The sequence below is a fragment of the Klebsiella sp. HMSC16A12 genome, from assembly GCF_001808265.1.
Taxonomy (GTDB): domain Bacteria; phylum Pseudomonadota; class Gammaproteobacteria; order Enterobacterales; family Enterobacteriaceae; genus Klebsiella; species Klebsiella pneumoniae.
In genome coordinates this window covers 1-55,707 of the sequence record NZ_KV792633.1, presented here as the reverse complement: position 1 = coordinate 55,707, position 55,707 = coordinate 1, and the positions used below count along the sequence as shown (strand labels likewise).

Sequence of the window (55,707 nt, the reverse complement as noted above, 5' to 3'; positions counted from 1 at the left end):
AAAAAAAACCGGCCCCTGGCCGGTTTTTTTACATTGAAGATATCGCCTTAGTGGGCCGCTTCCGGTTTGTGCTTCGGCGCGCTCTGGAAGTCGTAAGTCAGCGTATTTTTGTCGCTGTCCAGAGAGACAGTGACCTGACCACCGTCGACCAGCGAGCCAAACAGCAGCTCGTTCGCCAGCGGTTTTTTCAGGTTGTCCTGAATGACGCGTCCCATTGGACGTGCCCCCATCGCCCGATCGTAGCCTTTCGTCGCCAGCCAGTCGCGCGCTTCCTGACTCACTTCCAGGGAGACGCCTTTCTGGTCCAGCTGGACCTGCAGCTCGACGATAAACTTGTCGACAACCTGATGGATCACCGTGGTAGACAAATGATCGAACCAGATGATGTTGTCGAGGCGGTTACGGAACTCCGGCGTAAAGATCTTTTTGATCTCATCCATCGCATCCGGACTGTTGTCCTGCTGAATAAGGCCAATCGATTTACGCTCGGTTTCCCGCACCCCGGCGTTGGTGGTCATCACCAGCACCACGTTGCGGAAGTCCGCTTTACGGCCGTTATTATCGGTCAGCGTCCCGTTATCCATCACCTGCAGCAGCAGGTTGAACACGTCCGGATGCGCTTTTTCGATCTCATCAAGCAGCAATACCGCGTGCGGATGTTTAATCACCGCATCGGTCAGCAGCCCTCCCTGATCGAAGCCGACGTAGCCCGGAGGCGCCCCGATCAAACGGCTGACGGTATGACGTTCCATATATTCGGACATGTCAAAGCGCAGCAGCTCAATACCCAACGCCTTCGCCAGCTGGACGGTCACTTCGGTTTTCCCGACCCCGGTCGGCCCGGCGAACAGGAATGATCCCACCGGCTTGTGCTCATGGCCCAGCCCGGCGCGCGCCATTTTAATAGCCTCGGTCAGCGCCTCGATGGCTTTATCCTGTCCAAAGACCAGCATTTTCAGACGGTCGCCCAGGTTTTTCAGCGTGTCGCGATCGCTGCGGGAGACGCTCTTCTCAGGGATCCGCGCAATGCGCGCCACCACTGATTCGATATCCGCCACGTTAACCGTTTTCTTACGCTTGCTGACCGGCATTAAGCGCGCCCGCGCGCCCGCTTCGTCAATGACGTCAATCGCCTTATCCGGCAGATGACGATCGTTAATGTATTTCACCGCCAGTTCTACCGCCGCACGCACCGCTTTGGCGGTATAACGCACATCATGGTGCGCTTCGTACTTCGGCTTCAGGCCGTTGATAATCTGGACCGTCTCTTCCACCGACGGTTCGGTAATATCGATCTTCTGGAAACGGCGGGCCAGCGCACGATCTTTTTCAAAGATGTTGCTGAACTCCTGGTAAGTGGTGGAGCCGATCACCCGGATCTTGCCACTGGAAAGCAGCGGTTTGATCAGGTTAGCCGCATCGACCTGGCCGCCAGACGCCGCCCCCGCACCGATAATGGTGTGGATTTCATCAATAAACAGGATGCTGTTGGTATCCTGCTCCAGCTGTTTGAGCAACGCTTTGAAGCGTTTTTCAAAATCGCCACGATATTTGGTCCCTGCCAGCAAAGAGCCAATGTCGAGCGAGTAGATAGTGCAGTCGGCCATAACTTCCGGCACATCGCCCTGCACAATACGCCAGGCAAGGCCTTCGGCGATCGCGGTTTTACCGACGCCGGATTCCCCCACCAGCAGCGGGTTATTTTTCCGCCGACGGCACAGGACCTGAATCGCGCGCTCCAGCTCTTTTTCACGGCCGATCAGGGGATCAATGCCGCCGACGCGAGCAAGCTGATTGAGGTTGGTGGTGAAGTTTTCCATACGTTCCTCCCCGCCGGCTTGCTCTTCATTGCCAGGCTGGCTTCCGCTGTTATCGGAAGACTGGCTCGGCTCGTCTTTGCGTGTACCATGAGAAATGAAGTTCACCACATCAAGACGGCTCACTTCATGTTTACGCAGCAGGTAGGCGGCCTGCGACTCCTGCTCGCTGAAAATCGCCACCAGCACGTTGGCGCCGGTCACTTCGCTGCGGCCAGAAGATTGTACGTGGAAGACGGCGCGCTGCAGCACACGCTGGAAGCTTAGCGTCGGCTGGGTGTCGCGCTCTTCTTCCGTGGCTGGCAGAACGGGTGTGGTTTGTTCGATGAAGGCTTCAAGTTCCTGACGCAATGCCACCAGGTCCACTGAACACGCTTCCAGGGCCTCACGGGCCGAGGGGTTGCTTAGCAGAGCCAGCAGCAAGTGCTCGACGGTCATAAACTCATGACGGTGCTCGCGCGCTCTGGCGAAAGCCATATTTAAACTGAGTTCCAGTTCTTGATTGAGCATAGGCACCTCCCCCAATTTTCATGCCTGTATTCAGGCTTTTTCCAGCGTACACAGCAATGGATGCTCGTTCTCCCTCGCGTACTGATTCACCATAGCGACTTTGGTCTCCGCCACTTCCGCGGTAAACACGCCACAAATCGCCTTACCTTCATAGTGAACCGTGAGCATCAGTTGCGTTGCACGTTCAACATCATAAGAAAAGAATTTTTGTAACACGTCAATAACAAACTCCATCGGAGTGTAGTCATCATTGACCAATATCACTTTATACATAGATGGCGGTTTAATCGCATCACGAACTTCGTCGTCAACCAGGTGCTCGAAGTCCAGCCAATCTCTCTTACTCATCGTCAGTGTTCATCATCGGTTGCTGTTGCCAACAGGCGGAGGCCTGTCGATGACCAGAGGTTATGCTCATCACAAATCTACAATAGATCATAGATAACTATCATCTATCGCTTCTATCCGCGACGGCTGTCACATTCCCCGGCAATAGCGTTAACTGCTTCAAATTTTGACGCATTTTTCGCCGTTCCCCCTCCTCAATCGCTTGACGCGTTTTCGTATTTCTCTAAATTGTAGTGGCGAGAGTTGGCGAGCAATTGAACAACTCGTCACTCCACCACCGGTTCATTCCATCTTACTAATAAAGATTTACGAAGGATGTCGAAGTATGGAAATGGGTACTGTTAAGTGGTTCAACAATGCCAAAGGGTTCGGTTTTATCTGCCCTGAGGGCGGCGGCGAAGACATTTTCGCCCATTACTCCACCATCCAGATGGATGGTTACAGAACGCTAAAAGCCGGACAAGCCGTTCGGTTTGATGTTCACCAGGGGCCAAAAGGCAACCACGCCAGCGTGATCGTCCCTGTGGAAGCGGAAACGGCTGCATAACTCTTTTGCTTCATTGTGTACATCCTGCTAATAAAATGCCAGTCCTTCTGACTGGCATTTTTATTTCTCGCCCCGCCTATTCTCGCGCCAGGGCATCCACCGGATCGAGCCGCGCCGCGTTGCGCGCAGGCAGCCAACCAAACAGCACCCCGGTCAGCGTCGAACAGAGAAACGCCGTCAGCAGCGCCAGCGGAGAAAAACCAATCTCCCAGCCGGGGAGAAACAGCTGTAAAATAAAGGCGATCATCAGCGACAATGCTACGCCCAGCGCGCCACCGACCAGGCAAACCAGCACCGCTTCAATGAGAAACTGCTGCAGCACATCGCTGGCCCGGGCGCCAACCGCCATGCGGATGCCGATCTCCCGGGTTCGTTCGGTCACCGACACCAGCATAATATTCATTACGCCAATCCCGCCGACCACCAGGGCAATCACCGCCACCAATGTCAGGAACAGCTGTAAGGTATGTGTGGTCCTTTCGGCGGTTTTCAAGACGCTGTCCATATTCCAGGTGAATACATCTTTTTTACCATGCCGCAGCTCCAGCAGACGCAGCAGCTGTTTCTCTGCGGTTTCACTGTCGTAGCCTTCATGAACGCGCACAGTGATGGAGTTCAGCCACGACTGGCCCATTACTCTTCCCGCCATGGTGGTGTAGGGCAACCAGACGCGGAGAATTTTGCTGCTGCCGAACATCGACTGTTTTTCATCCGCAACGCCAATCACCGTGGCCGGCATATTGCCCACCAGAATCACCTCTCCCACCACTTTCGCTTTATTGGGAAACAGCTGCCGACGGGTATTGCTGTCGAGCACTACCACCTGTGCCCGACTGTTGAGCTGCAGTTCATTGAAGGTATTGCCTTCGCTAAAGGTCATGCCGTAGACATTAAAATACTGTGGACCGACCCCCTCCGCGCTGGCGGCAACGTCAATATTGTTGGCGCGCAGGCGCAGGCTTTTTGAAACCGCCGGCGTGGCGGAGCGCACCCACGGCTGCTTCTGGATCGCCAGCAAATCGTCATACTTCAGCGCCTGCTGATAGCGCGGGTCGTCGTCGCCAAAATCCTTACCAGGATACACATCAATGGTATTGGTGCCGATGGCGCGAATATCCGCCAGCACCATCTGCTTGGCGGCATCCCCCACCACCACGATCGACACCACCGAGGCAATACCGATAATAATCCCGAGCATGGTCAGCAGGGTACGCATTTTATTCGCCGCCATCGCTCGCCAGGCCATCACCAGCGCTTCGCGAAAGCCGCTGGTAAACTGACGCCACGCCGGAGGCTCCGCCTGCGGACGGGCGCGCAGTCCGCCGCCCTGGCGGCTGGCGGGCGGGTTGCGGACGATCTCGCCATCGCGGATCTCGACGATCCGCTCCGCCTGAGCGGCGACCTGCGGATCGTGGGTCACAATGATGACCGTATGCCCCTGCGCTTTTAGCTGGTGCAGGATCGCCATTACCTCTTCGCCGGAATGGCTGTCCAGCGCGCCGGTCGGTTCATCAGCGAGGATCACCTCCCCGCCATTCATCAGGGCGCGGGCGATACTGACCCGCTGCTGCTGACCGCCGGACAACTGTGACGGTTGATAGTCGGCGCGCTCGCCCAGCCCCAGCCGCACCAGCAGCTCATGAGCGCGCGCCAGGCGCGCGCGCCGTTCACTGCCGGCATACACCGCCGGCACTTCGACATTCTGCGCGGCGGTCAGATGGGACAGCAGATGGTAGCGTTGAAAGATAAAGCCAAAGTGTTCCCGCCGCAGACGGGCCAGCGCATCGCCATCCAGCTGCGCGATATCGGTTCCCGCCACCCGATAGGTGCCGCTGGTGGGTTTGTCGAGGCAGCCAAGGATATTCATCAGCGTCGATTTTCCCGAGCCGGAGGCCCCGACGATCGCCACCATCTCACCCGCATGGATGCTGAGGGTGATCCCCTTCAGGACCTCAACGCTGCCGTCGCCGGAAGGATAGCTGCGACGTATATCTCGCAGCTCAAGCAGCGCCGTCATTTTGCCGCCCCGCTCGCGCTCTCGCCGACGATCACTTCGTCGCCCTCTTCCAGACCTTGCACCACTGCGACGTCGGTATCATTGCGGGCGCCAATGATAACCTCACGCTCTTTGACCTCACCGGTGCGCAACAGTCGAACGTGGTAGCGGTTATCGCCTACCGCGTCGCCCAGGGCGCTCAGCGGGATAGTAATCACGTTCTTCACCTCAGCCAGCTGAATGTGCACTTGCGCGGTCATGTCGAGGCGCAGGATCCCCTGCGGGTTCGGTACCTCGAAGCGGGCATAATAGAAGATGGCGTCATTCACTTTTTCCGGCGTCGGCAGAATGTCTTTCAGTTTACCTTCATAACGGGTAAGCGGGTCGCCCAGCACGGTAAACCACGCCTTTTGCCCCGGTCTGAGGTGGATGACATCCGCTTCAGAGACCTGCGCTTTAACCAGCATGGTGCTGAGATCCGCCAGCGTCAGAATGTTAGGCGCCTGCTGGGCGGCGATCACTGTCTGTCCCTGCAGGGTGGTAATTTGCGTCACTTCGCCGGCCATCGGCGCCAGGATCCGCGTGTAATCGAGGTTGGTCTTCGCCGTATCGAGCGTCGCCTGGTTACGCTTTATTTGCGCTTCAATAGTGCCGATCTGCGCCTGTTTCACCGCCAAATCGGTGGCCGCGGTATCAAGGTCCTGCCGCGAGACCAGCTGGCGCTGCGCCAGCTGCTGCTGACGGGCCAGAGTCACTTGCGCCAGTTTGCTCTCCGCGCGCGCCTGATTGAGCTGGGCGCGCAGCTCCATGAGCGTCGCTTCCACCTCTTTAATCTGGTTTTGCGCCTGCTCCGGATCGATAACCCCCAGCAACTGATCCTTTTTAACCTTATCGCCAATATTGACGTGCAGCGTTTTCAGCTGTCCGCTGACCTGGGCGCCAACGTCAACTTTTCGCAGGGCATCCAGTTTGCCGGTGGCCAGCACGCTCTGCTGGAGATCCCCTTTGCGAACTACCAGCGTCTGGTAGTTCGGCAGCGGCGCATTGAGGATCCGCCATCCCCAGATAGCTAGCCCCAGCACAACGATCGCCAACAGCCACCAGACGGTCCTGCGTTTTCCCTTCACTTTCATATTCCGATTCCTGCTGTTTCCCTGCCGCTCCAGGCGGTGATTCTATCGAAACCCGTTGGCAACAGGACACCCATTTTTCTCGTCAATGACGTTTTGTTTAGCTGCCGGAGAGCTTTGTGCCGCCGTAAATGACGACGGCGGTGAGATTAATCGGCACGACCGCGGGCTAACCACAGCACCCGTGAGAACATTTTCTTCAGCAGCGTCGGCACAGCGTCCACGCCACGGCGGCCGGCCTCCATCGCCACCTCAATCGCCAGGTCCGGCTTGGATGAGCGATGGATGGCTTTGGTGATCACCCGCCGCATATTCATCGGGACATTATCCGGGATCTGCGCCACCCGATGATAAACGTCATCAAATCCCTGACGATACATAAAGTGTTCCATATCCAGCGCCGGCAGACTGGTCAGATGGTCGCGCTCCAGCTCGCGATCGTTATTAAGCAGACCTCGTACCGTCGCGGCATATTTTTTCCCCGCCTCATCGCCGTCCACCAGCACGTGCCACTGGATCCCCATCCGGCGGGCAAATTTGATCAATGGCTTCAGGCCGGACTGGGCGAACTCGATCACCTTAACCCCCTCAGCATCAAAATGATGACCGCACTGCCGGGCCAGTTCGTTGATAACCCAGGTTTCCGTCTCTCCCTCCACCAGCAGCCAGCAGCGGGCGAAGAGCGATGAGGCGCGATTGAAGCGAATGTGAAAAGCAATGCGCCGGCTCTCTTCGGCATTCATTCCGCCCGGGCCTAACCGCCACGCCGATACCCGCGTCGACTCACGCACCAGCCGGCAGACCTGCTCTACCGGCGTCAGGGACAGCAGCTCTCCGGAGTTGGTGGTGGTCACACGCTGCAGCGGCAACAAATTCAGCAGGTGCCAGGCGACGGAAAGCATGATCGGATGCAGACGGGTCTCGGGATCTTCAATCAACAGCAGCGGTCGCGCGTCGCGATCGAGGCGCACCGTCCCTTTCGCCTGCAGGAGGGTGGCAAACAGCCCCAGCAGGATCACCCGATGGCTGCGCCCGCCGGGCTTGTCGATCATCCGGTTGATAATATCCAGATAACGCCAACTGCGCTGTTCATCATGGGAGCGCCGCCGCATCAGGCGATGCCGCGTCTGAGCGCTGCTTTGCTCGGCAAAGTAATGCTCAAGCAGTTGCACCATGGCCGATAGCCCCTGACGGATCTGACCGTCCGATAAATTTTGCGGATGGCTGACCAGTTCGCGGGAGAGAAAATCCAGCTGACGGGCGGTGATCTCTATCTGCGGCGAGTGCGGTACCGTCCCGTTATGGATGCGGCGCATAAAGCGCGCATCGCGCAGGCGCAGCACCGGCATCAAACGCACCAGGTGTCGGGCCAGCTCATCAATCTCCTCCAGCACCAACGCTTCGCCTTCACCATCGATAAAGCTCCGCAGGGTCATCACGCTGTCATCTTCAGCGAGCTCGCCCTCCAGGCGATAGAACACCCGGTGATACCCGTCATCGCAAGGCACCCAGCAGCGCTGAAGCGGACGGAAACGCCGGACCCGATGGCGGCCTGGCTCCGTTTCGCGGAAGGTCAGGATAATATGCAAATGGTGTTCGCGCCCCTGGATGTCGCCCGGGGGAAACCAGAAATCATCGCGAACAAAGTGATAAAGATCGAACTCCGGCGACAAAAGCAGGGTCAGCGCATCAAGCAGACTGGACTTCCCCCACGCGTTCTCCCCGATCAGGACGTTATTTTGCTCCAGCATCAACGACAAACGATTGATACCGCGAAAACCGACGATTTCTACGCGCTCAAGAAGCATATCCCCTCCGCTACACCACCACTCTCCTTCAGTAATCAACAGTATAGCGAGGGCGGAGGCAAGATGACACTCTGCTTAATCGCATCCGTGGCTCATATTCAGCGGATTAAATATATTCATAAAATTACTCACTTATCGCCTATTACCGGCCGTTGATTATTCATCAAACAAAATAGTTTTATTTCAGGCGTTATGATCTACACTATTGATAATCTTCCATGGATAAAGGAAAGGCTAAACTGGCAAAAGGAATCCACTCACCTTGCCCTAAATCAAATAATATCAATATATTTAACTGGCTCCGGGATGGCGATTATCTCTAGACTAACGCCGCTTTATTTTTATCGTTATCCCTTATCACGATAAATAAAGACCGGCACGGTCCGCTCGTGCGCGTAAACAATTTAATTGAGGTGGTTATGTTCAGAAAATTAGCAGCCGAATGCTTCGGCACCTTCTGGCTTGTATTTGGCGGCTGCGGTAGCGCCGTGCTCGCCGCGGCTTTCCCCGAGCTGGGTATTGGTTTTGCCGGCGTCGCGCTGGCATTTGGCTTAACGGTATTAACCATGGCGTTTGCGGTCGGCCATATTTCCGGGGGGCATTTCAACCCGGCGGTCACCTTAGGCCTGTGGGCCGGCGGCCGTTTTCCGGCAAAAGAGGTCATTGGCTATATTATCGCTCAGGTGGTCGGCGGAATTATTGCCGCGGCGGTGCTGTACGTGGTTGCCAGCGGTAAAGCCGGCTTTGATGCCGCCGCCAGCGGCTTCGCCTCCAACGGCTATGGCGAACACTCCCCGGGCGGCTTCTCTATGCTGTCGGCTATCGTCATTGAAATTGTCCTGACCTGCGGCTTCCTGCTGGTTATTCATGGCGCGACCGATAAACATGCGCCGGCGGGCTTTGCCCCCATCGCCATCGGCCTGGCGCTGACCCTCATCCATTTGATCAGCATTCCAGTCACCAATACCTCGGTCAACCCGGCGCGCAGCACCGCGGTGGCAATTTTCCAGGGCGGCTGGGCGCTGCAGCAGCTGTGGCTGTTCTGGGTCATGCCAATCGTCGGCGGGATCCTCGGCGGCGTGCTGTATCGCACCCTGCTGGAAAAACGCGATTAACGCTTTTCAAAGCCCGGGTCTCCGGGCTTTTTCTTTCTGGCGACAGCTTTACTCGGCCCGGTGATTTGGGTAGTGTCATGGGCGCTATTCTCATCATGCAAGGGCTGCATCGTTCATGTTTTCGGGACTCTTTATTATTCTGTTGCCGCTGGTCGTCGGCTATTTACTGCCTCTTCGTCACTCCTCCGCGCTAAAGCTGATAAACCGCATGCTCAGCTGGATTGTCTATGTAATCCTTTTTTTTATGGGTATCAGCCTGGCGTTCCTCGACAATCTGGCCAGCAACCTGCTGGCAATATTGCATTACGCCGCGGTGAGCGTGGTTATCATTTTACTGTGTAATATCGCCGCCCTGCTGTGGCTGGAAAGTAAAATGCCATGGCGCAGTCAGCATCGTCAGGAGAAATTACCCTCGCGCCTGGCCATGGCCCTGGAATCGCTGCAGCTGTGCGGTGTGGTCGTGCTCGGTTTTCTGCTCGGTCTGACCAGACTGCCTTTTTTACAGCACGCGACAGAAGCCAGCGAATATACGTTGATTTTTCTCCTGTTCCTCGTTGGTATCCAATTACGCAATAATGGAATGAGTCTGCGACAAATAGTCCTTAACCGCCGGGGAATGATCGTCGCCGTGGTGGTTACGGCCAGTTCATTACTCGGCGGGATACTTAACGCCTTTATTCTCGGTCTGCCGTTAAAGACCGGTCTGGCAATGGCCAGCGGTTTCGGCTGGTATTCGCTCTCCGGTATTTTACTCACCGAATCCTTTGGCCCGGTCATCGGTAGCGCGGCGTTCTTTAACGATCTCTGTCGCGAGCTGCTGGCCATCATGTTAATTCCGGGCCTTATTCGCCGCAGCCGCTCCACGGCGCTGGGGCTGTGCGGCGCCACCTCGATGGACTTCACCTTACCGGTACTGCAGCGTTCCGGCGGCGTCGAAATCGTCCCTGCCGCCATCGTGCACGGTTTTCTGCTTAGTTTGCTGGTCCCGATCCTGATCGCCTTTTTTACCGCCTGAGCACCCGCTGGCGGCAGCCCTCCTGCCGCCAAATTTGCGCTAAATCAATCTCCCTTTAAGTTGTCTGAGAAATACCTTTTCACCCGTTGCCGCGCGGCATAACCTTAAACATGTATATCAAATATAACTTTAAAGGTGTGACCATGTTTTGTGTGCAATGTGAACAAACCATTCGTACCCCAGCCGGCAACGGCTGCTCTTACGCGCAGGGGATGTGCGGTAAAACAGCGGAAACCTCGGACCTGCAGGATCTGCTGATTGCGTCACTGCAAGGCCTGTCCGCCTGGGCGCTTAAAGCGCGCGAATATGGCATTATCGATCATGAGGTCGACAGCTTTGCCCCCCGCGCCTTCTTCTCCACCCTGACTAACGTTAACTTCGATTCCCCGCGCATCGTCGGCTACGCCCGCCAGGCAATTGCCCTGCGTGAGGCGCTGAAAGCGCAATGCCTGGCGATCGATGCCAGCGCCGCGGTCGACAGCCCGGTCGCCGACCTGCAGCTGGTCAGCGACGATCTGGGCGACCTGCAGCGTCAGGCGGCGGACTATACCCCGAATAAAGATAAAGCCGCCATCGGCGAGAATATTCTCGGTCTGCGCCTGCTGTGCCTGTACGGTCTGAAGGGTGCGGCGGCCTATATGGAGCATGCCCACGTGCTCGGCCAGTACGACAACGCTATCTATGCCCAGTACCATAAAATCATGGCATGGCTGGGCACCTGGCCTGCGGATATGAATGCGCTGCTCGAATGTTCGATGGAAATCGGCCAGATGAACTTCAAAGTGATGAGCATCCTCGACGCCGGTGAAACGACCAAATACGGCCATCCGACGCCGACTCAGGTCAACGTTAAAGCCACCGAAGGGAAGTGCATCCTGATCTCCGGCCACGATCTGAAGGATCTGTATAACCTGCTGGAGCAGACGGAAGGCACCGGCGTCAACGTCTATACTCATGGCGAAATGCTGCCGGCTCACGGCTATCCGGAGCTGCGTAAATTCAAACATCTGATTGGCAACTACGGCAGCGGCTGGCAAAACCAGCAGGTGGAGTTCGCCCGCTTCCCGGGCCCCATCGTGATGACCTCTAACTGCATCATCGACCCGACCGTCGGCGCCTACGACGACCGCATCTGGACTCGCAGCATCGTCGGCTGGCCGGGTGTGAACCATCTGGAAGGCGAAGACTTCTCCCCGGTCATTGCCCAGGCGCAGCAGATGGCGGGCTTCCCATACAGCGAAATCCCGCATCTGATCACCGTCGGCTTTGGCCGTCAGACCCTGCTTGGCGCGGCGGATACGCTGATCGATCTGGTCAGTCGTGAAAAACTGCGCCATATCTTCCTCGTCGGCGGCTGCGACGGCGCCCGCGGGGAGCGTAACTACTTCACCGATTTCGCCACCAGCGTGCCGGATGACTGCCTGATCCTGACCCTGGCCTGTGGTAAATACCGCTTCAACAAACTGGACTTTGGCGATATCGAAGGGCTGCCGCGCCTGGTCGACGCCGGGCAGTGTAATGACGCTTACTCGGCGATTATTCTGGCGGTCACGCTGGCGGAGAAACTGGGCTGTGGCGTCAACGATCTGCCGCTGTCGCTGGTGCTCTCCTGGTTCGAACAGAAAGCGATCGTCATCCTGCTGACGCTGCTGTCGCTGGGTGTGAAAAACATCGTCACCGGTCCGACGGCGCCTGGTTTCTTCACACCGGATCTGCTGGCGGTCCTCAATGAGAAGTTTGGTCTGCGTTCCGTGACCACCGTGGAACAAGATATGCAGCAGCTGCTGAGCGCTTAAGGAGTCCCTGATGACTATGCCAACCTCCCAGTGCCCGTGGCGGATGCAGGTTCACCACATTCACCAGGAAACCCCGGACGTGTGGACCCTTTCGCTGCTGTGCCACGATTACTATCCGTACCGCGCTGGCCAGTACGCTCTGGTTAGCGTGCGTAACTCGGCGGAAACGCTGCGCGCCTATACCCTCTCCTCGACGCCGGGGGTCAGCGAATACATTACGCTGACCGTTCGCCGTATTGACGAGGGTACGGGTTCGCAGTGGTTGACCCGCGAGGTCAAACGCGGTGATTACCTTTGGCTGTCCGATGCGATGGGCGAGTTTACCTGCGACGATAAAGCGGAAGATAAATTCCTGCTGCTGGCCGCCGGTTGCGGTGTGACACCGATCATGGCGATGCGCCGCTGGCTGGCTAAGCATCGACCGCAGGCCGACGTACAGGTGATTTATAACGTGCGTTCGCCGGAAGATGTAATCTTTGCCGAAGAGTGGCGCAACTACCCGGTCACCCTGGTAGCGGAGCACAACGCGACGCACGGTTTTGTCGCCGGCCGTCTGACCCGGGAGCTGCTGCAGAGCGTGCCGGATTTAGCCAGCCGCACCGTGATGACCTGCGGCCCGGCGCCTTATATGGAGAAGGTCGAGCAGGATGTTGCCGCCCTGGGCGTCACCCGCTTCTTTAAGGAAAAATTCTTCACCCCGGTGGCTGAGGCCGCCACCAGCGGGCTGAAATTTACTAAACTGCAGCCGGCGCGCGAGTTTTACGCGCCGGTGGGCACTACGCTGCTCGACGCGCTGGAGAGCAATAAAGTGCCGGTGACCGTCGCCTGCCGCGCCGGCGTCTGCGGCTGCTGCAAAACCAAAGTGGTTTCCGGGAAGTACAGCGTCACCAGCACCATGACGCTGACCGACGCCGAAATCGCCGACGGCTATGTGCTGGCCTGCTCCTGTCATCCGCAGAGCGATCTGGTTCTCGCCTGAGGTCAAAATCCCCGGTGGCGCTACCGCTTACCGGGGCTACAGCGCTGTGCGATTTGGTAGCCCGGAGAAGGCGCAATGCGCCGCCTCCGGGAAAATCCCTGGCGACAATAAACAAACGCTCAGGCGACATGAGATAAACGCTTTCCCGGACTGAAAAAATTGCAAATCGCCAACAGTATCGACTTTACGCCCCAGGACGAATGAGGCATTTTTACCGCCAGGCCGACTGACCGGCCAGCGAATAACGCCCCGCGCCGAGTAGCGCAATCGCCAGTGCGCCAACAAAGAAATAGACCAGATTCTCAATGGCCCACGCTCCCACCGCATCAAGCGCAAACGTCTTATCTAAGCCGACCATCAGCCACGCCACCACCATGGTGAACGCCAGCACCAACGCCGCCGGGCGGGTCAGGACGCCGAGAATTAACAAGCAGGGAGCGACCACTTCCCCCACCAGCACACCGTAGGCGATAAACCCGGGCAATCCCTGCGCCGCCAGCATCCCGCTAATGCCATCCACACCATCTATCAGCTTATGGATTCCATGGAAAAGCATTAAGCCGCCGACGGCAAGTCGTAACAAGAGTTTACCGGCGTCATCATGCGACAGCCTGCGATTTACTGTGTTTAACAATCCTTTAACCATTTGATGTGCATCCTGTTTTGCATCCTGTGTACTTCCAGAGTATGCGCAGCCGGAGAGGAATAAAACCAGCAAAAAATCAGGGGTAATCGGTTACATTGCGGTCAGTTTCATCTAAGCTTGAAGGCGTTATCAAAAAAAGGAGATGGAGATCATGAAGCAGACCGTGGCGGCATACATTGCCAAAACGCTGGAACAGGCCGGCGTGAAACGTATCTGGGGCGTCACCGGAGATTCCCTCAATGGATTGAGCGATAGCCTTAACCGCATGGGCACCATCGACTGGATGCCCACCCGGCACGAAGAGGTCGCCGCTTTCGCCGCTGGCGCGGAAGCGCAGCTGACCGGCGAGCTGGCGGTCTGCGCCGGCTCCTGCGGACCGGGCAACCTGCATCTGATTAACGGTTTGTTTGACTGTCATCGCAACCATGTCCCGGTGCTGGCCATCGCCGCCCACATCCCATCCAGCGAAATCGGCAGCGGCTATTTTCAGGAAACCCATCCTCAGGAGCTGTTCCGCGAGTGCAGCCATTACTGCGAACTGGTCTCCACGCCGGAACAGATCCCGCAGGTGCTGGCAGTGGCGATGCGTAAGGCAGTGATTAACCGCGGCGTCTCGGTGGTGGTGCTACCCGGCGATGTGGCGCTGAAGGCCGCCCCGGAAAGCGCCAGCAGCCACTGGTATCATGCGCCGCTGCCGACGGTCACCCCGGCGGAAGAAGAGCTGCGCAAGCTGGCGCAGCTTATTCGCTACTCCAGCAATATCGCGCTCATGTGCGGCAGCGGTTGCGCCGGCGCCCACCAGGAACTGGTGGAGTTCGCAGCCAAAATTAAAGCCCCCATCGTCCACGCCCTGCGCGGCAAAGAGCACGTGGAGTACGACAACCCGTACGATGTGGGCATGACCGGGCTGATTGGCTTCTCTTCTGGCTTCCACACCATGATGAACGCCGATACCCTGATCCTGCTGGGCACCCAGTTCCCCTATCGCGCCTTCTACCCAACCGACGCGAAAATTATCCAGATCGACATCAACCCCGGCAGCATCGGCGCACACAGTAAGGTCGACATGGCGCTGGTGGGCGATATTAAATCGACGCTGAAGGCGCTGCTGCCGCTGCTGGAAGAGAAAACCGATCGCCACTTCCTCGATAAGGCGCTGGAGAACTATCGCGACGCGCGAAAAGGGCTCGACGATCTGGCTAAACCCAGCGATAAAGCCATTCACCCGCAATATCTGGCGCAGCAGATCAGTCATTTTGCCGATGAAGATGCCATTTTCACCTGCGATGTCGGTACCCCGACCGTCTGGGCGGCACGCTATCTCAAAATGAATGGTAAACGCCGCCTGCTGGGCTCGTTCAACCACGGCTCAATGGCCAACGCCATGCCGCAGGCTATCGGCGCCAAGGCCACTGCGCCGGAGCGGCAGGTAGTGGCCATGTGCGGCGACGGCGGGTTCAGCATGCTGATGGGCGATTTTCTGTCGCTGGCGCAGATGAAGCTGCCGGTGAAGATTGTCATCTTTAACAACAGCGTGCTGGGCTTCGTGGCGATGGAAATGAAGGCCGGGGGCTATCTCACCGACGGTACGGAGCTCCACGATACCAACTTCGCCCGCATCGCCGAGGCCTGCGGTATCAAAGGTATACGCGTTGAAAAAGCCTCCGAGGTGGATGACGCGCTGCAGACCGCCTTCCGCACCGACGGTCCGGTGCTGGTCGACGTCGTCGTCGCCAAAGAGGAACTGGCGATCCCGCCGCAGATCAAGCTGGAGCAGGCCAAAGGCTTTAGCCTGTATATGCTGCGGGCGATCATCAGCGGGCGCGGCGATGAGGTCATCGAACTGGCGAAAACCAACTGGCTCAGGTAAAACAGAAGCAATACGTTGAACCAGACCAAGGAAAAGCCGTGATCGATTTACGCAGTGATACCGTTACCCGTCCCGGGCGCGCCATGCTGGAGGCCATGATGGCCGCCCCGGTCGGGGACGATGTGTATGGCGACGACCCTACCATCAATGAACTGCAGCGCTATGCCGCCGACCTGGCCGGCAAAGAAGCGGCGCTATTTCTACCCACCGGCACCCAGGCCAACCTCGTTGGCCTGCTCAGCCATTGCCAGCGCGGCGAAGAGTATATCGTCGGCCAGGGGGCGCATAACTATCTGTACGAAGCCGGCGGCGCGGCGGTCCTCGGCAGTATTCAGCCGCAGCCGATCGACGCCGCGGCGGATGGTTCGCTGCCTCTGGATAAAGTGGCAGCGAAAATCAAACCCGACGATATCCATTTTGCCCCCACCCGCCTGCTGAGCCTGGAAAACACCCATAACGGTAAGGTGCTGCCGCGCGACTATCTGCAGGAAGCCTGGGCGTTTACCCGCCAGCGCAATCTGGCGCTGCACGTCGACGGCGCACGCATCTTTAACGCCGTGGTGGCCTACGGCTGCGAGTTACGCGATATCGCCCAATACTGCGACTCCTTCACCATCTGCCTGTCAAAGGGGCTTGGCGCTCCGGTAGGCTCGCTGCTGCTCGGCAGCGAGGCGTACATTCGCCGCGCCGTCCGCTGGCGGAAAATGGTCGGCGGCGGGATGCGCCAGGCGGGCATCCTGGCCGCCGCCGGGCTGTACGCGCTGAAAAATAACGTGCAGCGCCTGCAGGAGGATCATGACAACGCCGCGTGGATGGCAGAGCAGCTGCGCGCTATCGGCGCCGACGTCACCCGTCACGATACCAACATGCTGTTCGTTCGCGTCGGCGAAGAGCAGGCCCCGGCGCTCGGCAAGTTTATGCAGGCGCAGGGGGTATTGATTAACGCCTCGCCTGTTGTCCGTCTGGTCACTCACCTGGATGTCAACCGTCAGCAGCTGAGCGAGGTGGTCGCCCACTGGCAGGCTTTTTTACAACGCTAAGGAGTCAGGCGTGTCGCAATCAGTTCTGGTGCTCGGCGCCAGCGGTTATATTGGCCAGCATTTGGTGCGCGCATTAAGCGCGCGGGGCTATCCGGTGCTGGCGGCGGCACGCCATATCGACCGATTGCAAAAACTCGCTTTGCCCGGCGTTACCTGCCGGTCAGTCGATCTCAATCAACCGCAGGACCTGCCTGCGCTACTCACCGGTATCGATACCCTTTATTATCTGGTCCACGGCATGGGCGAAGGCGGTGATTTTATCGCCCATGAGCGGCGGGTGGCGACGTATGTGCGCGATGCCCTGCGTCAGTCATCAGTGCGCCAGGTGATATTTCTCAGTTCGCTGCAGGCCCCGGCGCAGGAGCAGTCCGACCATCTGCGCGCTCGTCAGATTACCGGCGATCTCCTGCGTGAGTCGGGCGTGCCGGTGACCGAGCTGCGGGCCGGGATTATCGTCGGAGCCGGCTCCGCCGCCTTCGAGGTGATGCGCGACATGGTTTATAACCTGCCGGTGCTAACCCCTCCGCGCTGGGTACGTTCGCGTACTACCCCTGTCGCACTGGAAAACCTGCTCGTTGACCTGGTTGAGCTGCTGAATCATCCTTTCGATGCGCACCGCGTCTTCGAAGCCGCCGGTCCGGAGGTGTTAAGCTATCAGCAGCAGTTCATTCGCTTTATGGCCGTCAGCGGTAAACATCGCCCGCTCATTCCCATTCCCCTGCCGACGCGCTGGATCTCGGTGTGGTTCCTCAATGTCATCACCTCGGTGCCGCCGACCATCGCCAAGGCGCTGATTCAGGGGCTGAAGCACGATCTAATCGCTGACGATCGGGCGCTGCGGGCGCTGATCCCGCAAACGCTGATCCCCTTCGATCAGGCGGTTCGCCGCACGCTGAAAGAAGAAGAGCAGTTAGTAAACTCCAGCGACTGGGGCTACGACGATCAGGCTTTCGCCCGCTGGCGACCGGAGTACGGCTACTATCCGAAGCAGGCAGGTTGCACCGTCACCACTCAGGCAAGCCGCCAGGCCCTGTGGCAGGTCGTTAACCAAATCGGCGGTGAAGAGGGGTATTTTTTCGGCAATCTGCTGTGGAAAACCCGCGGCGCGATGGATCTGCTGGTCGGCCACCGGCTGGCCAAAGGACGGCCGCAGCGCGCTTATCTGCAAACCGGCGATACGGTCGACAGCTGGAAGGTAATTATCGTGGAGGAAGAAAAACAGCTCACCCTGCTATTCGGTATGAAAGCGCCCGGGCTGGGCCGATTAAGCTTTACCATTAACGATAAAGGCGATCGTCGTGAACTGGACGTGCGCGCCTGGTGGCACCCGCACGGTATGCCAGGCCTGATCTACTGGCTGCTGATGATCCCGGCGCACCTGTTTATTTTCCGCGGTATGGCGCAACGCATCGCCCGGCTGGCCGAACAAATCTCAGGCAGAGTCGAAGGATAAGCGTTATTCTTTCATGATTCTCATTGCATAGTCGGGAGAATCACGGAAAAATGCGCACGAAATTCTTTTCTGGGACAGTAGAGTGATATGAAGGTACTGGTTACCGGTGCGACCAGCGGATTAGGCCGCAACGCAGTGGAATATCTGCGCAACAAGGGCATCAGCGTGCGAGCGACCGGGCGCAACGAAGCGATGGGCAAGCTTCTGAGCAAAATGGGGGCGGAATTCATCCCGGCAGATTTAACCGAGCTGGTCTCTTCGCAGGCTAAAGTGATGCTCGCCGGTATCGATACCCTATGGCACTGCTCCAGCTTTACCTCGCCATGGGGCACTCAGCAGGCTTTCGATCTCGTTAACGTCCGCGCCACCCGTCGTCTGGGCGAATGGTCAGTGGCATGGGGAGTGCGCAATTTCGTCCATATCTCTTCGCCATCGCTCTATTTTGATTATCACCATCATCGTGATATCCAGGAAGATTTCCGTCCACACCGCTTCGCCAACGAGTTTGCCCGCAGCAAGGCGGCCAGCGAGGAGGTGATCAACCTGCTGGCGCAGGCCAACCCGCATACCCGTTTTACCATTCTGCGGCCGCAGAGCCTGTTTGGGCCGCACGACAAAGTCTTTATCCCCCGGCTGGCGCAAATGATGCAGCATTATGGCAGCGTCCTGCTCCCGCGCGGCGGCAGCGCGCTGGTCGACATGACCTATTATGAAAACGCCGTACATGCGATGTGGCTGGCGAGCCAGCCGGCCTGCGATCATCTTCCCTCCGCCCGCGCGTGGAATATCAGCAACGGCGAACCGCGCACCTTGCGGAGCATCGTGCAGAAATTGATCGACGAGCTCGGTATCAAATGCCGGATCCGCTCAGTTCCCTATCCGATGCTGGATATTATCGCCCGCAGCATGGAGCGCTTTGGCGATAAAACCGCCAAAGAACCCGCGTTTACCCACTACGGCGTCTCCAAGCTTAACTTTGATTTTACGCTCGATATCACCCGCGCGCAGGACGAGCTGGGCTATCAGCCGGTGGTGACGCTTGACGACGGCATCGTGCGCACCGCCGCCTGGCTTCGCGACCACGGTAAACTACACCGCTAACCCTGGCCATATTTTTCTAACAGCGCCTCGGCTATCGCTTCGGTTTGCGCATCCGCTACCCCATCCCAGCGCTGCGGACGGAAGTGCATCTGGAAGGCGATAATCACCCGCTTCTTCTGCGCGGGGGTCATCTCCGGCGTCACCTGATAGCCATAGCGCGAGAGCAAATCCAGTACGATTTCGGGGTCCACTGGCTCGCTGGCCGCCCGCCCGTTGAGATAAAAGGCCACCCGCTGCTCGTCAGGCCAGGCGCCGATCCCCTGCTGCGCCAGCTGTTGCCAGGGGAATAACGGCCCCGGATCGTCTTTGCGCTGCGGGGCGATATCCGCATGGGCGACCACATTCTGCGGCGCGATGTGGTAGCGGGCGATGATATCGCGCGCCAGCGGGATCAGAGCCGCAATCTGTTCCGGATGAAAGGGGGTAAAACTTTTGACGCCCGCCGTCTTCTGCCAGCCGCGGTTCTCCAGCTCAATGCCAATGGAGGTATCGTTAATGCGCGTACTGCCGCGCCAGTAGCTTACCCCGGCGTGCCAGGCTAAATCCTCTTCCGGCACCAGCTGCCAGATCCGCGGTTTATGCTGATAACGCGGGGGCTGTTCAGGAATTAAATAGTGGGAGCTGACCTCTTTATCGGTCAACGTGGCCAGCGAGACATCAAAATTGTCAGCCGTATAGTGGATCACTAACACCTTTATTCGCGGATAGGCAGCCTGCGCCGGATGACGGGTGTCCAGCTGGTATCCGTCGCGATCGATAATGCCCTTTTCCCCAGCGCAGCCGGTTAGCAGCAGCGCCAGCAGCACGATCCGCATCATCCGTTTCATCCCTTCTCCCTTGCCCGGCAGCGTCTCCGGGTTAATAAGACCATTGATTACGTCCTTTATTTTTCGCCTGATACAGCGCACTGTCCGCCCGGGCGATCAGCGTCTCTATCGGGACCGTGCCATCGGAGGCGACGATCCCGATACTCACGGTGACCTCCGACGCCACCGCCGAAGCGGCGTGCGGTAGGCCTGCCTCGCGGATCTTCTGCTGAATGCGCTCGGCAATAGCGGTGGCATGCGCTAAGGACACCCCGGGCAACACGACGACAAACTCTTCGCCGCCGTAGCGAGCCACCAGATCGCCCTCCGCCCGGACCGCCATTTTAAGCACCTGCGCGACAGAAGATAAGCACTCATCACCAGCCTGATGGCCATAGCGATCGTTATAGCGCTTAAAATAATCGACATCGATCATCATCAGCGCCAGCGGCGTTTTTTGCTGCCAGATCGCCGCCAGGTAAGCATTGAGCGCCCGACGGTTAGCGGTTCCGGTTAAGGCATCCTGGTTGGCGATACTTTCCAGCCGCTGAATAAGCTGCATATTCTCCTGGTGGGTATCCCAGGCTTCGTCATACCAGCGCTGCAAAATACGTCGGCCATACAGCAAAATCGCGGTAAAAATGGCCCAGAGGATCAAAAAGCGGATCTCGGTGTGATAGTGGAGCTGTATTCCCGCCAGCAAGGCGGTCACCCATAGCGGCAGCATAAAAGCGGTTATGCCGGGCCAATGGTGATACAGCGCGGTGAGGCCGGTAGTCATTAATATCACCAGCAGCGGCCAGGCAAAGGGCAAGGTCCAGAAAAAAATAAAACAATAATTACTCAGGGACCAGCACAGACTGAGCGCCAGCAGCAGCCCGGTGATGATATTCAACGTATATCGTCCCTGCGCCAGTCGCGGCGTGAGGGCAATAATCACTAAAATGGCCGAAATGATAATAACCGCAATCAACGCCGCTTCGATATAAGGAATAACCGCCCGGTGCGTCAGTAGCCTCTTATCAAAATAGGTAAAGATAAAATTGCGGAAGAAAATCATTAACGCAAAAGCGATATTGACAAAGGCCAGCCAGGGCATACTCATGGACAGCGCATGGCGCTGGACATTATCTCTGGTGGCCCACAACGCGGCTCGCTGCTGCCGGGCGCGCTCTCGCTTATTTGTTAACATCTTAACTCCCTGGTGACCTGCATGACCATGGGCGCAGCCCCTGCCTTTCTATATGATAAACCATGTTACCGGGAATGTCTGTCAGCGCCCTATCCCCTCAGCTCCGGCCTCTCAGGGTGATTTTCAGCTAACGACCGAAGAAAATAGCCTGGTCCGCTCCCGATGGGTAACCGGCTCAAAAAACAAGCATCAGCACTGCGAAATACGTCATCTTTTCGCTAAAAAGCGTTAACTAACCGTCATTAAATTGCAGCATTTTGCTTACAAAAAGCAGTGTGAGTTCAATCTGAATCATTCATTGGTGAATGCAAACAAGAGCATGATGATAGCGAGATAAACAATAGGGGCTAAGAATATTAAATATGCAGCTTTAGTGGCAGGTACAGCATTGTTTTAAGCGGCCAATGCCGTCTCCGCAGAAATTTTAACAAAACAGTTTTTGATAAAGTCCATACGCAATATACCAAAATCGGCGCCATTTCCTCTACTGGTCAAACCGCATCCAACGATGCCCGTGAAGAGCTGATTAAAAAAACAAATGAACAAGGGGGGCGTCATTGTCCCGTCCTCCGGTAATACGGATAAAAAAATGCACGTCGCCACTCGCATCTATAAGAAGAAATAATTACCCTTATCTTTCAAGAGCCATTTCCCTATTTTACGGGGTAATATTTCTTGTTCACGGGAAAATTAAGTTTATTTTTATACTGCCCTGCCTTTTAGCGCCTGACGGAATTCTGTCATCCCCGTGCCGATTTCCCGCCCTAAGGCTGTAGCCACATCAAGGTCTTAGCTCTTTGCGTCAAGTACAATCCGCACGCTATACGCTATGCTTTAACGGAAACTGAAAACGTAGTTCGCTTATAAGGAAATCATCATGCGCTACAAACTTTTTGCTGTACTTCTCCCTTGCGCGCTGGCGCTCAGCGCCTGTACGACCGTCACCCCGGCCTATAAAGATAATGGCACCCGCAGCGGCCCCTGCGTCGAAGGCGGCCCTGACGACGTAGCGCAAAAATTCTATGACACCCAGATCCAGAATCGTACTCAGGATCCGGCGGCGCTGCGCCCCTATCTGAGCGACGGCCTGGCGCAGTTACTCAATGACGCCCGCCAGGATCCCGCCAACAGCAAATTACTGCAGGCTAATCCGTTCTCCAGCAGCAGCACCCCGGCAGACAGCGCCGTGGTCGCCAGCGCCTCCACCATCCCGAACCGCGATGCGCGCAATATTCCGCTGCGCGTCGATCTGAAACAGGGCACCCAGAGCTGGAAAGATGAAGTGCTGATGATCCAGGAAGGCCAGTGTTGGGCCGTCGATGACGTTCGCTATCTCGGCAACAACAGCCATGCGCCAGCCGGGACGCTGCGACAGAGTCTAGAGAAACGCTGATTCCGGAGTTGAAGCGACGCCGCTGAAACGATAACCCCGGTAAAATGTCGGTATTCGCCCCAGGAATGCCGACATTTGCGCCCCCCTCACCCACCAGGCCATATTTTGTGCTAACTTTAAAGCTAAACGTGGTTTAGATTTAACTTTTAACGCATAAATATTGCATAACTATTCTGCCAAAGGTAGTATTTGCGGCCTCAATAGCTATTCGTATCAGACTGCCCAGATGAGTATTAAACTAAACGGCATTAATTGCTTCTACGGCGCACACCAGGCGCTGTTCGACATCACGCTGGATTGCCCGCAGGGGGAAACGCTGGTGCTGCTCGGCCCCAGCGGTGCCGGGAAGAGCTCGCTGCTGCGCGTACTCAACCTGCTGGAGATGCCGCGGTCCGGTTCGTTATCCATCGCCGGTAACCAATTCGACTTCACCAGAGCGCCGTCCGATAAAGCGATTCGCGAGCTGCGTCAGAACGTCGGCATGGTCTTTCAGCAATACAACCTGTGGCCGCACCTGACGGTACAGCAGAACCTGATCGAGGCCCCCTGCCGCGTACTGGGGTTAAGCAAGGATCAGGCGCTGGCTCGCGCAGAGAAGCTGCTGGAGCGCCTGCGTCTGAAGCCGTACAGCGATCGTTACCCGCTGCATTTATCCGGCGGCCAACAACAGCGGGTGGCTATCGCCCGCGCGCTGATGATGGAGCCGCAGGTTCTGCTGTTCGATGAGCCTACCGCGGCGCTCGACCCGGAAATCACTGCCCAGATCGTCAGCATCATCCGCGAGCTGGCTGAAACCGGCATTACCCAGGTTATCGTCACCCACGAAGTTGAAGTGGCGCGCAAGACGGCCAGCCGGGTGGTGTATATGGAAAATGGCCATATCGTCGAGCAAGGGGATGCCTCCTGCTTCACGCATCCGCAAACTGACGCGTTTAAAAACTATCTTTCACATTGATGTTTTTCGGGGAAATGACGATGAAAAAAGTACTGATTGCCGCCCTGCTCGCAGGCATGAGCCTCTCCGCTTCCGCCGCGCAGACCATTCGTTTCGCCACCGAGGCCTCTTATCCTCCGTTTGAGCTGGTGGACGCCAACAACCAGATCGTCGGTTTCGATGTCGATCTGGCGAACGCGTTGTGTAAAGAGATCGACGCCACCTGTACCTTCACCAATCAGGCCTTTGACAGCCTGATCCCGGGACTGAAATTCCGCCGTTTCGACGCGGTCATGGCCGGGATGGACATCACGCCGGAGCGTGAAAAGCAGGTGCTGTTCTCTACCCCGTATTATGACAACTCGGCGCTGTTCGTCGGCCAGCAGGGTAAGTTCACCAGCATTGACCAGCTGAAGGGCAAAAAAGTGGGCGTGCAGAACGGCACCACCCACCAGAAATTCATCACCGATAAACATCCGGAAATCACTACCGTGCCTTACGACAGCTACCAGAATGCGAAGCTGGACCTGCAGAACGGTCGTATCGACGCGGTCTTTGGCGACACCGCCGTGGTGACCGAATGGCTGAAGAGCAATCCGAAGCTGGCGGCCGTGGGCGATAAAGTGACCGACAAAGCCTATTTCGGCACCGGGCTGGGCATTGCCGTACGTCAGGGCAACACCGACCTGCAGCAGAAATTTAACGCTGCGCTGGAAAAAGTGAAGAAAGACGGCACTTACCAGACCATCTATAACAAATGGTTCCAGAAGTAAGACTGAATGAACGAAATTTTTCCATTAGCAAGCGCCGCCGGGATGACCGTCGGCCTTGCCGTTTGCGCGCTCGTCATCGGCCTGGTCCTGGCGATGCTCTTTGCGGTACTGGAGTCAGTGAAATGGCGCCCGGTAGCCTGGCTTGCAACCGGCATAGTGACCATCCTGCGCGGGCTACCGGAAATTCTGGTGGTGCTGTTTATCTATTTCGGCTCTTCCCAGCTGCTGCTGACGCTCTCTGACGGTTTCACCATCCCGCTCGGGTTCACGCAGATCCCGGTGCAGATGCAGATTGAGAACTTTGACGTCAGCCCGTTCCTCTGCGGGGCGATCGCCCTGTCGCTGCTGTATGCCGCTTACGCCTCGCAAACGCTGCGCGGCGCGCTGAAAGCGGTTCCGCAGGGCCAGTGGGAGTCCGGCCAGGCGCTGGGGCTGTCGAAAGCGGCCATATTCTTCCGTCTGGTGATGCCGCAGATGTGGCGCCATGCCCTGCCCGGCCTCGGTAACCAGTGGCTGGTGCTGCTGAAGGACACCGCGCTGGTGAGCCTGATCAGCGTCAACGATCTGATGCTGCAGACCAAAAGCATCGCCACCCGCACTCAGGAACCCTTTAACTGGTATATCATTGCGGCGGCAATCTATCTCGTCATCACCCTGTTGAGTCAATACATCCTTAAGCGGATTGACCAGCGTGCGACGCGCTTCGAACGGAGACCAGGCTGATGCTCGACTATTTACCCGAACTGCTGAAAGGACTGCATACCAGCCTGACGCTGACCGTGGCGTCGATTATCGTGGCGCTGATCCTGTCGCTGATCTTCACCATTATCCTGACCCTGAAGACGCCGGGGCTGGTATGGATAGTTCGCGGCTATATCACCTTGTTTACCGGTACGCCGCTGCTGGTGCAGATCTTCCTGATCTACTACGGCCCGGGACAGTTTCCTTCGCTGCAGGAGTATCCGTGGCTGTGGCATCTTATCTCCGAGCCGTGGCTGTGCGCCCTGATCGCTCTGTCGCTCAACAGCGCCGCCTACACCACTCAGCTATTTTATGGCGCCATCCGGGCGATCCCCGACGGGCAATGGCAGTCCTGCAGCGCGCTGGGGATGAGTAAAAAGGATACTCTGGCGATCCTGCTGCCGTACGCCTTTAAGCGTGCGCTATCGTCCTATTCCAACGAAGTGGTGCTGGTTTTCAAGAGTACCTCTCTGGCCTACACCATCACGCTGATGGAAGTGATGGGCCACGGCCAGCTGCTGTATGGACGCACCTACGACGTGATGGTGTTCGGCGCCGCCGGGATTATCTATCTCATCGTTAATGGACTGCTGACGCTGCTGATGCGCCTGGTGGAACGCAAAGCGCTGGCCTTCGAGCGACGTAGCTAGCACCTGAGCATATTGCATAAAAAGCAAACAGCAAGGCGGATAAGTCTAACACTTGTCCGTCTTTTTTTATGCCCATAAAAATATTTAATCAAATTTATTGCATATAAATTCATTTAATGGCATTGTCACTCTATGCCGCAGACACGGCGAATAATCATAAGATAGACAGACGGGAGTTCCACGATGAAAAAGTTAGTTCTGGCTGCACTGCTCACCTCTTTCGCGTTCGGCGCTGCTGCCGCGGAAAAAATCAGCTTTGGCGTCTCCGCAACCTATCCGCCGTTTGAATCGATGGACGCTAATAACCAGATTGTCGGCTTTGATATCGATCTGGCCCACGCGCTGTGCAAACAAATGCAGGCAGAATGTACCTTTACCAACCACGCGTTTGACAGCCTGATCCCGGCGCTGAAGTTCAAGAAATATGATGCGGTGATTTCCGGAATGGATATTACGCCGGAGCGGAGCAAGCAGGTGGCCTTCACCGACCCGTACTACGCCAACTCGGCGCTGGTGATCGCCAAAAAAGATGCGTTCCATTCTTTCGATGACCTGAAAGGCAAACGGATCGGCATGGAAAACGGCACCACCCACCAGAAATATCTGCAGGATAAGCATCCTGAGGTGAAGACCGTCGCCTATGACAGCTACCAGAATGCGATTATCGATTTGAAAAATGGCCGTATCGACGGCGTGTTCGGCGACACCGCGGTGGTCAACGAATGGCTGAAAACTAACCCGCAGCTGGGGGCAGCCACGCCGAAAGTGACCGACCCGCAATACTTCGGCACCGGACTCGGCATTGCCGTGCGCCCGGATAACAAGGCGCTGCTGGAGAAACTGAACGCCGCGCTGAAAGCGATTAAGGCCGACGGTACCTACCAGAAAATTAGCAACCAGTGGTTCCCGGAGTAACTTTTTTCGCCGGGTGGCGCTGCGCTTACCCGGCCACCGCTCTTCCACGATGGCCGGGTAAGGCGTAGCCGCCACCCGGCGATTTCTCAAAGTGGCACGAAGAACCTGAACCGCGCCCCGCTTACCGACTCCACCAGTCTGATATCGCCCCCGTGCAGCTCCAGCATTCGTTTCACAATCAGCAACCCTAACCCACCGCGATCCTCCCGCGATGCCTGGGTAGACAACGCCGACGGCCGCTGGAACAGATCGTCACGCAGCGCGGCATCGACGCCCGCTCCGTTGTCTGCCACTTCGACCTGAAGCTGTTGATTCTCCTGCCAGACCGCCAGACGGATCTCCCCGCCGACGGGAGTATGCCGCATCGCGTTATCAAGCAGGTTGGTCACCACCCTCTCAATCATCGACACATCGGCGTTAATCAGCGGCAGCGGTCCCGGTACATCAATATGCAGGTTCACCTCGCGCGTGCGGGCAGTTAATTCAAACTTCTGCGCCACGTCGGAAATCAGCTCCCCCATCGCGAAACGCTCGCGCTGCGGCTTAATGCCTCCATGCTCCAGTCGCGCCAGCTCAAACAGCTGCTGCGAAAGATGGCGCACTTTGTTCCCCTGGCGCAGGGCGATGGTGAGATACTGCCTGCGCTCCTCGGCGGTCAGCCATTCATCCTTCAGGGTCAGCGTTTCCAGATACCCCAGCAGCGAAGTCAGCGGCGTGCGCAAATCGTGAGAGATATTGGCCACAAATTCACGGCGCTGGCGATCGCTGTCGGCCAGCCGATCCCACTGATCGGCAATCTGCCGGGCAAGGTCAATAAAGCGGTTCTCGAGCACCGCCACCTCGTTACCAGGCCGGGGCTCCGGCCTGCGGGCCGCCAGGGTTTTGATGGCGCTGATGCTGTCCTGGCCGCTCGCCGCCACCTGGGCGGTGAGCAGGCGGACCGGCCGGGTGACCCAGAACCATGCCAGCCCCCCTGCCAGCAGGCCAAACAGGGCCACCAGCAGCAGCGTCCACAGAACAATGCTCCACAGCGTTTTTTGCCAGGCGTCGGCCGCCAGCTGATTAAACGTCTCCCCCTGCAAAATGATATACAGGTAGCCGCGCAGTTGGCCGTCGACGCGCAGCGGGGCGGCGCTGAAGACTTTTCGTCCGTCGGGACTGCGCGGATCGTCGCCATACACCGGCGACGCACTGCCGGTGAGAAAAGCCTGCACCGGCGCCATGTCGATACGCTGGCGCTGGATATGGCCCGGCGGCGCCGCATCGGCCAGCAGGTCGCCATCCGGCGACAGCAGATAGAGCTCCACGCTGGGATTAAAGGTCATCAGTCGGTCAAACAGCGACTTCAGGGTTTGCCGGTTGACCTCGCCGTGGGCGTCCAGCAACGGCTCGCGGGCGACAATCTGTTGAGCCAGCCCGGACGACAGACGCTGCACCATAGCGTTGCCATACTGCGCGCTGCTGTGTAACTGGACGGCGCATACCGCCACCGCGCACAGCATCAGCAGGGAAACCACCACCAGCGCCAGCCGCTGGCTGAGGCTCAGGCGGCGGATCACGGGGCGGCCTCTTGCGTCACCGGGGCGAACTTATAGCCTTTTCCCCAGACGGTAAGAATGATGTCCGGCTCGGCCGGGTCACGTTCGATTTTACTGCGCAGGCGGTTGATATGGGTATTGACGGTATGCTCATAGCCCTCGTGCTGATATCCCCAGACCTGCTCCAGCAGCGCCAGGCGGGAAAACACTTCCCCGGGGTGGCGGGCGAAGTAATACAGCAGGTCGAATTCACGCGGCGTGAGGTCCACCGTCTCGCCGCGCAGCTTCACTTCGCGCGACAGCGGGTCGATGCTCAGGCCATGGCAGGACAGGCGCCCGGCGTCCATCAGCAGATTCTGCCCCATCGCCTCCTGGCGACGAAACAGCGCTTTGACGCGGGCGATAAGCTCCAGCAGTGAAAAGGGCTTCGCCAGATAGTCGTCGGCGCCCATCTCCAGGCCCAGCACGCGGTGCATTTCACTGGTGCGAGCGCTGATGATAATCACCGGCAGGTAGCGGGTCATCTGGCGGATACGCCGGCAGATCTCCAGACCATCGACGCCGGGCAGCATCAAATCGAGGATCACCGCATCCCAGACCTGCGTCTCCAGCCGGGCGAGGGCCTGGCCGCCGTCGGCTTCATGGACAATCTGATAGCCCTCATCCTGAAGATTGAGCCGCAGCAGCGTGGCTATATCCTCGTCATCTTCCACCAGCAGAATGGTTTTGGCCATTAGATTCCCCCCACCAATAACAAAACATGCTGCGTCAAGCTTACCCGATTTCAGCGGCGCAAAGCCTTCACATTTTGTTTAAACTTCGCGGACCAGCAGGGTCAGCACTTCGTAGTGGGCGGTGTGGGGGAACATATCAAACAGCTGGACCCGCTCAACGCGATAGCCGCTAAGACGAGCGATATCGGTCGCCATGGTGCGGGCGTTACAGCTGGAATAGATAATATAGGGCGGCGCCATGCGGCTTAAATAGTCGCATAGTTCAGCGCCAATACCGCGGCGCGGCGGGTTAACCAGCACCAGCTGCGGGGCATCCGCTTCGTGAGTGGCGAACTGCGTGGAGTCCAGCGCCTGAAAATGCAGATTGCTGAGCCCCAGCTGCGCGGCTGACTGTCTGGCGCAGGCGATGGCTTCCGGGGCGATCTCGATACCGGTCAGGCGCATCGTCGGCGTCGCGCAGTGCAGGCCAAATCCCCCAACGCCGCAAAACAGATCCCACATATGCTGGACCGGCAGCGCGCGCACCCAGTCGCGGGCCGTGGCGTACAGCCGGCTGGCTACCGCCGGATTGGTCTGAAAGAAGCTTTGCGGGCGGATCCACAGCGGCACCCCATTAAAGACCTCCCCCAGCGCCTGCTGTTCGGTGAAGAAGATCTCCTGCTCACCTTCCATGATTGCCATATGCACCGGCTGGATATTCGCCGTGATCACGCTGAGCTGCGGCAGCTGTGCCTGTAGCCACGGCAGCGCGGCGCGCAGCTGAGCCACCTTGGCCTCTGAGCGCAGCACGAAGCGCAGCATCATCTCCCCCTGCTGGCTGGCGGTCAGCAGCAGGTATTTCAGCTCCCCGCGTTTGCGCGCGACGTTGTAAGGTGTTAACCCGGCGCGGGCGATAAAGGGCTTCAGGGCAGCAAAAACCGGGGCAAACTCGGCGGGATAGAGCGGGCAGTCGGTGAGGTCCACCGGAGTGCCATCGCGGTGCAGCATCCCCAGCAGCGGACGCTCAACGCTGCCGCTGACCACCATTTTAGCCTTGTTACGGAAAGCCGCCTCCGGCCCGCTGACCGGCTCGCCCCAGGCTGCGACCGGGATCGCCGCCAGCAGCGTGCGCAGATCGGCCATTTTATCGGCGAGCTGTTGCGGGACCGGCCGCTCCAGCCATTGACAGGAGCGGCAACAGCCGGCGTCGTAGAGTGCGCAATGCATAATTGACCTTCAAAAATCCAGGGGCGGGGATTGTATCACCGTTATTGCAGGCGGAAAAAGCGACGGCAGTTCGCCGGCACGAACAGCAGCGTCAGAACCAGCAGATCCGGCAGTTTTTGCATCACCAGCGAGTGGAAAATTTCTCGTTTTGATTCCCCGGGAATGCTGAACAGCTCCGGATACCCGTAGCCCAGCGACGCCGCCCACAGGTAGCCGGCAGCGATAATCTGCGTCAGCAGATAGATCCAGCGCGCCCAGTTGCGCCCTTTCACCAGCGAGAAGGCGCACCAGATCTCGATAAACACCAGCGCCAGGCTGCCGAGGAAGACCAGCGTCAGGTTCCAGGTCTGAACGCTGCGGTGTATGAATTCGTTCAGCCCCTGCAGGCCCAACAGATTAAGGATCATCAGCAGATCCAGGCCACGAATCAAAATAATAGCAAAGGCCGCCACCTGCACCAGCGCAGGGACGTTAAGGCGGGCATGCGATGAGCGAGTTTTCGTAAACAATCCCAACGTAATGTCTTCCATGAAAACGGCGCCACAGGGTGGCGCCGACCGGAGGCTGCTGTACCGATTTTAGGTGGTTCAGCCTTGTCTTGCACGCTGGATATCGCGCACTCGCTGCTTTTCTGCGCGGGCCATCAAATACCAGGCGATAAAACCAACAACACCGACCACGCCGAGGATGAGCGTCGCCAGGGCGTTGATCTCCGGGTTTACCCCCATGCGCACGCTGGAGAAGACCAGCATCGGCAAGGTCGTGGCCCCGGGACCGGAGACAAAGCTGGCGATCACCAGGTCATCCAGCGACAGCGTGAAGGCCAGCAGCCAGCCGGAGATCACCGCCGGCATAATCATCGGCAGCGTGATGACGAAGAAGACCTTCAGCGGCGCGGCGCCAAGATCCATCGCCGCCTCTTCAATAGAGTGGTCCAGCTCGCGCAGGCGCGAGGAGATCACCACCGCCACGTAGGCGGTACAGAAGGTGACATGCGCCAGCCAGATGGTCAACATGCCGCGGTCCGACGGCCAGCCGATGGCATGTCCCAGCGCCACGAACAGCAGCAGCAGCGAGAGACCGGTGATCACGTCCGGCATGACCAGCGGCGCGGTGATCATAAACGCGAAGCCGTTGGAGCCGCGAAAACGCCCAAAGCGCACCATCACCACCGCGGCGATGGTACCGAGGACCGCCGCCGCCGTCGCCGCGCAGGCGGCGATGGTCAGGCTCAATCCTACCGCGCTCATCATCGCATCATCGTGGAACAGTTCGCTATACCAGCGCGTCGACCATCCGGCCCAGACCGTTACCAGCTTCGAGCTGTTGAACGAGTAGATCACCAGCATCAGCATCGGGGCGTAGAGGAAGGTGAATCCGAGCACGAGGATCAGAATGCGCCACGGCGAGCGTACTACCGGCAAGTCGTTCATCCCTGCTCTCCCATCTGTTTTTGCTGGTGCTTGTGGAACCACATGATCGGCACGATCAGCAACAGCAGCATGACAATCGCCACCGCCGAGGCGACCGGCCAGTCGCGGTTGTTAAAGAACTCCTGCCACAGCACGCGGCCAATCATGATGCTGTCCGGCCCGCCCAGCAGTTCCGGGATCACGAACTCGCCGACCGCCGGGATAAACACCAGCATGGAGCCGGCGATAATGCCGCCTTTGGTGAGCGGGACGATCACCTGGAAGAAGGTCTTCAGCGGCCGGGCGCCGAGATCCAGCGAGGCCTCCACCAGCGAATAGTCGATGCGGGTCAGCGCGGTGTAGATAGGCAGCACCATAAACGGCAGATAGGCATACACGATACCGATGTACACCGCCAGGTTGGTGTGCAGGATCTCCAGCGGCTGATCGATAACCCCTAACCACAGCAGGAAGTTATTCAACACCCCGTTGCTCTTCAGCAGCCCCATCCAGGCATAGACGCGGATCAAAAACGAGGTCCACGACGGGAGGATCACCAACAGCAGCAGAATATTACGCGTCGACGGCTTGCTGTGCGCCACCGCCCAGGCCAGCGGATAGCCCAGCAGCAGGCAGCAGATCGTCGAGATACCCGCCACCTGCAGCGACTGGAGATAAGCTTCAAAATAGAGCGGATCGTCAGTCAACTGTAGGAAGTTGGCAAAGTTAAGCGTCAGCGTCAGCTGGCCGTCCGCCCACTCCATCAGCTCGGTGTAGGGAGGGATCGCCCGCGCCATCTCGGCAAGACTTATCTTGAACACGATCAGGAACGGTAGCATAAACAACAGGATCAGCCACAGATAGGGCAGCGCGATCACCAGCTTGCGGCCATGCGCCATCTGCAGGCGCGCCGCCCACAGCGCGAAGCCGCCCGGTTTTTTCGCCCCTGACGGGGATTCAACGGTATTCATCGCCCTCTCCTCACACCGTCAGCACAACGCAGCTGTCAGCATCCCAGCATAAACGCACCTCATCGCCCCAGGTGGGCGTCCCTTTCCGATGGCGGTGTTCATTCTGCAGCTGGGCGCTGATCATCTGCCCGCTTTGCAGGCGCACATGATAGATAGAGAGATCCCCCAGATAGGCGATATGAATCACCTCGCCGACGGCAAAATTGTAGCCGTCCGCCGGCGGTTCATCGCACAGCATGATCTTCTCCGGACGCAGCGCCACCCAGACCGGCACGTTGTCCACCACCGAGGCGTCGGGGTCGACCTTCAGCGGATGCATCAGTCCCGGCGAGCTTAGCACCAGACCGTCTTCCAGACGCTCCTTCACCAGCCCTTCAAAGACGTTCACCGAGCCGATAAACTCGGCGCTGTAGCGGGTGGTTGGGTGCTCGTAAATCTCTTCCGGTTCGCCAATCTGCACAAACTTGCCGCGATTCATGATGGCGATACGGCCCGCCATGGTCATCGCCTCTTCCTGATCGTGGGTCACCATCACGCAGGTCACGCCAACGCGCTCAAGAATATCCACCACCTCGAGCTGCATGCGATCGCGCAGCTTTTTATCCAGCGCCCCCATCGGTTCATCAAGCAGCAGCAGCTTGGGCCGTTTCGCCAGGCTGCGCGCCAACGCGACGCGCTGCCGCTGGCCGCCTGAGAGTTGGTGCGGCTTACGTTTGGCAAACTCCTGCATATGTACCAGGGCCAGCATCTCCTGCACCCGGGCGGTGATTTCCGCCTTAGGCAGGCGGTCCTGCTTCAGGCCGAAGGCAATATTCTGCTCAACGGTCATATGGGGAAACAGGGCATAGGACTGGAACATCATATTAATAGGCCGCTGATAGGGCGGCACGCGCGCCAGATCCACGCCGTCGAGCATAATCTGCCCGGCGGTCGGTTGTTCAAAGCCCGCCAGCATGCGTAGCAGCGTCGATTTCCCGCAGCCTGACGCGCCCAGCAGAGCAAAAATTTCGCCTTTGTAGATAGTGAGACTGACGTCGTCGACCGCATGCTGGCCATCAAACGACTTGGTTAAGTTACGGATTTCCAGTAGCGGGGTCAGCGCTTTGGGGGCTTTCGCCTGTGGGCGGGGCATTACGTCGTTCAATCGGGTGCTCTCCGGCAAAAAAACGATCACCATATGGTCCGGTGCCATACTTCGTGCTTAACAGTGCATTTGCACCATCCTGGTGCTTCTGCTCGCCGGGCGCGCTGCTATTTCCCGGCGAGTGCAGATCTGATTTGGCCCGTATTCGACGGGCCGTCAGGAATTATTTGCCGCTCTTCACTTTGGTCCACGCGCGGGTGCGCACGCGGTCAATCTTCGGATCCTGCACCTTCAGCGTGAACAGTTTGGCGAACACATCCGCTGGCGGATAAATCGCCGGGTTGTTACGGATAGTCTCGCTGACCAGCGGCGTGGAAGCCTTGTTGCCGTTGGCGTAGAACACCTGGTCGCTGATTTTGGCGATGACGTCCGGACGCATCAGATAGTTAAGGAACTGATAGGCTTCATCTTTATTCTTCGCGTCGGCCGGCATGGCAAAGACGTCAAAGAACGCCAGCGCGCCTTCCTTCGGAATAAAGTAGGAGACATTGACGCCGTTCTTCGCCTCTTTCGCGCGGTTGGCCGCCTGCCAGACGTCCCCTGCCCAGCCGATCGCCACGCAGATGTCGCCATTGGCAAGGTCGTTAATATATTGCGAAGAGTGGAAGTAGCGAATGTTCGGCCGCAGCTTCAGCAGCAGATCGGTCGCCGGGCCGGTGTAATCATCCGCTTTGCTGCTGTTCGGATCTTTGCCGAGGTAGTTCAGCACGGTGGCGAAAATCTCTTCCGGCGCGTCGAGGAAGGAGACGCCGCAGCTTTTCAGTTTTTCGAGGTTCTCCGGCTTCAGCACCAGATCCCAGCTGTCCACCGGCGCATCTTTGCCGAGAACGGCTTTCACCTTATCCACGTTGTAGCCAATGCCCGTCGTCGCCCACAGGTAAGGCATGGCGTATTTATTCTCCGGGTCATGCTTGGCGACCAGCTTCAGCACTTCGGGGTCAAGGTTCTTCCAGTTGGGCAGCTTACTTTTATCCAGCGGCTGGAACACGCCCGCCGCCAGCTGGCGTTCGAGGAAGCTTGCCGACGGCACCACCAGGTCGAAACCGGTGCTACCCGCCATTAATTTGCCTTCCAGCACTTCGTTGGAATCAAAAACGTCATACACCACTTTAATCCCGGTCTCTTTTTCGAAATTCGCTACCGTGTCCGGCGCGATATAATCAGACCAGTTATAAACATGCAGGGTTTTTTGTTCGGCGGCGAGCGAACCGGCAGAGACGGCCATCAGCGCACCCGTAACCAGACCTGTTAACCATTTTTTACCAAAGGCGGTCATATCTCTTTTCCTTCTCAACGCCCGTTAACTTACGGGCTCAAATATACGCATTTCTACGCATGCAAAAATCATGCATATTTTTTCATTGCCTGAGAAAAGGAGAGCGGATCTCTCCCGGAGTGGTTGCTCGCAACTGGAAGCATCGCCAGAATAACTGTAGCCAGAATAAGAGGCTATAGCCCAGGTAAAAAAACGCCTTTTATCAAATTTTTATGCAATAACGGTCTACGTGATAAGCCAAAACGGCCTGAATGGCGGTGAATAATGCTTTAAAGAAAGGTTAAATGCAGAATAAAAGCGGGTAATACGCAGCCGCTGCGGTAGTGGCTGCGCTAATTTTAGGCAGGTTTAGTGAAGAAAATGGTATTGCACGTTTTCCGCCGCAGGCTCTTCTTCTTCGCCTTTGTATAGCAGCTGATTTGCGCCGGCTTCAAGGATTACCATTGAGATCTGCTCTTCGCTTTGGCGGAAGAACCAGGCGAACTGCTCCATGGTCACCCCTGGGCCGATAGACAGCGACTGGCAAACCACCAGCTTGGGCAAATTATCGTCCTGAATGTCGATAAACGCCTTCACGGTTAACGAGCTGGCGTTGATGGCCGAGAGATCCGCCGACAGCGCCAGCAGGGCAGACGGCTTCACCTCCGCCAGGGCGGAAAAGAGCACCACGTTGTCCACCAGGTCAATTTTGGCATCAAAAATACCGTCGAAATTCTGCATATGCGGCAGGTGCAATGCCTGACAGGAATCGCACTCAAAAAAGCTGATGCCGATTTCGTCCAGCCAGCGACGTAGCGTATCCAGACCTGGAACGACCAGTGAATCCATAGTGCCTGTGACCTCTTACAGTGGAAAAACGACGCCATAGCTTACGCAAAAAAAGCGCCGCATACCATGGCCGTCTTGCATCCGGCGGTTAGCCGCCTATTTTCAAACAGAATTCCGGCGTCGCCTGGCGCTCGATCCAGGCGATCATCTTGCCGGCGACATCCACGCCGGTGGTGGTTTCCACCCCTTCCAGCCCCGGCGAGGCATTCACCTCCATCACCAGCGGCCCGCGGGCGGCGCGTAAAATATCGACACCGGCGGCGTCCAGCCCGAGAGTTTGCGTTGCCTTGATGGCAATGGCCCGCTCCTCGTCGCTAATCTGCGCCACCGTGGCCATGCCGCCGCGGTGCAGGTTAGAGCGGAAATCCCCCTCTTTCGCCCGCCGCTCGATCGCCGCCACCACCTCATTGCCGACCACCAGGCAGCGGATATCGCACCCTTTCGCTTCGGCAATGTATTCCTGCACCAGAATATGAGCGTTCAGTCCGCGAAAGGCGTCGATCACGCTCTCCGCCGCCTGGCGGGTCTCCGCCAGCACCACGCCGATCCCCTGGGTGCCCTCCACCAGCTTCACCACCAGCGGCGCGCCGCCCACCATGGCGATCAGATCGCTGGTGTCATCCGGGGAGTGAGCGATGCCGGTCAATGGCAGATCGATGCCCTGGCGCGCCAGCAGCTGCAGCGAGCGCAGCTTATCGCGAGCGCGGGTGATGGCGACCGACTCATTCAGCGGATAGCTTCCCAGGAGCTCAAACTGGCGCAGGGCCGCGGTGCCATAGTAGGTGATCGCCGAGCCAATGCGCGGGATCACCGCATCAAAGTGTGGCAGCTGACGCCCTTTGTAGTGGATCGACGAGGCCACCGGGCTGACGTTCATATAACAGGAAAGCGGATCGAGGATCTCGATCTGATGACCGCGCTGTTGCGCTGCTTCGCGCAGGCGCCGACATGAATAAAGCGTTCCATCCCGGGATAATATGGCAATTTTCATCCTGCACCTCTGCGAAAAGACCCGCTCTGGCGGGCCTCAGCTATCGAACACACTTTCACCTTTCCTGCGGCCGGCGGCGGATATCACCTGGCCGGAGCAGCAGTGTACACGTAATCAGCGCGTTGCCCACCCCTGCTTATGCAGATAGTCAAGAATAAACGGACGACTCTCTTTCACGATAGTGCGCCGGATATGGTCGCTCCAGGTATCGCGGCGGGCGTTGCTGCCGCGCGACAGATAATAGTGCGCCAGCTGTTCGTCATACTCCGCCAGCAGCGCGTTATCCAGCGGCTGATAGCGGTTCTCATGCACCAGCATGGCCGCCGGCATCCGCGGCTTGATATCCGGGTTATCCGCCGGCCAGCCAAGGCAAAGACCGAACAGCGGCAGGACGTGCTGCGGCAGCTCCAGCAGCTCTGTGACGGCCTCAATGCTGTTGCGCAACCCGCCGATATAGACGCCCCCTAGTCCGAGGGACTCGGCGGCGGTCAACGCGTTTTGCGCCAGCAGCGCCGTATCGACAACGCCGATCAGCAGCTGTTCCGCCAGCCCCAGCTGCGCCTGTGGGCAGATCTGCAGGTGGCGATTAAAGTCGGCGCAGAAGACCCAAAACTCCGCTGCCTGGGCGACGTGCTGCTGGCCGCCGGTCAGCGGGACCAAACGTTCACGCAGGGCCGGGTCAGTAATACGGATGATGGAGGTGCACTGTAAAAAACTCGAGGTAGATGCCGCTTGCGCGCTGGCGATAATCTCTGCGCGCTGTTCGTCGCTCACGGGGGCATCGGTGAAGTGGCGGATGGAACGGTGGCTGCGCAGCAGCTCAATGGTCGGCGTCATTACGTTTTTCTCTGTCAGACAAGGATTCAGGCTTTGGAGAGTGCGTTAACTGCGGGGCCACGATCTGCGCCATCCGCCACATAACGACGAGGGCGGCGGGGATCATCAGCACGATCCCGGCAAAGAGCATCACCAGCGCCGCGGTCGGGCTGGCAATGGGCGCAGGCAGCTGGACATACTGGTTAAGGGAGAGCCAGGCGAGGGTTAACAGCCCCATCCCGAGGATCTCAACCAGCAGTATGCTTTTCGGCAATGGGGCAAATTTTCGCATCACGCCTCTCCGGTTGATAAACGCGGCGCGCCAGCCAATTCCACCGCGCCGTCGGGCCAGTATACGGGTTTTGACAGTCCGACATTTATCAAACATAGCCGTAAACCATCGAAGTAAAAGGCAGAACCTTCTTTCCCTCCCCGCCCGTTCCAGGCATCATAAGCGCCATTCGCCATCCGGCTGAGGTTTAAGGAGAGAAGCAATGTTTACCGTTATTTTTGGTCGTCCAGGCTGCCCTTACTGCGTTCGCGCTAAAGAACTGGCAGAAAAACTGACCAACGAGCGTGATGATTTCAACTACCGCTACGTGGATATTCATGCCGAAGGCATCAGCAAAGCTGACCTGGAAAAAACCGTTGGCAAACCGGTTGAAACCGTGCCGCAGATTTTCGTCGACCAGAAACACATCGGCGGCTGCACCGATTTTGAAGCCTGGGCAAAAGAGAATCTCGGCCTGTTTGCCTGAGTCAATTTATTTGCTCGATGAATGACTGCGCCAGGTATCAAGCCAGGCGCAGATAAACAAAAAGCACAATGCCCCAAGCGCGCACCAGAACACGGCGCTCAACACCCACGCCATCTCCTGCCAGAACGTCCGGTGGGTCACGAAGAACAGCCGCATCGTCACCATGCAGACCGGCGCCGCCAGTATCGCGCCGAGCAAAGGACGCAGCACCCGCCGTCCGGGAGAGAGACAGCTCGCCGCCGCCCCTGGCAGCAAAAAGAAGAGCAGGCCCAGCTCCGGGTTGCCGCTGGCGCGAAATGCCCCTTTCATATGTAACAACAACGATAAGCACACCACAATGAACAGAACGAAGCCACAGATAATGCCGGCCCAACTACGCTCAGATTTCACCGTATCCTCCTGATGTTGCCTCTAACTCACGTCCACGTCGCCCAGTCAGATAAAGCATTTCGGCAATCCATGCCAATAACTCCCCTACCAGCCTAAAAACGATTGTCACTAGCCGCCGCATCCAGGAAGGATTAAACTAGCGGTATATTTTTGCTGGTTATAACAGGGTGCCAGAATAGGTTCGCGACAACGCGAACGCCTGAGCAACCTTAGACCAAATAACCATTTCCTTCAACAACTTACTAGTAAATGAGAAGTTGGCTTTCGTGAATATAAACGTCGCAGATTTGTTAAACGGGAATTACATCCTGTTATTATTCGTTGTACTTGCATTAGGACTATGCCTGGGAAAACTGCGTCTCGGCTCAGTACAACTTGGTAATTCCATTGGCGTTTTAGTCGTTTCTCTATTATTAGGCCAGCAGCATTTCGCGATTAACACCGATGCCCTTAATCTCGGCTTTATGCTGTTTATATTTTGCGTTGGCGTAGAAGCCGGGCCCAACTTTTTTTCTATTTTTTTCCGCGACGGGAAAAACTACCTGATGCTGGCGCTGGTGATGGTCGGCAGCGCGATGCTGATCGCCATGATGCTGGGTAAAGTGTTCGGCTGGGATATCGGGCTCACCGCCGGTATGCTGGCAGGCGCCATGACCTCCACCCCGGTGCTGGTGGGCGCGGGCGACACCCTGCGCCATTTCGGCCTGCCCAGCGATCAGCTGGCGCAGTCGCTTGACCATCTGAGCCTCGGCTATGCCCTGACCTATCTGGTTGGTCTGGTGAGCCTGATCGTCGGCGCCCGCTATATGCCCAAGCTGCAGCATCAGGATCTGCAGACCAGCGCCCAGCAAATCGCCCGCGAGCGCGGCCTCGATACCGATTCCAAACGTAAAGTCTACCTGCCGGTGATCCGCGCCTACCGCGTCGGCCCGGAGCTGGTGGCCTGGGCGGATGGCAAAAATCTGCGCGAACTGGGTATTTACCGCCAGACCGGCTGCTATATTGAACGCATTCGTCGCAACGGTATTCTGGCCAACCCGGACGGCGACGCGGTGCTGCAGATGGGTGACGATATTGCGCTGGTGGGCTACCCGGACGCCCACGCCCGCCTCGACCCGAGCTTCCGCAACGGTAAAGAGGTGTTCGACCGCGATCTGCTCGACATGCGCATCGTCACTGAAGAGATTGTGGTCAAAAACCACAACGCCGTCGGCCGCCGCCTGGCGCAGCTCAAGCTTACCGACCACGGCTGCTTCTTAAACCGGGTTATTCGCAGCCAGATCGAGATGCCTATCGACGATAACGTCGTACTGAACAAAGGCGACGTGCTGCAGGTCAGCGGCGACGCCCGCCGCGTAAAAACCGTGGCCGACCGCATCGGCTTTATCTCCATTCACAGCCAGGTGACCGATCTGCTGGCCTTCTGCGCCTTCTTTATCGTTGGCCTGATGATCGGCATGATCACCTTCCAGTTCAGCTCCTTCAGCTTCGGCATCGGCAACGCCGCCGGCCTGCTGTTCGCCGGCATCATGCTTGGCTTCCTGCGCGCCAACCACCCAACCTTCGGCTATATCCCGCAGGGGGCGCTGAACATGGTGAAAGAGTTTGGTCTGATGGTGTTTATGGCCGGGGTCGGTCTCAGCGCCGGGGCCGGGATCAATAACGGGCTGGGCGCCGTCGGCGGCCAGATGCTGGCGGCAGGGCTTATCGTCAGCCTGGTGCCGGTGGTGATCTGCTTCCTGTTCGGCGCCTACGTGCTGCGCATGAACCGGGCGATGCTGTTCGGCGCCATGATGGGAGCCCGCACCTGCGCCCCGGCGATGGAGATCATCAGCGATACCGCGCGCAGCAATATTCCAGCGCTCGGCTACGCAGGGACCTACGCCATCGCCAACGTGCTGCTTACCCTTGCCGGGACGCTCATCGTGATCATCTGGCCAGGGCTACAATAATTTTTTGAGAAAAAAGCCGTCACAGGCAGAACTTTTTCTCAGGGCATCAGTCATAAGTAATGCCACTGCTTTTCTTTGATGTCCCCATTTTGTGGAGCCCATCAACCCCGCCACTTCGGTTCAAGGTTGATGGGTTTTTTGTTGCCTGCGTTTAGCCATTCCGGGTGAAACGCCGCTTCAGCGCCCCTCTTCCTGCGCCCTCTCCCCCGCCAGCTGCCCGACCATCATGCGGATTGCCGCCTTCGACAGCGGCGCGCGGTCGGTGACAAAGTGCAAGGTCATCCCTTCAATAAAGGCGTCGAGACCGCGGGCGGTATCGGGGGCGAACCACTGCTCCAGCGTCTGCTGGCTGCGCCGCATCCAGTTCTGCATCACCGCCTTCAGCGCCGGCTGACTGCTGCAGAACGCGTACAGCTGGTACATCAGCTTCATATTACGCGCCGTGGTCACCTGGGCGCTGAAAATCAGCTCAGCAATGGCATCACAGGCTTGCTCCTGATTCGTTACCCCGACGAAGCCTTGCTGGTAGTGCGCCGACATCTCGGCAGTAAACAGGCTGAACGCCTCCTCAATTAACGCCTCAATGCCGCTAAAATAGTAGGTCAGTGACCCCAGCGGCACATTCGCGCAGGTGGCGATTTTACGGTGCGTTACCGCATGGACGCCATGCGCCGCGATGGTATCCAGCGTCGCCTGCAGGATGCGCTCGCGGCGCTGCGGATCGTTTGGTCTACGGGCCATGATTTTCCTCTTCCGGTTTATGTACAAATGTACACATACTTGCTACTGTTGTCTTCACTCTTCTCCTTTAAGGCGTTTACGGATGACGACGCAATCCTCGCGCAGAGCGCTGCAGCTTCGGCTATGGGCGCTGTTTATGTTCTTTTTCATCCCCGGCTTGTTAATGGCCTCCTGGGCCACCCGCACGCCGGCGATCCGCGATCTGTTGGCGCTATCCACCGCAGAGATGGGCGTGGTGCTGTTTGGTCTGTCGGTGGGGTCGATGAGCGGTATTCTCTGCTCGGCGTGGCTGGTGAAGCGCTTTGGTACCCGCAAGGTCATCCGCACCACCATGTCCTTCGCCGTGCTTGGCATGCTGGTGCTCAGCCTGGCGCTGTGGGTCACTTCCGCACCGCTGTTCGCCTTCGGTCTGGCTATCTTCGGCGCCAGCTTCGGCTCCGCAGAGGTCGCTATTAACGTCGAAGGCGCGGCGATCGAGCGGGAGATGAATAAAACGGTGCTGCCGATGATGCATGGCTTCTACAGCTTTGGCACCCTGTTCGGCGCCGGGGTGGGCATGGCAGTGACCGGATTCGGTCTGCCGGCCGCCCCGCACATCCTGGCGGCTGCGCTGGTGGCTATCCTGCCCATCGCCATTGCTATCCGCGCCATTCCCGACGGCACCGGTAAAAATGCCGCCGAAGTCGCCCACGGTGAGGCGAAAGGTCTGCCGGTGTGGCGCGACGCGCAGCTGCTGCTGATCGGCGTCATTGTCCTGGCGATGGCCTTTGCCGAAGGCTCGGCCAACGACTGGCTGCCGCTGCTGATGGTGGATGGCCACGGCTTTAGCCCCACCTCCGGCTCCCTGATTTATGCCGGTTTCACCCTCGGCATGACGCTGGGCCGCTTTACCGGCGGCTGGTTTATCGATCGCTACAGCCGGGTGGCGGTGGTCCGCGGCAGCGCAGTGATGGGCGCCCTCGGCATAGGCCTGATCATCTTCGTCGATAACCCCTGGGTGGCGGGCATCTCGGTGCTGCTGTGGGGCATTGGCGCCTCGCTCGGCTTCCCGCTGACCATCTCCGCCGCCAGCGATACCGGGCCGGACGCGCCCAAGCGCGTCAGCGTGGTGGCGATCACCGGCTATCTCGCTTTCCTCGTCGGGCCGCCGCTGCTGGGTTTCCTCGGCGAACACTTCGGCCTGCGCAGCGCCATGATGGTGGTGCTGGGTCTGGTGATGGTGGCGGCGCTGGTCGCCCGCGCGGTGGCTAAGCCACAATCTGAACCCGTTATGGAGAACAGCTAATGAGCATCAAACTGATTGCGGTGGATATGGACGGCACCTTTTTAAGCGATGCCAAAACTTATAACCGGCCGCGCTTCCTCGCCCAGTACCAGCGAATGCGCGAACAGAATATTCGCTTCGTGGTCGCCAGCGGCAACCAATATTATCAGCTGATCTCCTTTTTCCCGGAGATCGCCCATCAGATCGCCTTCGTGGCGGAAAACGGCGGCTGGGTGGTGAGCGGCAATGAAGACGTCTTCAACTGCCAACTGCCGGTTCACCACTTCAACGCCGTGGTCGACCATCTGCAGACGTTGCCGAATATCGAAATCATCGCCTGCGGGAAGCGCAGCGCCTACACCCTCAATCGCTACAACGACGCGCTGAAGACGGTGGCGGCGAAGTATTATCACCGCCTAGAACTGGTGGATGATTTTAACCATCTCGATGACACCATCCTCAAATTTGGTCTCAACGTGCCAGACAGCCTGATCCCGGAAATTCAGCCGAAGCTGCACGCGACGCTGGGGGACATGGTCACCGCGGTGGCCACCGGCTACGGCAGCATCGACTTAATTATCCCGGGTGTGCACAAAGCCAACGGGCTGCGCATTTTGCAGCAGCGCTGGGGCATTGAGGATCACGAGGTGGTGGCGTTCGGCGACAGCGGCAACGATATCGAAATGCTGCAGCACGCCGGGTTTGGCTTTGCCATGGCCAACGCCCGGGAAGACGTCAAAGCCGTCGCCCGCTATCAGGCGCCGCATAACAACGAAGAAGGTGTCCTGCAGATTATTGATAAGGTGTTGGATCGCGAAGCGCCGTTCGCCTGATAAGACCCGGATGCGAGCGCATCCGGGTTGAAAACAACTACCCCTGCTGCGAATTGCCGACGCTTTTATCTTTCAGAAAGTAAATCATCAGCCCCAGCCATAGTACCCCACCCAGCAGGTTAAACAGGCTGAACAGCCCGTTGCCGCCCAGCTCGTAAGCATGTTTGCTGAGCTCGATGCCGACGGTGAAGATCAGCATCTGCAGCATTCCCATCGCCGCCGAGACCGTGCCTTTACTCATCTCGCTGGCGAACAGGGTTAAACGCACCAGGCCGGCGTTCGCGAGGCCAATCCCGAAGGCGTAGAAGCTCAGACCGGCCGTCATCCACAGATAAGCGTGGGAAGAGACCACGGTCGCCGCCGCAGAGAGGATCAGGCCAAACATGATCGGCCAACCGCCCATGATAATCAGCGAGCGCACGGTCCGGCGCGCAGTCAGGCGCGCCAGCACCAGGTTGCCGGCAATCAGCGCCCCGAAAATCGGCACCTGCAGCATGCCGTACTCATAGCTGGTGGCCTGTTCGCCGCTGATAATAATCACCGGCGACTGGGCAATCCACGCCAGCAGCGGCAGGCTGACAAAGCCGGTGGCCAGCGCGCCGGCGACGAAGCGCAGGTTCTTCAGCACCAGCCGATAGTCGCGGCCCAGCTCTTTCACCGACAGCTTTTCGCCCAGCCGCGTCGCGGTCTCCGGCATCGCCCGCTGCAGGCCGAAGAACGAGATGGCCGCCAGCACGGCGAACAGGACAAACATCATCTCCCACGGCAGGACATGCACCCAGGCGGCGCCCACCAGCGGCCCCAGCAGCGGGGCAATCAGCGCCACGTTAGCCATCAGGGCGGTGATTTTGATACACACCGCCTCCTCAAAGGACTCCTGTATCGCCGCATAGCCCACCGCGCCAATAAAGCACAGGCTGATCCCCTGCAGGAAGCGCAGCAGGGTAAACTGCTCAATGGTCTGCGCCAGCAGCGTCGCCAGGCAGGTGACGATGAACCATACTACGCCGGTCAACATCACCGGACGGCGGCCAATACGATCCGACAGCGGCCCCAGCAACCACTGTAAAAACATGCCGCCTGCCAGATAGGCAGTCATTGAGGTAGGTACCCATTCGTTACCCACCTGAAATTCCTGCACCACGGCTAACATGCCCGGCTGAATCATATCGTTGCCGATATAAGTGGAAAACTCGTACAGCACCAGACATAACGGGAACAACAGCGCCTGCCTTCCGAGGCGGCGGCCTGAAAGCGAATAATTTTGCATGAAATCTCTTATCTATCAAAAATCGCGCAAAGTGTAATGAAACTCCCGGCGCGGAGATAGTGAATTGTGGGTGACACCGCACAATATTACGAGCCGTGCGCCATCGTCCTGCCTCTCCCCTGTTATTCAGCCTGTGTATATATTCCGTTTATGTTTCAGCAATGTGACAAACGATATACTGACGTTTTTCAGGCTGTTAGCCGTAGACTTTATGGTAGTGGATTTCATAACAACCTGATCTTTAAGACAATGCCGCCTTTAACTCCGCACCGCTTTTATTTAGGGCAGGCGGCTTAATTGCTATCGGACCAACGAGCCTGGAAGTCTATGCTGGAAAATATTAACTATGCGCTGTTCGCCCTGCTCAACGCGACGCCTGCCTCGCCGCAGTGGGCCATTGAGATGGCGATCTTCATCGCTAAAGATCTGATTCTGATCGTGCCTCTGCTGGTGGTGACATTGTGGCTGTGGGGGCCTGCCCAGCGGCAGATGGTGTTTAAGCTGATGCTGGCGCTGACGATCAGCCTGACCGTGTCGTGGGCGATCGGCCATCTTTATCCGCACGATCGGCCGTTTGTCGCCGGCGTAGGCTATAACTTCCTGCACCACGCGGCGGACGACTCCTTCCCCAGCGACCATGGCACCGTCAGCTTTACCTTTGCCCTGGCCTTCCTGTTCTGGCATCGCCTGTGGTCCGGCGCCCTGCTGATGGCGATTGCCGCCGCCATCGCCTGGTCCCGTGTCTATCTCGGCGTGCACTGGCCGCTGGATATGGTCGGCGGGCTGCTGGCCGGGATGTGCGGCTGCCTTGGCGCGGCGCTGATCTGGCACACGTTCGGCCCGGCGCTATACCATCAGCTGCAGCGGCTGTATCGTCTCTGCTTCTCCTTGCCAATCCGCAAAGGTTGGGTGCGCGGCTAAACGCCGCCGTCGCTGCGGCCACCGCGTGACTAACCCGCAAGCGACAGGTAAAATCCCGCTAACGCCCTGCCCCCGCAGGGCGATTTTAGCGCAGAGGGAATATGGAAACTCGCCGTGACGAACGTATCAGTCAGCTCATTCAGGCACTTAAACGCAGCGATAAGCTGCATCTGAAAGAAGCCGCTTCCCTGCTTGGGGTGTCGGAAATGACCATTCGTCGCGACCTCAATGGCCACAGCGGCCCGGTTGTGCTGCTCGGCGGATACATTGTGCTGGAGCCGCGCAGCGCCACCCATTACCTGCTCAGCGATCAAAAAACCCGGCTGGTCGAGGAAAAACGCCGTGCCGCTCGCCATGCGGCCGCGCTGCTAGAGGCCCATCAGATGGCCTTCTTCGACTGCGGGACCACCACGCCGTGGATTATTGACGCCATTGACGATGCCCTGCCCTTCACCGGCGTCTGCTACTCCCTGAACACCTTTCTGGCCCTGCAGGAAAAACCCCAGTGCCGCGCGGTCCTGTGCGGTGGGGAGTTTCATGCCAGCAACGCGATTTTTATGCCGCTGAGCCTTGAGGATACCCTCAGCCATCTGAGCCCTGATATCGCCTTTTACTCGGCGGCGGGGATCGACTGCGAGCAGGGGGCGACCTGCTATAACCTGGAAGAGCTGCCGGTTAAGCACTGGGCGATGCGTCACGCGCGCTACCACGTGCTGGTGGTCGACCACAGCAAGTTTGGCAAAGTGCGTCCGGCGCGCATGGGGGCGTTAGCGAAATTTGACGTGATCGCCAGCGATATCTGCCCGGATGATGAGCTGGTCGCGCTGGCGAAGGCGCAGCAGATTTCCCTACTGTATTGAAGCGTCGCTGCCCGCGCCCCGCAGGGCGCGGGCAGGCATCAGGAGAACCAGCTGCCGAACCAGCCGTGCAGTTTCATCAGCACGAAGTCGATCATCCGGCTGAAGAAGCCGCCCTCTTTTACCGACTCCATGACAATCAGCGGACGCTGTTCAATGGTTTTATCATTTAGCTTAAAGTCGATAGTCCCGACCACCTGTCCCTTCTCCAGCGGCGCGGTAAGCTGCGGCTGATTTAAGGTATAGCTGGCTTTCAGGTTTTTCAGCTGGCCCTTCGGCAAAGTGATAGAGCCCGCCTCGCCAGCCCCCAGTTTCGCTTCATTGCTATCGCCAAACCACACGCGCTGGGTAACGAAGGTGGCATCTGGTTTAATCGGCGTCACGGTTTCAAAGAAGCGGAAGCCCCAGGTCAGCAGTTTTTCTGACTCGTTAAAGCGAATGCGGTCGGTTTTGGTCCCCAGCACCACGGCAATCAAACGCATATCACCCTGAGTGGCCGAGGAGACGAGGTTATAGCCGGCCCCGGCGGTGGTCCCGGTTTTCACGCCATCGGCGTTGAGGTTGCTGCTCCACAGCAGGCGGTTGCGGTTCGGCTGGCGAATTTTATTGAAAGTGAACTCTTTCTCTTTATGTACCGCGTACTCTTCCGGTACGTCGTGGATCATCGCTTTGGTCAGCAGCGCCATATCGCGGGCGGTGCTGAACTGCCCCGGCGCGTCAAGGCCGTGGACGGTCATAAAGGTGGTGTTGGTCAGCCCCATTTTTTTGGCGTAGCCGTTCATCAGGCTAACGAAAGCGTCCTGGCTGCCCGCTACGTAGTCAGCAATCGCAATGCTGGCGTCGTTACCGGACTGAATGATGACCCCTTTGTTCAGATCTTCTACGGAAACCTGCATGCCAGGCTTGAGGAACATCACCGATGAGCCGCGCAGCGCCGGGTTGCCGGTCGCCCAGGCATCGCGCCCAACGGTCACCATATCGGTCAGTTTGATTTTTCCCGCTTTTATTGCCTGCCCTACCACGTAGCTGGTCATGATCTTCGTCAGACTGGCCGGGTCGAGTTTTTCATCGGCATTGCCTTCGCTGAGCACCTTCCCGCTGGCATAGTCCATCAGGATCCAGGCGCGAGCGTCAATTGAAGGGGCGTCGGGGAGTTGTTCCGCAGCCTGCACCGCAGGTGCGACAAGAAATAACAGCGCGCAACCTGCCGCGAGGCCGCGAAGGGAAAAAGCGTCATGCATCATAAGAGCCACCCAAGTATCCTTTCCAAACAAAATATGCCGCGCCACTCTGACCGCGCCGCAGCAACCGGTGAGTAAAGCGTACAAATGACCTTAAAGAAACAGCGAGTTGGTAAAGTTTTTAAAGTTTACGCAATAACATGCCGCTGTGCTTTAATCAGAACAATTTTTTTGATCGTAATCGCCTTAATGTTAACTTTATTATGGCAAGAAAAAAATCGCCTTTCAAAACCAATTAGTCACCGAAATTTCAATGACATAGCTCACTTGCCTTCGGGAAAAATGCTACTAAAGAGAGGTCGCAAGCGTGTCTTTCATTGTGGTTTGCCTGGTTATAGATTCACATTATGGCGGGAGCGTGTGGGGTAAGCGAAAGCCTGGCCAGTGATATCCAGTCGCCTCGCCCCTACCCCCCTCACCTGAGAACCGGGGATGGTTGTTACTGCTGATACCCTTCACAAAACTCAAAATGTCGGCCCGGTTGCATTCCATGAGGCCCAGTTCAACTTCCGAACTCACAATAACCACATCTGACTTGCTGCTGTAGAAGTCTCAGACGCTTAAATATAAACCTGAAGGTTCTGTAGGCCCTATTTACGCCTGAAATGCAGTTGAGAACTCCCGGGCTATGCTTGAGACGGTCATTACGCCCGTCTCAGGAAATTAGCAACAACGCCCGCACTTTTCTCTCCATCGGGTCTGCCTGATCGCCATGTTCAGCAGGGCTTCGATTGCCACAGCATTCCGCCGATGGAGGCGCAATATCCTTGATAAAGGATATCAATCAGCTATCCCCTCTATACGCCACCATCAGGGATTGAGGTCAGGAAGGGAGAGCCTCCCGCTAATGATATGAATTATTCGCCCACTGGATAAGCAGGCAGACGGCTTTCCTGTTTTAGTCGGCATATCGGTAAAAGATAGTTTATCGGGCTATTTTCCCTTTCCGTATTACACAAGTAAGAAAAATAGCACATCGATAAGGATGGATTCCTGGTCATTAAATACAGTATAGTTTCCCCTGCAATCTTTATGGAAGCGGGTAGCTCACCCGCAGTTATTCCATAAATTAAGATTCGCATATTGTGTTGAAAATGGCATATCCCTTTATGCGTGTAATTACACCCCAGCCTGTCGCTGGGCTTTTTTTTCAAGGCGACTCTGGATGGTGATAAATTTTACAAATACATTCATAACAGCGCATCCACAGCCGTGGCCTTTACAGAAGTATTGCTCTCAAAACCCCGGGCCGTTCTGATTCTGTTGCCCGTTATTAATCACGCCGGTTTGATGAAAAGGTTAACATCTCTTCCCGGGTAATCTCCTACCCTTCTCGTCCGATGCCATATCGAGCTCTACGACTCGCTCTTCCAGACTGCAGTTCGCCAGTGCTTCTTTTATCCCTATTTCGTTTTGCAGGGATGTTTTGATAGCACCGCGATAGTATGCTGGCCATCCTTATCAGTCATTCATTTTAACCGCCTTTTTCAAATCCTTCCGGGGAAAGTAAAGTCCTCTACCAGGCTCTGCTCGTTTAACGCTATAGATTCAAATACTGATTATTGCATTATATACCACTTACCCCCGCCGTGATTACCCGGGTAAGATAAATAGCACAAAAGTAAGGGTGGATTCCTGGTTATTTAATACAGTATATTTCCCATGTAGTCTGTATGGAAGTTGATGGTTACCTTTGGTTAACCCATACTTCGAGACTCGAATATTATCTTGAGAACAGCATGCAACCCTGAGTAAATTTACTCCCCAGTGCCAGTCACTGGGTTTTTTTTGCTATTTTTCAGAATATCTTCCAGCCAGTTGGCGCCTCTCATGGTCTATTTTTTCTGGGTGGGATGAGAAAGATGTATATCCGATCGATAAAAACAACAGTTCATCCCTGTAAAAAAATAATTCTTTCACTGACTTTCTATTTATTAATATTAACCTGTGTTCCTCAGATGATTGCGATGCAATAATCAGCATCAAATTATACCCTCAGGCGACATTGAGATTTTAACCGAGACGGAGAGGGAGCGTTTTTATAGATGCATGCCTAACTTAAAGCTTTAATTATCAATAATATACACCATGATCACACCCTTTCCTTCGTAGCGTAACACCCTATAGATATTACTCCTGTAAAATAGTAAAAACACTTTCCGGGCCCTGTGACCCAGGAGTGCCCCTGGCTGAAGGGAGTAAGCATAAAAACCTTTAATAACAGCCAAATAAAAAAGCTTGCCGGATTTTTAACTTTATCCCAACATGATCGCCGATCGCGCTGCAACGGCAGTGAAACAAACTCAGGAGCGAAAATGATTACACTGTGGGGACGTAATAACTCGACCAACGTGAAGAAAGTACGCTGGGTGCTGGAGGAGCTGGATCTGCCTTATCAGCAGATCCTCGCCGGGCTGGAGTTTGGTCTCAATCATGACCCGGAATATCTGGCGATGAACCCGAACGGGCTGGTGCCGCTGTTAAAGGACGATGCCACCGGGGTGGTATTGTGGGAATCAAATACGATTATTCGCTACCTGGCGGCCCAGTATGGCGTTGACCGTCTGTGGCTGGCCGCGCCGGCGCAGCGCGCGCAAGGGGAAAAGTGGATGGATTGGTCCAACGGCACCCTCTCACCCGCCCATCGCCCGGTATTAATGGGCCTGGTGAGAACGCCACCGGAGCAGCGCGACCCGGCGGCCATCGCCGCGGGGATCAGCGCCTGCGAAGCGCTGTTCGCCATGCTGGATGACGAACTGGCCAAAATGCCGTGGCTCTCCGGCGAGCACTTCGGCCTTGGCGATATTGCCGTCGCTCCCTTCGTCTACAATCTGTTGTCGATCCTCGACAGCTGGCAACCGCGGCCCCATCTGCAGCGCTGGTATCAGCAGATTAGCCAACGTCCTGCCTGGCGCGAAGTAGTGCAGATCCCGGTGACCTGAGGCTAAGCCTCGGGACTCAACCGCAATAGCTCGCCGTTAGACTCGTCGGTTAAAATGTACAGATAGCCGTCGGGTCCCACGCGAACATCGCGGATGCGTTTTCCGCGCGCCTCCAGTAATCTCCCCTCCTCGCGGACCTGATTACCGTCCACCGCCAGGACAATCAGCGATGTCTCCTTCAGCGCGCCGATAAACAGCTTATGCTGCCACTGGGGAAAGGTCGGCGCCGAATAAAAGGCCATCCCGCTCACCCCGGGAGAGACCGGCCAGACATACCGGGGAGGTTCGGTCCCCGGAACCGTTTTGCCTTTTGCTTCCGGAATGGGCAGGCCGCTGTAGTTAATACCGTGCGTCGCCAGCGGCCAGCCGTAATTTTTCCCCGCCTGCGGAATATTAATTTCATCTCCGCCACGCGGGCCATGCTCGTTCAGCCACAGCGCCTCGCTCCAGGGATTCATCGCCATGCCCTGCGGATTACGGATGCCGTAAGCCCAGATCTCCGGCCTGGCGTCAGCCCGGTCGACAAAAGGGTTATCCGGCGGTACACCTCCGGTCTCCGTCAGGCGGACCACTTTCCCCTGCAGCTTGCTGAGATCCTGGGCGGTGGCGCGCTGATTATTTTCGCCCAGCCCGATAAACAAATATCCTTTGCCGTCGAACACCAGCCTGCCGCCAAAATGATTGCCGACGGAGAGCTTCGGCTGCTGGCGAAAGACCACGGTAAAGTTCGTCAGCTGCGTGGCATCCTCGCTCAACCGCCCATAGCCCACCGCGGTGCCCGCCTTACCGCTGGCGTCGCTTTCCGCATAGCTCAGCCACACCCGCCGCGACTGGGCGAAATCCGGGGCCAGCGCCACGTCCAGTAGGCCACCCTGGCCGTTGGCCCATACCTGCGGCACGCCGGCTATCGGCGCCGACAGACCTTTACCCGGCTGCCAGCGCTTGAGCTCGCCGCCGCGCAGGGTGATCAGTATGCCCTGATCATCAGGCAGAAAGGCCATGCCCCACGGCTGGGCCAGCCGGTTTTGCAATACCTCCACCCGCACCGCGGCCTGGCTCAGGGCTGGTAGCGCTAAGGCGCTCAATATCAACAGCAGTGGGATCGGACGCATGGCATTCTCCTTTCGTCAGCTCTGGGCTAAAGGGTAGCCAGCGGGGAAATTTGCGCGGGGATTTTTACATAACCTTTAACAGGGGAAGCGTTCACTTCCCCTGGGTTTCAGCCGATCAGGCATGAGTGATTGGCGCCAATTTATTCAATTTATGAATATTTGAGGTCAATCCTGTCAGACAGCGTTCTAGCTTCTCTACGTTAACAGCGATGTATAGCGGACAATCATGATGCCCGCTCATCAGGCATAGTGCAGCGGCGGCGACCGATTCGCCGGCCAGGCGAAGGACATCCCTCTCCTCCGGTGAAATGGCATTCTGCAGGCGCGGCGCCTGCGCACGCATTTCACGGCAAAGCTCAAACAAGTTATCACGCAGATGGTCATTTTCGCTGACTGACATGTAGCCTTTGGCCTTTCGCAGTTGCAGATAGGCGTCAATATCGATATTGGCGTTAATAAGCTTCTGCAGAAGGTGACGGTATAGTCTGTCAACGGTCATCACGGTTCCTCCTCTGTCGTCCTTTACCCTTTCCATAATACGGTTATTTTTTGTGCAAAATGATGCGCCAGGTCAATGATCCCCAGTTCTTTAACATCATTTACAATGTGGCAACTTTAACGCATTGTAGGGTGTATAACAAAAATAATGTTATACGATCACAATTAATTTCAAGATGAAATTAATAAACAGAAAATGGCAATAAGAGACAAAATTAGTGCAGCAATGATCACAATACCTCATATGATCTGTTGCACCATCGTCAATTCGGATGTCATAACAAATAATTAATGTAATACGTATAACATCCCAGGAAAACAGCGAACGCGACCCGCGGATCGCTGACATTCTCTCTGCCCATTTGCAAGGAACTGAAACATGACGTCCGGTAAAAGAAACTACTTTCTGTTGAGTCTTTTCGATTTTCTCTACCTGTTCGCCTGGTCGTCGACCATGGCTTTCTTCGTTATCTGGACCACCCAGCATCTTGGCATCAGCGCCACGAAGACCGGGCTGCTTTACTCGGTCAACGCCTTTATCGCCCTGCTGATGCAGCCTTTCTTCGGCTTTATCTCTGACAAGTTCGGCCTGAAAAAACGGCTTATCTGGCTGCTGGTCGCCCTGCTCCTGCCGGTGGGCCCCTTCTTTATCTACGTTTACGCGCCGCTGCTGGTGCACAACTTTTGGTTTGGCGCCTTGCTGGGAGGGATCTATCTGGGGATCATCTTTAACTCCGGCTGCGGAGTAATCGACTCTTATATCGATAAGATTTCCCGGCGCTATCAGTTCGAATATGGTCGTGTGCGGATGTGGGGCTCGTTAGGCTGGGCAGCGGCGGCCTGGATTGTGGGTAAATATATCGACAGCAATCCTAATCTGGCCTTCTGGCTCGCCAGCCTCGCCATTGTCATCGCCGCCATCTGCTTTATGCTAACCAAAATTGAATTAACCGACGCCGATGTGGCGCGAAGCGAATCGCTGAAGGTCTCTCATGCCCTTGAGCTGGCGAAGAATGGTCAGTTCTGGATGCTGCTGCTCTTTACCCTGTTCGTCACGCAGATTTACGACACCTACGATCAGCAGTTTGCCCAGTACTTCTCGCTACAGTTCCCGACGCCGGAGGAAGGCAACCGCTGGTACGGGATCCTCGCGTCTATTCAGGTCTGCGGTGAAACCCTGTTCCTCTGCCTGATGCCATGGTTTGTTAACCGGACCGGCGCCAAATGGGCGCTGATCATCGCCGGGCTGATCATGTCGGTACGTATTGTCGGCTCAGCCGTGCCCCTCGGCCCGGTGTGGATTGGTGCGGTGAAAATGATGCATGCTCTGGAGAAGCCGTTGATTCTGGTATCGGTCTTTAAATTCATCGCCGCCAACTTCGACCACAAGCTCTCTTCGACGGTCTATTTGCTGGTGCTGTTCGTCGCCTCGATCGCCACCGCTATTTACTCTCCGCTGGCAGGCTATCTGTACGATACCATTGGCTTCGCCAACACCTATCTGATTCTCGGCAGCGTCGCCGGGCTCTTTACCCTGATCTCTATTTTCACGCTGCAGGATAAGCGCGAGCCGAAAAAAACCGGCGCCACCCCCTCCGCAGCCATTAACCCGGCGCAATAAGTCTCTGCCCGGCAGCCACGCCGGGCTTGAGCCGCCTGTGCGCACGGCTTGTCAGAAGCGTGTCCCGCCCCTCTGCTCCGGGGCGTGTGGGATCCGCTCTGGCGGTGGGGGGCGTAAAAGACAGGTCGGGGGCGCTTTTTCACCATTAACCGCGACGGAGCTATACTCTTTTTCGCAAAGATCTGTAGAATTCCTGCCCTGACCATTCCAATAATTGAACACTTTTTAAGCTATGAGCAATGTCACGCATCAGCCGAAAATCGGCTTCGTCTCCCTGGGCTGCCCGAAAAACCTCGTGGACTCAGAGCGTATCCTGACCGAACTGCGCACCGAAGGTTATGACGTCGTACCGACCTACGACAACGCCGATATGGTGATCGTTAACACCTGCGGCTTTATTGATAGCGCTGTGCAGGAATCGCTGGAAGCGATCGGCGAAGCGTTGAAAGAGAACGGCAAGGTAATCGTCACCGGCTGTCTCGGCGCGAAAGAGGATCAGATCCGCGAAGTGCATCCGAAGGTGCTGGAGATCACCGGTCCGCACAGCTATGAGCAGGTGCTGGAGCATGTCCACCATTATACGCCGAAGCCGAAGCACAACCCGTTCCTGAGCCTGGTGCCGGAACAGGGGGTTAAGCTGACGCCGCGCCACTACGCCTACTTAAAAATTTCTGAAGGCTGCAACCATCGCTGCACCTTCTGCATCATCCCGTCCATGCGTGGCGATCTGGTGAGCCGTCCGATTGGCGAAGTGCTGGCCGAAGCCAAACGCCTCGCTGACGCCGGCGTGAAAGAGCTGCTGGTGATTTCGCAGGACACCTCCGCCTACGGCGTCGACGTCAAGCACCGCACCGGCTTCCACAACGGTATGCCGGTGAAGACCAGCATGGTCAGTCTGTGCGAAGAGCTGGCGAAGCTCGGCATCTGGGTACGCCTGCACTATGTCTACCCGTACCCGCACGTTGACGATGTGATCCCGCTGATGGCGGAAGGCAAGATTCTGCCGTACCTCGATATTCCGCTGCAGCACGCCAGCCCGCGTATTCTGAAGCTGATGAAGCGTCCAGGTTCTGCGGACCGTCAGCTGGCGCGCATTAAGCAGTGGCGTGAAATTTGCCCGGATCTGACCCTGCGCTCCACTTTTATTGTGGGCTTCCCGGGCGAAACGGAAGAAGATTTCCAGATGCTGCTCGACTTCCTGAAAGAGGCGCGTCTCGACCGCGTCGGCTGCTTCAAGTACAGCCCGGTTGAAGGCGCTACCGCCAACGAGCTGGCGGACCAGGTGCCGGAAGAGGTGAAAGAAGAGCGCTGGAACCGCTTTATGCAGCTGCAGCAGCAGATCTCTGCCGAGCGTCTGCAGGAGAAAGTGGGGCGCGAAATCCTGGTGCTGGTAGATGAAGTTGATGAAGAAGGCGCCATTGGCCGCAGCATGGCCGACGCTCCGGAAATCGACGGCGCGGTGTACCTGAACGGCGAAACCCGCGTTAAGCCGGGCGACGTGGTGCGGGTGAAAGTCGAGCACGCCGACGAATACGACCTCTGGGGAACCCGGGTCTAGTCCAGCTTCCCGGATAGCGGCTTAGTGCATTCCCCAGCCTACGGGGTCCTCCCGTAGGCTCCCCCCCGGGTCCGCGCAAGCGCAGCGCCGCGGGCAAGCATTGATTACCTTCCAGGCAGCCCTGTTGCGCGGTTATTTTGCCGGGTGGCGCTACGCTTACCCGGCCTACGGGGTCCAGTCCCAATATGTGAATCGCCGCCGGACATGGGGCCGCTGAAACAGCCGATGCTGGCGGCCTCAACATCGCTGAGACGTTCC

At 57.4% G+C, this 55,707-nt stretch carries 51 protein-coding genes; 24 read left to right on the top strand and 27 right to left on the bottom strand.

Features of this window, described 5'->3' with window-relative positions:
* Positions 1–47: 47 nt before the first annotated feature.
* Positions 48–2,327: an ATP-dependent Clp protease ATP-binding subunit ClpA gene (gene clpA / locus HMPREF3140_RS19070; protein ID WP_002896522.1), complete on the bottom strand. Its 2,280-nt coding sequence runs from the start codon at positions 2,325–2,327 to the stop codon at positions 48–50.
* A gap of 30 nt (positions 2,328–2,357) precedes the next feature.
* Positions 2,358–2,675 carry an ATP-dependent Clp protease adapter ClpS gene (gene clpS / locus HMPREF3140_RS19065; RefSeq protein ID WP_002896520.1) on the bottom strand — a complete coding sequence of 106 codons (318 nt, stop codon included), beginning with the start codon at positions 2,673–2,675 and terminating at the stop codon, positions 2,358–2,360.
* Between the two features lie 325 nt (positions 2,676–3,000).
* On the opposite strand from clpS, the gene cspD reads away from it, so the two are divergent.
* Positions 3,001–3,222 (top strand): cold shock-like protein CspD, encoded by a 222-nt coding sequence (gene cspD / locus HMPREF3140_RS19060; RefSeq protein ID WP_002896516.1) that lies wholly within the window; start codon positions 3,001–3,003, stop codon positions 3,220–3,222.
* A gap of 76 nt (positions 3,223–3,298) precedes the next feature.
* Here the strand turns inward: cspD and macB are convergent, their stop codons facing one another.
* From macB to HMPREF3140_RS19045, 3 genes are all read right to left on the bottom strand, one after another.
* A complete protein-coding gene (macB, locus tag HMPREF3140_RS19055) occupies positions 3,299–5,239 on the bottom strand; it encodes a macrolide ABC transporter ATP-binding protein/permease MacB (protein WP_070553065.1) in 1,941 nt (646 codons plus the stop codon).
* Positions 5,236–6,351 (bottom strand): macrolide transporter subunit MacA, encoded by a 1,116-nt coding sequence (gene macA, locus HMPREF3140_RS19050; protein WP_002896440.1) that lies wholly within the window; start codon positions 6,349–6,351, stop codon positions 5,236–5,238. The genes macB and macA overlap by 4 nt, the downstream gene beginning before the upstream one ends.
* 146 nt (positions 6,352–6,497) lie before the next feature.
* Positions 6,498–8,156, bottom strand: coding sequence for an ATP-dependent endonuclease (locus HMPREF3140_RS19045; protein ID WP_004176693.1), 1,659 nt, complete (start codon positions 8,154–8,156; stop codon positions 6,498–6,500).
* A gap of 419 nt (positions 8,157–8,575) precedes the next feature.
* On the opposite strand from HMPREF3140_RS19045, the gene aqpZ reads away from it, so the two are divergent.
* From aqpZ to hcr, 4 genes are all read left to right on the top strand, one after another.
* Positions 8,576–9,271: an aquaporin Z gene (gene aqpZ / locus HMPREF3140_RS19040; protein ID WP_002896434.1), complete on the top strand. Its 696-nt coding sequence runs from the start codon at positions 8,576–8,578 to the stop codon at positions 9,269–9,271.
* Between the two features lie 115 nt (positions 9,272–9,386).
* On the top strand, positions 9,387–10,286 hold the full coding sequence (locus HMPREF3140_RS19035) for a LysO family transporter (RefSeq protein ID WP_004147773.1): 900 nt from the start codon (positions 9,387–9,389) through the stop codon (positions 10,284–10,286).
* A 143-nt stretch (positions 10,287–10,429) separates the two neighbouring features.
* Positions 10,430–12,082, top strand: coding sequence for a hydroxylamine reductase (gene hcp, locus HMPREF3140_RS19030; protein ID WP_004179156.1), 1,653 nt, complete (start codon positions 10,430–10,432; stop codon positions 12,080–12,082).
* Positions 12,083–12,092: 10 nt separating this feature from the next.
* A complete protein-coding gene (hcr, locus tag HMPREF3140_RS19025; protein WP_004147771.1) occupies positions 12,093–13,061 on the top strand; it encodes an NADH oxidoreductase in 969 nt (322 codons plus the stop codon).
* A 211-nt stretch (positions 13,062–13,272) separates the two neighbouring features.
* Here the strand turns inward: hcr and HMPREF3140_RS19020 are convergent, their stop codons facing one another.
* Positions 13,273–13,707, bottom strand: coding sequence for a DoxX family protein (locus HMPREF3140_RS19020; protein ID WP_002896408.1), 435 nt, complete (start codon positions 13,705–13,707; stop codon positions 13,273–13,275).
* Positions 13,708–13,858: 151 nt separating this feature from the next.
* Here HMPREF3140_RS19020 and poxB point away from each other — a divergent pair, with 151 nt between their 5' ends.
* From poxB to HMPREF3140_RS19000, 4 genes are all read left to right on the top strand, one after another.
* Positions 13,859–15,577 (top strand): ubiquinone-dependent pyruvate dehydrogenase, encoded by a 1,719-nt coding sequence (gene poxB, locus HMPREF3140_RS19015; protein WP_070553066.1) that lies wholly within the window; start codon positions 13,859–13,861, stop codon positions 15,575–15,577.
* A 38-nt stretch (positions 15,578–15,615) separates the two neighbouring features.
* Entirely contained in the window at positions 15,616–16,617 is a 1,002-nt protein-coding gene (gene ltaE / locus HMPREF3140_RS19010) for a low-specificity L-threonine aldolase (RefSeq protein ID WP_032411185.1), read from the top strand.
* Between the two features lie 10 nt (positions 16,618–16,627).
* The gene (locus HMPREF3140_RS19005) at positions 16,628–18,070 is read left to right on the top strand and encodes an SDR family oxidoreductase (protein WP_032411184.1); all 1,443 of its coding nucleotides are present in this window, start codon (positions 16,628–16,630) and stop codon (positions 18,068–18,070) included.
* A gap of 87 nt (positions 18,071–18,157) precedes the next feature.
* The gene (locus HMPREF3140_RS19000; RefSeq protein WP_032411182.1) at positions 18,158–19,171 is read left to right on the top strand and encodes an NAD-dependent epimerase/dehydratase family protein; all 1,014 of its coding nucleotides are present in this window, start codon (positions 18,158–18,160) and stop codon (positions 19,169–19,171) included.
* Here the strand turns inward: HMPREF3140_RS19000 and HMPREF3140_RS18995 are convergent.
* Positions 19,168–19,998: an N-acetylmuramoyl-L-alanine amidase gene (locus tag HMPREF3140_RS18995; protein WP_016947000.1), complete on the bottom strand. Its 831-nt coding sequence runs from the start codon at positions 19,996–19,998 to the stop codon at positions 19,168–19,170. The genes HMPREF3140_RS19000 and HMPREF3140_RS18995 overlap by 4 nt on opposite strands.
* Positions 19,999–20,029: 31 nt before the next feature.
* The gene (locus HMPREF3140_RS18990) at positions 20,030–21,169 is read right to left on the bottom strand and encodes a GGDEF domain-containing protein (protein WP_004176708.1); all 1,140 of its coding nucleotides are present in this window, start codon (positions 21,167–21,169) and stop codon (positions 20,030–20,032) included.
* Positions 21,170–22,046: 877 nt separating this feature from the next.
* Between HMPREF3140_RS18990 and HMPREF3140_RS18985 the strand changes: the two genes are divergently transcribed.
* From HMPREF3140_RS18985 to artJ, 6 genes are all read left to right on the top strand, one after another.
* Positions 22,047–22,562: a lipoprotein gene (locus HMPREF3140_RS18985; RefSeq protein ID WP_002896394.1), complete on the top strand. Its 516-nt coding sequence runs from the start codon at positions 22,047–22,049 to the stop codon at positions 22,560–22,562.
* 226 nt (positions 22,563–22,788) lie between these two features.
* Positions 22,789–23,517, top strand: a complete 729-nt coding sequence (gene artP / locus HMPREF3140_RS18980; RefSeq protein WP_002896392.1) for an arginine ABC transporter ATP-binding protein ArtP — start codon at positions 22,789–22,791, stop codon at positions 23,515–23,517.
* Between the two features lie 20 nt (positions 23,518–23,537).
* Positions 23,538–24,269, top strand: coding sequence for an arginine ABC transporter substrate-binding protein ArtI (gene artI / locus HMPREF3140_RS18975; RefSeq protein ID WP_002896390.1), 732 nt, complete (start codon positions 23,538–23,540; stop codon positions 24,267–24,269).
* Positions 24,270–24,275: 6 nt separating this feature from the next.
* Positions 24,276–24,992, top strand: a complete 717-nt coding sequence (gene artQ / locus HMPREF3140_RS18970) for an arginine ABC transporter permease ArtQ (RefSeq protein ID WP_002896386.1) — start codon at positions 24,276–24,278, stop codon at positions 24,990–24,992.
* The gene (artM, locus tag HMPREF3140_RS18965; protein WP_004141917.1) at positions 24,992–25,660 is read left to right on the top strand and encodes an arginine ABC transporter permease ArtM; all 669 of its coding nucleotides are present in this window, start codon (positions 24,992–24,994) and stop codon (positions 25,658–25,660) included. The genes artQ and artM overlap by 1 nt, the downstream gene beginning before the upstream one ends.
* Positions 25,661–25,843: 183 nt before the next feature.
* On the top strand, positions 25,844–26,575 hold the full coding sequence (gene artJ / locus HMPREF3140_RS18960; protein WP_002896384.1) for an arginine ABC transporter substrate-binding protein ArtJ: 732 nt from the start codon (positions 25,844–25,846) through the stop codon (positions 26,573–26,575).
* A gap of 86 nt (positions 26,576–26,661) precedes the next feature.
* Here artJ and HMPREF3140_RS18955 read toward each other — a convergent pair whose 3' ends face one another.
* The 12 genes from HMPREF3140_RS18955 to HMPREF3140_RS18900 all read right to left on the bottom strand — a co-directional run bounded on the left by HMPREF3140_RS18955 (position 26,662) and on the right by HMPREF3140_RS18900 (position 37,783).
* On the bottom strand, positions 26,662–28,134 hold the full coding sequence (locus HMPREF3140_RS18955; protein ID WP_002896382.1) for a sensor histidine kinase: 1,473 nt from the start codon (positions 28,132–28,134) through the stop codon (positions 26,662–26,664).
* Positions 28,131–28,847, bottom strand: a complete 717-nt coding sequence (locus tag HMPREF3140_RS18950; protein WP_002896380.1) for a response regulator transcription factor — start codon at positions 28,845–28,847, stop codon at positions 28,131–28,133. The genes HMPREF3140_RS18955 and HMPREF3140_RS18950 overlap by 4 nt, the downstream gene beginning before the upstream one ends.
* Before the next feature lie 78 nt (positions 28,848–28,925).
* Positions 28,926–30,053 (bottom strand): 23S rRNA (uracil(747)-C(5))-methyltransferase RlmC, encoded by a 1,128-nt coding sequence (gene rlmC, locus HMPREF3140_RS18945; protein ID WP_019704676.1) that lies wholly within the window; start codon positions 30,051–30,053, stop codon positions 28,926–28,928.
* A 41-nt stretch (positions 30,054–30,094) separates the two neighbouring features.
* Entirely contained in the window at positions 30,095–30,583 is a 489-nt protein-coding gene (locus HMPREF3140_RS18940; RefSeq protein WP_002896376.1) for a YbjO family protein, read from the bottom strand.
* Positions 30,584–30,640: 57 nt separating this feature from the next.
* On the bottom strand, positions 30,641–31,486 hold the full coding sequence (gene potI, locus HMPREF3140_RS18935; protein ID WP_070553064.1) for a putrescine ABC transporter permease PotI: 846 nt from the start codon (positions 31,484–31,486) through the stop codon (positions 30,641–30,643).
* The gene (gene potH / locus HMPREF3140_RS18930; protein ID WP_002896371.1) at positions 31,483–32,436 is read right to left on the bottom strand and encodes a putrescine ABC transporter permease PotH; all 954 of its coding nucleotides are present in this window, start codon (positions 32,434–32,436) and stop codon (positions 31,483–31,485) included. Before potH ends, potI begins: the two co-directional genes overlap by 4 nt.
* 10 nt (positions 32,437–32,446) lie before the next feature.
* Positions 32,447–33,580: a putrescine ABC transporter ATP-binding subunit PotG gene (gene potG, locus HMPREF3140_RS18925; RefSeq protein WP_002896370.1), complete on the bottom strand. Its 1,134-nt coding sequence runs from the start codon at positions 33,578–33,580 to the stop codon at positions 32,447–32,449.
* A gap of 163 nt (positions 33,581–33,743) precedes the next feature.
* Positions 33,744–34,856 (bottom strand): spermidine/putrescine ABC transporter substrate-binding protein PotF, encoded by a 1,113-nt coding sequence (potF, locus tag HMPREF3140_RS18920; protein ID WP_002896368.1) that lies wholly within the window; start codon positions 34,854–34,856, stop codon positions 33,744–33,746.
* Between the two features lie 348 nt (positions 34,857–35,204).
* On the bottom strand, positions 35,205–35,684 hold the full coding sequence (locus HMPREF3140_RS18915; protein ID WP_002896365.1) for a type III secretion system chaperone family protein: 480 nt from the start codon (positions 35,682–35,684) through the stop codon (positions 35,205–35,207).
* 88 nt (positions 35,685–35,772) lie between these two features.
* The gene (rimK, locus tag HMPREF3140_RS18910) at positions 35,773–36,675 is read right to left on the bottom strand and encodes a 30S ribosomal protein S6--L-glutamate ligase (RefSeq protein WP_002896363.1); all 903 of its coding nucleotides are present in this window, start codon (positions 36,673–36,675) and stop codon (positions 35,773–35,775) included.
* 114 nt (positions 36,676–36,789) lie between these two features.
* Complete coding sequence (nfsA, locus tag HMPREF3140_RS18905; RefSeq protein WP_004179133.1) at positions 36,790–37,512, bottom strand: nitroreductase NfsA; 723 nt, start codon at positions 37,510–37,512, stop codon at positions 36,790–36,792.
* The gene (locus tag HMPREF3140_RS18900) at positions 37,496–37,783 is read right to left on the bottom strand and encodes a YbjC family protein (RefSeq protein WP_004179132.1); all 288 of its coding nucleotides are present in this window, start codon (positions 37,781–37,783) and stop codon (positions 37,496–37,498) included. The genes nfsA and HMPREF3140_RS18900 overlap by 17 nt, the downstream gene beginning before the upstream one ends.
* A 202-nt stretch (positions 37,784–37,985) precedes the next feature.
* Here HMPREF3140_RS18900 and HMPREF3140_RS18895 point away from each other — a divergent pair, with 202 nt between their 5' ends.
* Positions 37,986–38,249: a GrxA family glutaredoxin gene (locus HMPREF3140_RS18895; RefSeq protein WP_002896352.1), complete on the top strand. Its 264-nt coding sequence runs from the start codon at positions 37,986–37,988 to the stop codon at positions 38,247–38,249.
* Positions 38,250–38,255: 6 nt separating this feature from the next.
* Here the strand turns inward: HMPREF3140_RS18895 and ybjM are convergent, their stop codons facing one another.
* Positions 38,256–38,639 carry an inner membrane protein YbjM gene (gene ybjM / locus HMPREF3140_RS18890; protein WP_002896351.1) on the bottom strand — a complete coding sequence of 128 codons (384 nt, stop codon included), beginning with the start codon at positions 38,637–38,639 and terminating at the stop codon, positions 38,256–38,258.
* Positions 38,640–38,905: 266 nt separating this feature from the next.
* Between ybjM and HMPREF3140_RS18885 the strand changes: the two genes are divergently transcribed.
* The gene (locus HMPREF3140_RS18885) at positions 38,906–40,591 is read left to right on the top strand and encodes an aspartate:alanine antiporter (protein WP_004147745.1); all 1,686 of its coding nucleotides are present in this window, start codon (positions 38,906–38,908) and stop codon (positions 40,589–40,591) included.
* Between the two features lie 177 nt (positions 40,592–40,768).
* Here HMPREF3140_RS18885 and HMPREF3140_RS18875 read toward each other — a convergent pair whose 3' ends face one another.
* Complete coding sequence (locus tag HMPREF3140_RS18875; protein ID WP_032411110.1) at positions 40,769–41,332, bottom strand: TetR/AcrR family transcriptional regulator; 564 nt, start codon at positions 41,330–41,332, stop codon at positions 40,769–40,771.
* An 82-nt stretch (positions 41,333–41,414) separates the two neighbouring features.
* On the opposite strand from HMPREF3140_RS18875, the gene HMPREF3140_RS18870 reads away from it, so the two are divergent.
* Together HMPREF3140_RS18870 and HMPREF3140_RS18865 are read left to right on the top strand one after the other, a co-directional pair.
* Positions 41,415–42,617, top strand: coding sequence for an MFS transporter (locus tag HMPREF3140_RS18870; protein WP_004151719.1), 1,203 nt, complete (start codon positions 41,415–41,417; stop codon positions 42,615–42,617).
* Positions 42,617–43,429, top strand: coding sequence for a Cof-type HAD-IIB family hydrolase (locus tag HMPREF3140_RS18865; protein ID WP_004179130.1), 813 nt, complete (start codon positions 42,617–42,619; stop codon positions 43,427–43,429). Before HMPREF3140_RS18870 ends, HMPREF3140_RS18865 begins: the two co-directional genes overlap by 1 nt.
* A gap of 37 nt (positions 43,430–43,466) precedes the next feature.
* Here HMPREF3140_RS18865 and kdeA read toward each other — a convergent pair whose 3' ends face one another.
* Positions 43,467–44,699 (bottom strand): multidrug efflux MFS transporter KdeA, encoded by a 1,233-nt coding sequence (kdeA, locus tag HMPREF3140_RS18860; RefSeq protein ID WP_004151718.1) that lies wholly within the window; start codon positions 44,697–44,699, stop codon positions 43,467–43,469.
* Positions 44,700–45,026: 327 nt separating this feature from the next.
* On the opposite strand from kdeA, the gene ybjG reads away from it, so the two are divergent.
* Together ybjG and deoR are read left to right on the top strand one after the other, a co-directional pair.
* The gene (ybjG, locus tag HMPREF3140_RS18855; RefSeq protein ID WP_004141974.1) at positions 45,027–45,620 is read left to right on the top strand and encodes an undecaprenyl-diphosphate phosphatase; all 594 of its coding nucleotides are present in this window, start codon (positions 45,027–45,029) and stop codon (positions 45,618–45,620) included.
* Positions 45,621–45,721: 101 nt separating this feature from the next.
* Positions 45,722–46,480 carry a DNA-binding transcriptional repressor DeoR gene (gene deoR, locus HMPREF3140_RS18850; protein ID WP_004151717.1) on the top strand — a complete coding sequence of 253 codons (759 nt, stop codon included), beginning with the start codon at positions 45,722–45,724 and terminating at the stop codon, positions 46,478–46,480.
* Between the two features lie 38 nt (positions 46,481–46,518).
* Here deoR and dacC read toward each other — a convergent pair whose 3' ends face one another.
* A complete protein-coding gene (gene dacC / locus HMPREF3140_RS18845) occupies positions 46,519–47,721 on the bottom strand; it encodes a serine-type D-Ala-D-Ala carboxypeptidase (protein WP_004191175.1) in 1,203 nt (400 codons plus the stop codon).
* Between the two features lie 652 nt (positions 47,722–48,373).
* Positions 48,374–48,502: a hypothetical protein gene (locus tag HMPREF3140_RS28895; protein WP_009485542.1), complete on the bottom strand. Its 129-nt coding sequence runs from the start codon at positions 48,500–48,502 to the stop codon at positions 48,374–48,376.
* A 1,531-nt stretch (positions 48,503–50,033) separates the two neighbouring features.
* Between HMPREF3140_RS28895 and HMPREF3140_RS18835 the strand changes: the two genes are divergently transcribed.
* Positions 50,034–50,660, top strand: a complete 627-nt coding sequence (locus HMPREF3140_RS18835; RefSeq protein ID WP_004179129.1) for a glutathione S-transferase family protein — start codon at positions 50,034–50,036, stop codon at positions 50,658–50,660.
* A gap of 2 nt (positions 50,661–50,662) precedes the next feature.
* Here HMPREF3140_RS18835 and HMPREF3140_RS18830 read toward each other — a convergent pair whose 3' ends face one another.
* On the bottom strand, positions 50,663–51,772 hold the full coding sequence (locus HMPREF3140_RS18830; protein WP_023283505.1) for a PQQ-dependent sugar dehydrogenase: 1,110 nt from the start codon (positions 51,770–51,772) through the stop codon (positions 50,663–50,665).
* Between the two features lie 115 nt (positions 51,773–51,887).
* Positions 51,888–52,271: a biofilm formation regulator BssR gene (gene bssR, locus HMPREF3140_RS18825; protein WP_004151712.1), complete on the bottom strand. Its 384-nt coding sequence runs from the start codon at positions 52,269–52,271 to the stop codon at positions 51,888–51,890.
* A 378-nt stretch (positions 52,272–52,649) separates the two neighbouring features.
* Here bssR and HMPREF3140_RS18820 point away from each other — a divergent pair, with 378 nt between their 5' ends.
* Both HMPREF3140_RS18820 and rimO read left to right on the top strand, forming a co-directional pair.
* Positions 52,650–53,891 carry an oligosaccharide MFS transporter gene (locus HMPREF3140_RS18820; RefSeq protein WP_032411106.1) on the top strand — a complete coding sequence of 414 codons (1,242 nt, stop codon included), beginning with the start codon at positions 52,650–52,652 and terminating at the stop codon, positions 53,889–53,891.
* A gap of 232 nt (positions 53,892–54,123) precedes the next feature.
* Positions 54,124–55,449 carry a 30S ribosomal protein S12 methylthiotransferase RimO gene (gene rimO / locus HMPREF3140_RS18815; RefSeq protein WP_004141985.1) on the top strand — a complete coding sequence of 442 codons (1,326 nt, stop codon included), beginning with the start codon at positions 54,124–54,126 and terminating at the stop codon, positions 55,447–55,449.
* The last annotated feature ends 258 nt before the right edge of the window (positions 55,450–55,707 follow it).

What these genes read in the sequence shown, in the direction of transcription:
- artQ (WP_002896386.1), top strand. Translation starts at nt 24,276, where the DNA reads ATGAACGAAATTTTTCCATTAGCAAGCGCCGCCGGGATGACCGTCGGC.
- macA (WP_002896440.1), bottom strand. Translation starts at nt 6,351, where the DNA reads ATGAAAGTGAAGGGAAAACGCAGGACCGTCTGGTGGCTGTTGGCGATC.
- HMPREF3140_RS18865 (WP_004179130.1), top strand. Translation starts at nt 42,617, where the DNA reads ATGAGCATCAAACTGATTGCGGTGGATATGGACGGCACCTTTTTAAGC.
- HMPREF3140_RS18835 (WP_004179129.1), top strand. Translation starts at nt 50,034, where the DNA reads ATGATTACACTGTGGGGACGTAATAACTCGACCAACGTGAAGAAAGTA.
- HMPREF3140_RS18875 (WP_032411110.1), bottom strand. Translation starts at nt 41,332, where the DNA reads ATGGCCCGTAGACCAAACGATCCGCAGCGCCGCGAGCGCATCCTGCAG.
- HMPREF3140_RS18870 (WP_004151719.1), top strand. Translation starts at nt 41,415, where the DNA reads ATGACGACGCAATCCTCGCGCAGAGCGCTGCAGCTTCGGCTATGGGCG.
- hcp (WP_004179156.1), top strand. Translation starts at nt 10,430, where the DNA reads ATGTTTTGTGTGCAATGTGAACAAACCATTCGTACCCCAGCCGGCAAC.
- HMPREF3140_RS18985 (WP_002896394.1), top strand. Translation starts at nt 22,047, where the DNA reads ATGCGCTACAAACTTTTTGCTGTACTTCTCCCTTGCGCGCTGGCGCTC.
- artP (WP_002896392.1), top strand. Translation starts at nt 22,789, where the DNA reads ATGAGTATTAAACTAAACGGCATTAATTGCTTCTACGGCGCACACCAG.
- clpS (WP_002896520.1), bottom strand. Translation starts at nt 2,675, where the DNA reads ATGAGTAAGAGAGATTGGCTGGACTTCGAGCACCTGGTTGACGACGAA.
- aqpZ (WP_002896434.1), top strand. Translation starts at nt 8,576, where the DNA reads ATGTTCAGAAAATTAGCAGCCGAATGCTTCGGCACCTTCTGGCTTGTA.
- HMPREF3140_RS18895 (WP_002896352.1), top strand. Translation starts at nt 37,986, where the DNA reads ATGTTTACCGTTATTTTTGGTCGTCCAGGCTGCCCTTACTGCGTTCGC.
- rimO (WP_004141985.1), top strand. Translation starts at nt 54,124, where the DNA reads ATGAGCAATGTCACGCATCAGCCGAAAATCGGCTTCGTCTCCCTGGGC.
- rlmC (WP_019704676.1), bottom strand. Translation starts at nt 30,053, where the DNA reads ATGCATTGCGCACTCTACGACGCCGGCTGTTGCCGCTCCTGTCAATGG.
- macB (WP_070553065.1), bottom strand. Translation starts at nt 5,239, where the DNA reads ATGACGGCGCTGCTTGAGCTGCGAGATATACGTCGCAGCTATCCTTCC.
- potI (WP_070553064.1), bottom strand. Translation starts at nt 31,486, where the DNA reads ATGAACGACTTGCCGGTAGTACGCTCGCCGTGGCGCATTCTGATCCTC.
- nfsA (WP_004179133.1), bottom strand. Translation starts at nt 37,512, where the DNA reads ATGACGCCGACCATTGAGCTGCTGCGCAGCCACCGTTCCATCCGCCAC.
- HMPREF3140_RS18900 (WP_004179132.1), bottom strand. Translation starts at nt 37,783, where the DNA reads ATGCGAAAATTTGCCCCATTGCCGAAAAGCATACTGCTGGTTGAGATC.
- HMPREF3140_RS18995 (WP_016947000.1), bottom strand. Translation starts at nt 19,998, where the DNA reads ATGAAACGGATGATGCGGATCGTGCTGCTGGCGCTGCTGCTAACCGGC.
- HMPREF3140_RS18950 (WP_002896380.1), bottom strand. Translation starts at nt 28,847, where the DNA reads ATGGCCAAAACCATTCTGCTGGTGGAAGATGACGAGGATATAGCCACG.
- clpA (WP_002896522.1), bottom strand. Translation starts at nt 2,327, where the DNA reads ATGCTCAATCAAGAACTGGAACTCAGTTTAAATATGGCTTTCGCCAGA.
- rimK (WP_002896363.1), bottom strand. Translation starts at nt 36,675, where the DNA reads ATGAAAATTGCCATATTATCCCGGGATGGAACGCTTTATTCATGTCGG.
- cspD (WP_002896516.1), top strand. Translation starts at nt 3,001, where the DNA reads ATGGAAATGGGTACTGTTAAGTGGTTCAACAATGCCAAAGGGTTCGGT.
- HMPREF3140_RS18990 (WP_004176708.1), bottom strand. Translation starts at nt 21,169, where the DNA reads ATGTTAACAAATAAGCGAGAGCGCGCCCGGCAGCAGCGAGCCGCGTTG.
- bssR (WP_004151712.1), bottom strand. Translation starts at nt 52,271, where the DNA reads ATGACCGTTGACAGACTATACCGTCACCTTCTGCAGAAGCTTATTAAC.
- dacC (WP_004191175.1), bottom strand. Translation starts at nt 47,721, where the DNA reads ATGATGCATGACGCTTTTTCCCTTCGCGGCCTCGCGGCAGGTTGCGCG.
- poxB (WP_070553066.1), top strand. Translation starts at nt 13,859, where the DNA reads ATGAAGCAGACCGTGGCGGCATACATTGCCAAAACGCTGGAACAGGCC.
- HMPREF3140_RS19035 (WP_004147773.1), top strand. Translation starts at nt 9,387, where the DNA reads ATGTTTTCGGGACTCTTTATTATTCTGTTGCCGCTGGTCGTCGGCTAT.
- potH (WP_002896371.1), bottom strand. Translation starts at nt 32,436, where the DNA reads ATGAATACCGTTGAATCCCCGTCAGGGGCGAAAAAACCGGGCGGCTTC.
- HMPREF3140_RS19000 (WP_032411182.1), top strand. Translation starts at nt 18,158, where the DNA reads ATGAAGGTACTGGTTACCGGTGCGACCAGCGGATTAGGCCGCAACGCA.
- HMPREF3140_RS18820 (WP_032411106.1), top strand. Translation starts at nt 52,650, where the DNA reads ATGACGTCCGGTAAAAGAAACTACTTTCTGTTGAGTCTTTTCGATTTT.
- deoR (WP_004151717.1), top strand. Translation starts at nt 45,722, where the DNA reads ATGGAAACTCGCCGTGACGAACGTATCAGTCAGCTCATTCAGGCACTT.
- ybjG (WP_004141974.1), top strand. Translation starts at nt 45,027, where the DNA reads ATGCTGGAAAATATTAACTATGCGCTGTTCGCCCTGCTCAACGCGACG.
- HMPREF3140_RS19020 (WP_002896408.1), bottom strand. Translation starts at nt 13,707, where the DNA reads ATGGTTAAAGGATTGTTAAACACAGTAAATCGCAGGCTGTCGCATGAT.
- artI (WP_002896390.1), top strand. Translation starts at nt 23,538, where the DNA reads ATGAAAAAAGTACTGATTGCCGCCCTGCTCGCAGGCATGAGCCTCTCC.
- artM (WP_004141917.1), top strand. Translation starts at nt 24,992, where the DNA reads ATGCTCGACTATTTACCCGAACTGCTGAAAGGACTGCATACCAGCCTG.
- artJ (WP_002896384.1), top strand. Translation starts at nt 25,844, where the DNA reads ATGAAAAAGTTAGTTCTGGCTGCACTGCTCACCTCTTTCGCGTTCGGC.
- HMPREF3140_RS18830 (WP_023283505.1), bottom strand. Translation starts at nt 51,772, where the DNA reads ATGCGTCCGATCCCACTGCTGTTGATATTGAGCGCCTTAGCGCTACCA.
- HMPREF3140_RS18940 (WP_002896376.1), bottom strand. Translation starts at nt 30,583, where the DNA reads ATGGAAGACATTACGTTGGGATTGTTTACGAAAACTCGCTCATCGCAT.
- hcr (WP_004147771.1), top strand. Translation starts at nt 12,093, where the DNA reads ATGACTATGCCAACCTCCCAGTGCCCGTGGCGGATGCAGGTTCACCAC.
- kdeA (WP_004151718.1), bottom strand. Translation starts at nt 44,699, where the DNA reads ATGCAAAATTATTCGCTTTCAGGCCGCCGCCTCGGAAGGCAGGCGCTG.
- potF (WP_002896368.1), bottom strand. Translation starts at nt 34,856, where the DNA reads ATGACCGCCTTTGGTAAAAAATGGTTAACAGGTCTGGTTACGGGTGCG.
- HMPREF3140_RS19045 (WP_004176693.1), bottom strand. Translation starts at nt 8,156, where the DNA reads ATGCTTCTTGAGCGCGTAGAAATCGTCGGTTTTCGCGGTATCAATCGT.
- HMPREF3140_RS18915 (WP_002896365.1), bottom strand. Translation starts at nt 35,684, where the DNA reads ATGGATTCACTGGTCGTTCCAGGTCTGGATACGCTACGTCGCTGGCTG.